The sequence below is a fragment of the Streptomyces dysideae genome, assembly GCF_001514305.1.
Lineage (GTDB): Bacteria > Actinomycetota > Actinomycetes > Streptomycetales > Streptomycetaceae > Streptomyces > Streptomyces dysideae.
Genome location: NZ_KQ949081.1, coordinates 1 through 55,898, shown reverse-complemented (window position 1 = coordinate 55,898; position 55,898 = coordinate 1). Strand labels below are relative to the sequence as shown.

At 69.5% G+C, this 55,898-nt stretch carries 58 protein-coding genes (1 of these 58 running past the window's edge); 37 read left to right on the top strand and 21 right to left on the bottom strand.

Going from position 1 to position 55,898, the window contains the following annotated elements; all coding sequences use genetic code 11:
* From AQJ91_RS13580 to AQJ91_RS53545, 5 genes are all read right to left on the bottom strand, one after another.
* Positions 1-533: the 5' portion of a nucleotidyltransferase gene (locus AQJ91_RS13580; protein WP_407696850.1), read on the bottom strand. It extends 214 nt beyond the left edge of the window; the window shows 533 of its 747 coding nt (coding positions 1-533); its start codon is at positions 531-533; the stop codon falls past the left edge of the window.
* 149 nt (positions 534-682) lie between these two features.
* Entirely contained in the window at positions 683-883 is a 201-nt protein-coding gene (locus AQJ91_RS13575; RefSeq protein WP_067020389.1) for a DUF397 domain-containing protein, read from the bottom strand.
* Positions 880-1,083 carry a DUF397 domain-containing protein gene (locus AQJ91_RS13570; protein ID WP_067020386.1) on the bottom strand — a complete coding sequence of 68 codons (204 nt, stop codon included), beginning with the start codon at positions 1,081-1,083 and terminating at the stop codon, positions 880-882. Before AQJ91_RS13570 ends, AQJ91_RS13575 begins: the two co-directional genes overlap by 4 nt.
* The gene (locus tag AQJ91_RS13565; protein WP_067020383.1) at positions 1,067-1,906 is read right to left on the bottom strand and encodes a helix-turn-helix domain-containing protein; all 840 of its coding nucleotides are present in this window, start codon (positions 1,904-1,906) and stop codon (positions 1,067-1,069) included. The genes AQJ91_RS13570 and AQJ91_RS13565 overlap by 17 nt, the downstream gene beginning before the upstream one ends.
* Positions 1,907-2,122: 216 nt before the next feature.
* A complete protein-coding gene (locus tag AQJ91_RS53545) occupies positions 2,123-2,383 on the bottom strand; it encodes a hypothetical protein (RefSeq protein ID WP_067020380.1) in 261 nt (86 codons plus the stop codon).
* Between the two features lie 17 nt (positions 2,384-2,400).
* Between AQJ91_RS53545 and AQJ91_RS13555 the strand changes: the two genes are divergently transcribed.
* The 4 genes from AQJ91_RS13555 (at position 2,401) to AQJ91_RS13535 (ending at position 6,965) form a co-directional block, all read left to right on the top strand.
* Entirely contained in the window at positions 2,401-2,712 is a 312-nt protein-coding gene (locus tag AQJ91_RS13555) for a hypothetical protein (RefSeq protein ID WP_067020377.1), read from the top strand.
* Between the two features lie 2,065 nt (positions 2,713-4,777).
* The gene (locus AQJ91_RS13545) at positions 4,778-5,356 is read left to right on the top strand and encodes a GNAT family N-acetyltransferase (RefSeq protein WP_067020371.1); all 579 of its coding nucleotides are present in this window, start codon (positions 4,778-4,780) and stop codon (positions 5,354-5,356) included.
* On the top strand, positions 5,353-5,643 hold the full coding sequence (locus tag AQJ91_RS57765) for an ATP-binding cassette domain-containing protein (protein WP_067020368.1): 291 nt from the start codon (positions 5,353-5,355) through the stop codon (positions 5,641-5,643). The genes AQJ91_RS13545 and AQJ91_RS57765 overlap by 4 nt, the downstream gene beginning before the upstream one ends.
* Positions 5,640-6,965, top strand: a complete 1,326-nt coding sequence (locus tag AQJ91_RS13535; RefSeq protein ID WP_067020365.1) for an MFS transporter — start codon at positions 5,640-5,642, stop codon at positions 6,963-6,965. The genes AQJ91_RS57765 and AQJ91_RS13535 overlap by 4 nt, the downstream gene beginning before the upstream one ends.
* 193 nt (positions 6,966-7,158) lie before the next feature.
* Here AQJ91_RS13535 and AQJ91_RS13530 read toward each other — a convergent pair whose 3' ends face one another.
* A complete protein-coding gene (locus AQJ91_RS13530) occupies positions 7,159-7,938 on the bottom strand; it encodes an alpha/beta fold hydrolase (RefSeq protein ID WP_067020361.1) in 780 nt (259 codons plus the stop codon).
* Between AQJ91_RS13530 and AQJ91_RS53540 the strand changes: the two genes are divergently transcribed.
* On the top strand, positions 7,931-8,122 hold the full coding sequence (locus tag AQJ91_RS53540; protein ID WP_159054554.1) for a hypothetical protein: 192 nt from the start codon (positions 7,931-7,933) through the stop codon (positions 8,120-8,122). The genes AQJ91_RS13530 and AQJ91_RS53540 overlap by 8 nt on opposite strands.
* 256 nt (positions 8,123-8,378) lie before the next feature.
* A complete protein-coding gene (locus AQJ91_RS13525) occupies positions 8,379-9,092 on the top strand; it encodes a hypothetical protein (protein ID WP_067020358.1) in 714 nt (237 codons plus the stop codon).
* 30 nt (positions 9,093-9,122) lie between these two features.
* Here the strand turns inward: AQJ91_RS13525 and AQJ91_RS13520 are convergent, their stop codons facing one another.
* Together AQJ91_RS13520 and AQJ91_RS13515 are read right to left on the bottom strand one after the other, a co-directional pair.
* A complete protein-coding gene (locus AQJ91_RS13520; protein WP_067020356.1) occupies positions 9,123-10,334 on the bottom strand; it encodes an LmeA family phospholipid-binding protein in 1,212 nt (403 codons plus the stop codon).
* Positions 10,335-10,392: 58 nt separating this feature from the next.
* Positions 10,393-12,210 (bottom strand): bifunctional metallophosphatase/5'-nucleotidase, encoded by a 1,818-nt coding sequence (locus AQJ91_RS13515; RefSeq protein ID WP_067020353.1) that lies wholly within the window; start codon positions 12,208-12,210, stop codon positions 10,393-10,395.
* 179 nt (positions 12,211-12,389) lie between these two features.
* On the opposite strand from AQJ91_RS13515, the gene mshD reads away from it, so the two are divergent.
* From mshD to AQJ91_RS13470, 9 genes are all read left to right on the top strand, one after another.
* On the top strand, positions 12,390-13,316 hold the full coding sequence (mshD, locus tag AQJ91_RS13510) for a mycothiol synthase (RefSeq protein ID WP_067020349.1): 927 nt from the start codon (positions 12,390-12,392) through the stop codon (positions 13,314-13,316).
* Between the two features lie 91 nt (positions 13,317-13,407).
* Positions 13,408-13,794: a GntR family transcriptional regulator gene (locus AQJ91_RS13505; RefSeq protein ID WP_067020346.1), complete on the top strand. Its 387-nt coding sequence runs from the start codon at positions 13,408-13,410 to the stop codon at positions 13,792-13,794.
* Entirely contained in the window at positions 13,791-14,738 is a 948-nt protein-coding gene (locus tag AQJ91_RS13500) for an ABC transporter ATP-binding protein (protein WP_067020344.1), read from the top strand. Before AQJ91_RS13505 ends, AQJ91_RS13500 begins: the two co-directional genes overlap by 4 nt.
* Positions 14,735-15,718: an ABC transporter permease gene (locus AQJ91_RS13495; RefSeq protein WP_067020341.1), complete on the top strand. Its 984-nt coding sequence runs from the start codon at positions 14,735-14,737 to the stop codon at positions 15,716-15,718. The genes AQJ91_RS13500 and AQJ91_RS13495 overlap by 4 nt, the downstream gene beginning before the upstream one ends.
* Positions 15,715-16,686, top strand: a complete 972-nt coding sequence (locus AQJ91_RS55545) for an ABC transporter permease subunit (protein WP_067020338.1) — start codon at positions 15,715-15,717, stop codon at positions 16,684-16,686. The genes AQJ91_RS13495 and AQJ91_RS55545 overlap by 4 nt, the downstream gene beginning before the upstream one ends.
* Positions 16,683-17,639: a hypothetical protein gene (locus AQJ91_RS13485; RefSeq protein ID WP_067020335.1), complete on the top strand. Its 957-nt coding sequence runs from the start codon at positions 16,683-16,685 to the stop codon at positions 17,637-17,639. The genes AQJ91_RS55545 and AQJ91_RS13485 overlap by 4 nt, the downstream gene beginning before the upstream one ends.
* Positions 17,640-17,796: 157 nt before the next feature.
* Complete coding sequence (locus AQJ91_RS13480) at positions 17,797-20,166, top strand: RNA degradosome polyphosphate kinase (RefSeq protein WP_199847925.1); 2,370 nt, start codon at positions 17,797-17,799, stop codon at positions 20,164-20,166.
* A complete protein-coding gene (locus AQJ91_RS13475) occupies positions 20,147-21,220 on the top strand; it encodes a CHAD domain-containing protein (protein WP_067020329.1) in 1,074 nt (357 codons plus the stop codon). Before AQJ91_RS13480 ends, AQJ91_RS13475 begins: the two co-directional genes overlap by 20 nt.
* Positions 21,221-21,328: 108 nt before the next feature.
* The gene (locus tag AQJ91_RS13470; protein ID WP_067020327.1) at positions 21,329-23,059 is read left to right on the top strand and encodes a serine integrase family protein; all 1,731 of its coding nucleotides are present in this window, start codon (positions 21,329-21,331) and stop codon (positions 23,057-23,059) included.
* On the opposite strand, the gene AQJ91_RS13465 is transcribed toward AQJ91_RS13470, so the two are convergent.
* Positions 23,016-23,462 carry an NUDIX hydrolase gene (locus AQJ91_RS13465; protein WP_234382218.1) on the bottom strand — a complete coding sequence of 149 codons (447 nt, stop codon included), beginning with the start codon at positions 23,460-23,462 and terminating at the stop codon, positions 23,016-23,018. The two genes, AQJ91_RS13470 and AQJ91_RS13465, sit on opposite strands and share 44 nt — an antisense overlap.
* A gap of 341 nt (positions 23,463-23,803) precedes the next feature.
* On the opposite strand from AQJ91_RS13465, the gene pstS reads away from it, so the two are divergent.
* The 4 genes from pstS to pstB all read left to right on the top strand — a co-directional run bounded on the left by pstS (position 23,804) and on the right by pstB (position 27,944).
* Positions 23,804-24,928 carry a phosphate ABC transporter substrate-binding protein PstS gene (pstS, locus tag AQJ91_RS13460; RefSeq protein ID WP_067020324.1) on the top strand — a complete coding sequence of 375 codons (1,125 nt, stop codon included), beginning with the start codon at positions 23,804-23,806 and terminating at the stop codon, positions 24,926-24,928.
* Between the two features lie 140 nt (positions 24,929-25,068).
* The gene (gene pstC / locus AQJ91_RS13455; protein WP_067021042.1) at positions 25,069-26,076 is read left to right on the top strand and encodes a phosphate ABC transporter permease subunit PstC; all 1,008 of its coding nucleotides are present in this window, start codon (positions 25,069-25,071) and stop codon (positions 26,074-26,076) included.
* Positions 26,073-27,128, top strand: coding sequence for a phosphate ABC transporter permease PstA (gene pstA / locus AQJ91_RS13450; RefSeq protein WP_067020320.1), 1,056 nt, complete (start codon positions 26,073-26,075; stop codon positions 27,126-27,128). Before pstC ends, pstA begins: the two co-directional genes overlap by 4 nt.
* A 39-nt stretch (positions 27,129-27,167) precedes the next feature.
* On the top strand, positions 27,168-27,944 hold the full coding sequence (gene pstB, locus AQJ91_RS13445) for a phosphate ABC transporter ATP-binding protein PstB (RefSeq protein WP_067020317.1): 777 nt from the start codon (positions 27,168-27,170) through the stop codon (positions 27,942-27,944).
* Between the two features lie 123 nt (positions 27,945-28,067).
* Here the strand turns inward: pstB and AQJ91_RS13440 are convergent, their stop codons facing one another.
* From AQJ91_RS13440 to AQJ91_RS13430, 3 genes are all read right to left on the bottom strand, one after another.
* Positions 28,068-28,490, bottom strand: a complete 423-nt coding sequence (locus AQJ91_RS13440; RefSeq protein WP_067020314.1) for a hypothetical protein — start codon at positions 28,488-28,490, stop codon at positions 28,068-28,070.
* Between the two features lie 88 nt (positions 28,491-28,578).
* Positions 28,579-29,577, bottom strand: a complete 999-nt coding sequence (locus tag AQJ91_RS13435) for an inorganic phosphate transporter (RefSeq protein WP_067020311.1) — start codon at positions 29,575-29,577, stop codon at positions 28,579-28,581.
* Positions 29,578-29,584: 7 nt separating this feature from the next.
* Positions 29,585-30,205 (bottom strand): DUF47 domain-containing protein, encoded by a 621-nt coding sequence (locus AQJ91_RS13430; RefSeq protein WP_067020308.1) that lies wholly within the window; start codon positions 30,203-30,205, stop codon positions 29,585-29,587.
* Positions 30,206-30,441: 236 nt separating this feature from the next.
* Between AQJ91_RS13430 and AQJ91_RS13425 the strand changes: the two genes are divergently transcribed.
* Complete coding sequence (locus AQJ91_RS13425) at positions 30,442-30,798, top strand: metal-sensitive transcriptional regulator (protein WP_067020305.1); 357 nt, start codon at positions 30,442-30,444, stop codon at positions 30,796-30,798.
* A 90-nt stretch (positions 30,799-30,888) separates the two neighbouring features.
* On the opposite strand, the gene AQJ91_RS13420 is transcribed toward AQJ91_RS13425, so the two are convergent.
* Together AQJ91_RS13420 and AQJ91_RS13415 are read right to left on the bottom strand one after the other, a co-directional pair.
* The gene (locus AQJ91_RS13420; RefSeq protein ID WP_067020302.1) at positions 30,889-31,071 is read right to left on the bottom strand and encodes a hypothetical protein; all 183 of its coding nucleotides are present in this window, start codon (positions 31,069-31,071) and stop codon (positions 30,889-30,891) included.
* Positions 31,072-31,180: 109 nt separating this feature from the next.
* Complete coding sequence (locus AQJ91_RS13415; RefSeq protein WP_067020298.1) at positions 31,181-32,026, bottom strand: SCO4651 family lipoprotein; 846 nt, start codon at positions 32,024-32,026, stop codon at positions 31,181-31,183.
* A 662-nt stretch (positions 32,027-32,688) separates the two neighbouring features.
* Between AQJ91_RS13415 and AQJ91_RS13410 the strand changes: the two genes are divergently transcribed.
* Positions 32,689-34,245 carry an FAD-binding oxidoreductase gene (locus tag AQJ91_RS13410; protein ID WP_067020295.1) on the top strand — a complete coding sequence of 519 codons (1,557 nt, stop codon included), beginning with the start codon at positions 32,689-32,691 and terminating at the stop codon, positions 34,243-34,245.
* Between the two features lie 29 nt (positions 34,246-34,274).
* Here the strand turns inward: AQJ91_RS13410 and AQJ91_RS13405 are convergent, their stop codons facing one another.
* The 3 genes from AQJ91_RS13405 to AQJ91_RS13395 form a co-directional block, all read right to left on the bottom strand.
* Positions 34,275-34,994, bottom strand: a complete 720-nt coding sequence (locus AQJ91_RS13405) for a phosphatase PAP2 family protein (RefSeq protein ID WP_067020291.1) — start codon at positions 34,992-34,994, stop codon at positions 34,275-34,277.
* A gap of 209 nt (positions 34,995-35,203) precedes the next feature.
* Positions 35,204-36,226, bottom strand: coding sequence for a C40 family peptidase (locus AQJ91_RS13400; protein ID WP_199847924.1), 1,023 nt, complete (start codon positions 36,224-36,226; stop codon positions 35,204-35,206).
* A 108-nt stretch (positions 36,227-36,334) separates the two neighbouring features.
* Positions 36,335-36,769 (bottom strand): ATP-binding protein, encoded by a 435-nt coding sequence (locus tag AQJ91_RS13395; RefSeq protein ID WP_067020288.1) that lies wholly within the window; start codon positions 36,767-36,769, stop codon positions 36,335-36,337.
* 159 nt (positions 36,770-36,928) lie between these two features.
* On the opposite strand from AQJ91_RS13395, the gene AQJ91_RS13390 reads away from it, so the two are divergent.
* From AQJ91_RS13390 to AQJ91_RS13375, 4 genes are all read left to right on the top strand, one after another.
* Positions 36,929-37,777, top strand: coding sequence for a helix-turn-helix domain-containing protein (locus AQJ91_RS13390; protein ID WP_067021036.1), 849 nt, complete (start codon positions 36,929-36,931; stop codon positions 37,775-37,777).
* Between the two features lie 10 nt (positions 37,778-37,787).
* Positions 37,788-37,973: a DUF397 domain-containing protein gene (locus AQJ91_RS13385; protein ID WP_067020286.1), complete on the top strand. Its 186-nt coding sequence runs from the start codon at positions 37,788-37,790 to the stop codon at positions 37,971-37,973.
* Positions 37,966-38,199: a DUF397 domain-containing protein gene (locus tag AQJ91_RS13380; RefSeq protein ID WP_067020283.1), complete on the top strand. Its 234-nt coding sequence runs from the start codon at positions 37,966-37,968 to the stop codon at positions 38,197-38,199. Before AQJ91_RS13385 ends, AQJ91_RS13380 begins: the two co-directional genes overlap by 8 nt.
* 365 nt (positions 38,200-38,564) lie before the next feature.
* Positions 38,565-39,995, top strand: a complete 1,431-nt coding sequence (locus AQJ91_RS13375) for a selenium-binding protein SBP56-related protein (RefSeq protein ID WP_067020280.1) — start codon at positions 38,565-38,567, stop codon at positions 39,993-39,995.
* 125 nt (positions 39,996-40,120) lie between these two features.
* Here the strand turns inward: AQJ91_RS13375 and AQJ91_RS13370 are convergent, their stop codons facing one another.
* Together AQJ91_RS13370 and AQJ91_RS13365 are read right to left on the bottom strand one after the other, a co-directional pair.
* Positions 40,121-40,468: a VOC family protein gene (locus AQJ91_RS13370; protein ID WP_067020277.1), complete on the bottom strand. Its 348-nt coding sequence runs from the start codon at positions 40,466-40,468 to the stop codon at positions 40,121-40,123.
* A gap of 158 nt (positions 40,469-40,626) precedes the next feature.
* Complete coding sequence (locus AQJ91_RS13365; RefSeq protein WP_067020274.1) at positions 40,627-41,541, bottom strand: oxidoreductase; 915 nt, start codon at positions 41,539-41,541, stop codon at positions 40,627-40,629.
* 72 nt (positions 41,542-41,613) lie between these two features.
* Here AQJ91_RS13365 and AQJ91_RS13360 point away from each other — a divergent pair, with 72 nt between their 5' ends.
* Positions 41,614-42,222 carry a TetR/AcrR family transcriptional regulator gene (locus tag AQJ91_RS13360; RefSeq protein WP_067020271.1) on the top strand — a complete coding sequence of 203 codons (609 nt, stop codon included), beginning with the start codon at positions 41,614-41,616 and terminating at the stop codon, positions 42,220-42,222.
* Here AQJ91_RS13360 and AQJ91_RS13355 read toward each other — a convergent pair.
* Complete coding sequence (locus AQJ91_RS13355; protein ID WP_067020267.1) at positions 42,209-43,183, bottom strand: alpha/beta hydrolase; 975 nt, start codon at positions 43,181-43,183, stop codon at positions 42,209-42,211. The genes AQJ91_RS13360 and AQJ91_RS13355 overlap by 14 nt on opposite strands.
* Before the next feature lie 136 nt (positions 43,184-43,319).
* On the opposite strand from AQJ91_RS13355, the gene AQJ91_RS13350 reads away from it, so the two are divergent.
* From AQJ91_RS13350 to AQJ91_RS13320, 7 genes are all read left to right on the top strand, one after another.
* Entirely contained in the window at positions 43,320-43,868 is a 549-nt protein-coding gene (locus AQJ91_RS13350) for a MarR family winged helix-turn-helix transcriptional regulator (RefSeq protein ID WP_199847922.1), read from the top strand.
* A gap of 379 nt (positions 43,869-44,247) precedes the next feature.
* Entirely contained in the window at positions 44,248-44,556 is a 309-nt protein-coding gene (locus AQJ91_RS13345) for a hypothetical protein (RefSeq protein ID WP_067020264.1), read from the top strand.
* Between the two features lie 216 nt (positions 44,557-44,772).
* Positions 44,773-45,606 carry a DUF8175 domain-containg protein gene (locus AQJ91_RS13340; protein WP_067020261.1) on the top strand — a complete coding sequence of 278 codons (834 nt, stop codon included), beginning with the start codon at positions 44,773-44,775 and terminating at the stop codon, positions 45,604-45,606.
* Positions 45,596-46,909: a hypothetical protein gene (locus AQJ91_RS13335; RefSeq protein WP_067020256.1), complete on the top strand. Its 1,314-nt coding sequence runs from the start codon at positions 45,596-45,598 to the stop codon at positions 46,907-46,909. The genes AQJ91_RS13340 and AQJ91_RS13335 overlap by 11 nt, the downstream gene beginning before the upstream one ends.
* A complete protein-coding gene (locus tag AQJ91_RS13330) occupies positions 46,906-48,462 on the top strand; it encodes an SCO6880 family protein (RefSeq protein WP_199847921.1) in 1,557 nt (518 codons plus the stop codon). The genes AQJ91_RS13335 and AQJ91_RS13330 overlap by 4 nt, the downstream gene beginning before the upstream one ends.
* A 6-nt stretch (positions 48,463-48,468) precedes the next feature.
* Positions 48,469-49,884: an ATP-binding protein gene (locus tag AQJ91_RS13325; protein WP_067020253.1), complete on the top strand. Its 1,416-nt coding sequence runs from the start codon at positions 48,469-48,471 to the stop codon at positions 49,882-49,884.
* A gap of 94 nt (positions 49,885-49,978) precedes the next feature.
* Positions 49,979-51,400, top strand: coding sequence for a type IV secretory system conjugative DNA transfer family protein (locus tag AQJ91_RS13320; protein WP_407696855.1), 1,422 nt, complete (start codon positions 49,979-49,981; stop codon positions 51,398-51,400).
* Positions 51,401-51,607: 207 nt separating this feature from the next.
* Here the strand turns inward: AQJ91_RS13320 and AQJ91_RS13315 are convergent, their stop codons facing one another.
* Entirely contained in the window at positions 51,608-52,174 is a 567-nt protein-coding gene (locus tag AQJ91_RS13315) for a GNAT family N-acetyltransferase (protein WP_067021027.1), read from the bottom strand.
* A gap of 93 nt (positions 52,175-52,267) precedes the next feature.
* Here AQJ91_RS13315 and AQJ91_RS13310 point away from each other — a divergent pair, with 93 nt between their 5' ends.
* The 4 genes from AQJ91_RS13310 to AQJ91_RS13295 are packed head-to-tail and all read left to right on the top strand — an operon-like array spanning position 52,268 to position 55,885.
* A complete protein-coding gene (locus AQJ91_RS13310; RefSeq protein WP_067020246.1) occupies positions 52,268-53,188 on the top strand; it encodes an ATP-binding cassette domain-containing protein in 921 nt (306 codons plus the stop codon).
* Positions 53,185-53,955: an ABC transporter permease gene (locus AQJ91_RS13305; protein ID WP_067020243.1), complete on the top strand. Its 771-nt coding sequence runs from the start codon at positions 53,185-53,187 to the stop codon at positions 53,953-53,955. Before AQJ91_RS13310 ends, AQJ91_RS13305 begins: the two co-directional genes overlap by 4 nt.
* A 17-nt stretch (positions 53,956-53,972) precedes the next feature.
* A complete protein-coding gene (locus AQJ91_RS13300) occupies positions 53,973-55,220 on the top strand; it encodes a sensor histidine kinase (protein ID WP_067020240.1) in 1,248 nt (415 codons plus the stop codon).
* Positions 55,217-55,885: a response regulator gene (locus AQJ91_RS13295; RefSeq protein WP_067020237.1), complete on the top strand. Its 669-nt coding sequence runs from the start codon at positions 55,217-55,219 to the stop codon at positions 55,883-55,885. The genes AQJ91_RS13300 and AQJ91_RS13295 overlap by 4 nt, the downstream gene beginning before the upstream one ends.
* The last annotated feature ends 13 nt before the right edge of the window (positions 55,886-55,898 follow it).

Below are 55,898 nucleotides of genomic sequence, written 5' to 3'. Positions count from 1 at the left end.
GGCATGATCAGCGTGAACCCTGTGCGGACGATGCGGCGGCTCACGACTCGGCTGAGGGTCTTGCGGTCGGCGTCCGTGGCGGCCTCGGCCGCTCGGGCACGCCATCGCGGGAGCACCAGTGGGAGGTCGCCGTTCGTCTCGCGGGCGAGCAAGGATGTGGGGCGGTAACGGGGAAGCTGTTCGGCGAGGTCGTGGCCCAGCAGTGGGGTACACAGGCAGGCGACAAAAAAGCCGCCGTCATGGCGTTCGAGTTCGCTGAGAAGGGTGCGTGCGCCGGACAGGAGGATACCGACGCCGTTGATTTGGGCACAGGAACGGTCGAGAGCGGCCTCGATCGTCTTGGCGTCCGCTCTGTCGGCCTCAGTGGGCTCGTCGCGGAGGGCGAGAAGCAGGTCGAGGTCGGAGACACCGGGGATGGCGGCGCCGCGGGGAATGCTGCCGTAGAGATAGGCACTGTGCAGTCGTGTGCTGCCGAACATCTCGGTGATCTGAGCGCGGGAGGCATCGACGACAGGGGCGAAAGCTTCTGGCACACGGCTCAGCGCACCTTCACGCGCGATCGTCCCATCCCGGTTCAGCCCACTTCCGCTGAGGAGCTGTGAGGCGTGCTGGGCGATGGCGTCGCGCAGCGCTTTGGGAGTGCGCTCCGGCATCGGCGGAACGGCCTGACCGGTCCTCTGGGTCACCGCAGTTCGCTCTTCATCTCCGTCAGGAACGACGCCCATGAGGTCGCGCCGAACACGAGCCGCGGGCCGTACGGGACTTTGCTGTCGCGGACGGGGACGAGGCCGGGGTAGCCGTCGGCGACCTCGACGCAGTCGTTGGCTCCCCCTTCGCTGTAGCTCGACTTGCGCCAGACGGCGGTGCTGAGGTCGGGGGTCACGCGGGCTCCCTCACACCGTGCACGAATGCGGACCAGGACGAGGCGCCGAAGACCAGGACGCGGCCCTCGGGGAGCTTGCTGTCGCGGACGGGGACGAGGCCGGGGTAGCCGTCGGCGATCTCGACGCAGTCGTTGGCTCCCCCTTCGCTGTAGCTCGACTTGCGCCAGACGGCGGCGCTGAGGTCAGGGGTGCGCTTCATGGTGCCTGTGCTCCTTCAGTACGCGCCTGATGAACTTGAGCGAGTCCGACGGGGACAACGCCAGGTCGCGGAGCCGATCGTAGGACAGTCGGTTCCGCAGGACCTCGTCTGGATCCTCGATCAACCGACTGCAACCGTTGCCTTCCTTGTAGGCAACGGCACTTCCGTCCCGCTGCCACAGCAGTGTCAGCGACCCGTTCATATGGTGGTGCGCGCCCGCAGAGAACGGCAGTACCTGAAGCGCCACGTTGGGCCACAGCGCGGCGGCCTCAAGGTGAAGAAGCTGGTCGTGCCAGGTCTGGGCGCTGGCAGCGGGACGCCGGAGCGCGAACTCGTCCAGGATGATGCGGACATCGGGCTGCGGCTCCTGCCGTAGCAGATACTGCCGCCCCAACCGCGCCGCCACCTGTTCCTCGACCCACTCGTCAACATCAGCCGTTGTCTGGGCCTTAGACAACACCTCCCGGGCGAAGTCCTCGGTCTGCAGAAGCCCAGGCACACCCGGCGTGAACACCCACATGACCCGTGCCGTCGACTCCAGCTTCATGTATTCCTTGTACTGGTCCTTGAACGCGTCGAGCCGCGCCGCCTTCCAGTGGCTGACCAGCAGGTCACCGGCCCCGTAGTACCCGTCCAGGTCCTCCATGACCGTCACCTTGGACAGCCGTTCGCCCGACTCCAGACGGCTCAGATAGCTCTTGTCGTACCCGGTCTCATCGGCCAGCTGCCCCAGCGATTTGCCCTCCTTCTCGCGCAGAAACCGAAGCGTCCGCCCCAGCACCGCACGCCCCGACTCGCCTTGCGCGTCAACCTGTTCGGCCACGTCACCCCTCCCTGTTGCCTGGAGCCGCAGACAACACCGACCCCCTTCCGCAGCGTACGTGTCACCAGTGACGATCGAGGCACGAACGGTAATCACCGCTCGTCAGAACCACGCCACGACAAACCCCCGCAGCCGATGGTGCTCGGCCCGGGGGCGTGGCCAACGCTGCGAAGGAGCGCCGACATGAGGGAACGTATCGCGGGATTCTGCGAGTTACTACTCCTCGCACTCGTACGGGCACTGCTGCCCGTACGAGGCCGACACCGAGCCGTCTACCCCCAACCGCCCACCCAGGAACGGCCGGTGGAAGCGACCCGCCGCCCTCTCGACGTATGGCCCTTCGAGCCCGACGGCCAGCTCGTACGCCCGTACCTCCTCACCCCGGAAGAACGCCACCAGCGCAAGCTCCAACGGCAACGACACCGAGCCCTGTGGCTCGCCGTGCACGGCATCGACGTAGGCCCGCGCCACATCCACGGGATCGAGGTTTCCGCGTGAACGCCCCCGAGAAGCCGACCCCGACCGACAACCTCCGCCTCCTCCCCTGGACCACCCCCGAAGGCAACCCCTGCTACCTCAGCACCGACAGCCCGCACAGCAGACTCTCCCTGATCGCCGACGGCATCGAGGCAGCCCAACTCGCCTCCGGGGAACAGGTACTCGCGGGCTCCAGGGCCGTACTCGCCGACCCCAACGCGGGTGAGCGAGCCGTGCGCTTCGCGCTCACCCGGGCGGCCGAGTCCCTGGGCGACGCACTCCGCATCGCGGTCAGCCGAGGCGAGCGCATCCCCGGGAGCGAACTGTGAACATCGGAACCTGAAGCCGATAGGACCCTGGCGACCCCTGAGGCCTGTCAGCCCTGCTCGACAGGGTCCGCAGCCGCAGCCGGTCCCGGGAGGACTCTCACATGACGACGTATGACGAGCTCACCGCCTGGGCCGGCGCCGGGAGCGTGACGAGGGCAGACCTGGCGGTCGTGTCGGGCCGGCAGATCCCCCGAGGATCAGAAGGCACTACTGGTTGATACCGGGGCAGCACTCCAGACGTCAGCTGGTGGGTCGCTCTGCCGCCTCACACAGAATCACCATGGCGACCTCGGGTGGCGTCCTGCGGCGTGGTGTAGTGGTGCGGAGTTCATGATTCGGCAGGTCAGTGAGGTGGCGCAGCCAGCATCTCGCCGGCCCATACCGCTTATGCCCACGAGCACCACGGTCACCCGGAAGCCATAGCCGTGCGATTGGTGGATGTGTTCCAACCTGGGTAGCAGACACCCCAGGTCACGGGGCATGGGCATGGGCATGGGCATGAGACAAAACCGCCAATCACCGGGGTGGCGTCCCGCGGCGTGGAGGTCATGGCTCTGCGCGGGGCGATGAGGTGGGGCAGGCGGCGGATCGTGGCGTGACGTGCACGAGCTGCGCGGTCGGCCGGGAGGCGAACCGACCGGGTCCTCGGGCGCGGTGCCGAGGGGAGGCGCGGTCCGTGTGGCTACACCGCGCGGTGGGGCGCCACACGACCTCGTGCCTGGTCTGCAATGGTCGTTCGGCGTCGAACCCGTCGAACCTGGCACAGGGACGGTCTACAACGTCCTTCCTCTCCCCTTGCCGGGCGGGGAAGGTGACGACCTCCGCCCGGCACCCGGCCCACGACTTCTCCGGGTCGCCACCGTCATCGCCCCCTTCGAGCCCGGCCGCATCCAGGCCACGCAGGATCCGCAGCCCGTTCGCCCGGGCGGACGGAATGAAGCCGAAGCAGCACAGGACGATCACATTCTGGAACTTGAGCAGGGACAGCCATACGACGGCCTCGTCGGCGATCCCGTGCCCCTCGGCGTGTAGCCGATCGACGCCGGGCGCCCTATAACCTTTCAGGTTTCCGCCGACGTGCTATCAGCAGACGATGAACGAGCCGTCACCGACAGGGGTGACGCAGACAGCGAGGCAGAAGGCCGCCCGCGGCGTCTCGTCGTCCCATCGGCCCTGGACAGAGGCAGCCCGGCTGACCTGCCGCTGCCTGCGTTCGCAGCAGTGCCGTAACCCGCTTCGACGTCGAAAGGACCGGACACATGATCGCGCTTATAGACCCTGAGGTGGGTGCCGAGGCCCCCGTCCGTGCCCTAGGCACACCCGCTCTCTACCCCGCTACCGCGAAGAGCGGCCCGGGCGTCGGTAGCCGCAGGTCTGTCCGCCACCCCGCCACGGCGAAGAACGGCCCGGGCGCCGGTAACCGTAGGCCCGTGCACCGCCCCGCCACCGCGAAGGGCAGCCCGGGCGCCGGTACCCGCAGGTCTGTCCGCCACCCCGCCACGGCGAAGAACAGCCCGGGCATCGGCGGCCGTTGCAAAGGCCAGCCGGGCGTCGGTACCCGCAGGTCTGTCCGCCGCCCCGCCACTTTGAAGGGCTCCGGTCCGGGCATGGGTACCCGCAGGCCCGTGCACCGCCCGGCCACTGCGAAAGTCGGCTCTGGTGTCGGCAGCCGTAGCAAAGGCACCCCGGGCATCGGTACCCGCAGGTCTGTCCGCCACCCCGCCACTTCGAGGGCCGGCGGTCCAAGCGTAGGTACCCGCACCCGCAGGTCGGTCCGCTACCCCGCCACCGCGAAGAACGGTGGGGGCATCGGCACCCGTTGCAAAAACACTCCGGGCGTCGGTAGCCGCAGGTCTGTCCGCCACCCCGCCACATTGAAGACCGGCGGCCCCGGCATGGGTACCCGCAGGTCCGTCCGCTACCCGGTCATATCGATGGCCGGCATCAGTACCAAGGGTGGCGTCGGCGTTGGTGAGCGGTCCCGCAGGTCCATCCCTGTCGGGCCGAACTGGCTCTAGCTAGCAGACGTCGGCTTCGGCTGGTGGCGGCAGACGGGAGGAAGACGATGGGGAACCCACCGATCACGGTGGAGCGGTGGGAGGGGCTGGAGTGCGCCGTGCAGCTCGACGTCGTGCTGCCGATGTACAAGGAGATCTGGGCCGACCCGCCCTACTGCGAAGGCACGAAGGGGATCGCCGACTTCGTGGACCGCTTCGCCCAGGAGGTCAGGGTTCCCCGAGCCCGCCTCGTCATCGCCCGCTGCGGCGACCTGCCCGTCGGCTACGCCTTCGGCTACCCCCTGCCGCCGGACACCGGCTGGTGGAAGGCGATGGACGAGGAGACGACCGCTCAGTTCGCGGCCGAGACCGGTGAACGCACGCTGGGCATCGTCGAACTCGCGGTACGCACCGGATGGCGGCGGCAGGGAGTGGCGGCCCAGATGCACGCCCACCTCCTGGAGGGCCTGGGCGTCGAGCGCGTCACGCTGGCGATGCGGCCCGATCCGGAAGCGGCACCGGCGCACGCCGCCTACGCCGCGTGGGGCTACCGCCAGATCGGCCACTGGCGGCCGGCAGACGATGAGCCCGTCTCCCACATCATGCTGCTGACCCTGCCCATGCCCGTGCACGGGGCCGGCCAGTGACCGGGAACGCGATCGAGATCCGGGAGCTGACCCGACGCTATCCGCGCAACAGCCGACCGGACCTGTGTGCGCTGGATCGGGTGTGCCTGGCCGCCCCGCAGGGCGAGGTGCACGGGCTGCTCGGCCCGAACGGCGCGGGCAAGACGGCCTTGTGCCGCATTCCGTCCACGGTGCTGTTGCCGTCTGCCGGCCGCCACGGGGGTTTGCCACGTGGGTGGCGCATGGGGCGCGGTACGGGCTCCGGCGCCTGCGGCGCGTCTGACCTCACCGTCCGGGCCACCCGATGAGCAAGGTGGGGATGAGGGCGGGGCTGCTGCGGGAGCGGGGGTTCCGGCTGTACTGGACCGCGCAGAGCGTCTCGCTGGTCGGGGACGAGATCAATATCTTGGCGATACCGCTGGCCGCCGTGCTGCTGCTGGACGCGGGTGCGACCGAGATGGGGTGGCTTACGGCGGCGGCGCTGCTGCCCTCGTTGCTGCTGTCGATCCCCGGCGGGGCGTGGGCGGACCGGCAGACCAACCGACGCAGGGCGATGATCGTCGCGGACCTCGGGCGGTTCGCCGCGATCGCCTCCGTACCGCTGGCGTATGCGTGGGGGTCGCTGACGCTGGCTCATCTGTTCCTGACGGAGTTCGTCGTCGGGGCGCTCACCGTGTTGTTCCGGGTCTGCAATCACCACGTGTACGCGTCCGTGGTCACCGCGGACAGGTACGTGGACGGCAACGCGCTGCTCACCGGGAGCAGGTCGGTTTCCGCGGTCGCCGGGCCGAGCACGGGCGGAGTGCTGGTCCAGGCGCTGTCGGCGCCGTTCGCCCTGCTGATGGATGCCGTCACCTATCTCGTGTCGGCGGTTTGCCTGGGACGTATACGGGCACAGGAGGCGCCGCCCGCACCGCGTGGTGAGGGCGGGCTCACGGACGGGCTGCAGTGGGTGACGGCGAACCGCACCCCGGGCCTGCTGCTGGCAGGCGTCTCCATGCTCAGTCTGTGCCACACCTTCCTGATGACGCTGTTCGTGCTGTACGGAGCCACCGAACTGGGACTGACCCCCGGGGCTATAGGAGCGGTGTTCGCCGTGTTCGGGCTCGGCGGACTGGCCGGCGCCTACGCCGCGCCCCGCGTGGTGCGGCACATCGGCATCGGCCCGGCCATCGCGACCGGCTTCCTGTGGTTCAGCCTGCCCCTGCTGCTGGTCCCGCTGGCCGGCGGCCCGGCGGCGGTGGTGATCACGGCGCTGGCCGCTGCGCACCTCTGCGCCGGCTGCGGGGTCGCGATCCTGGACATCTCCACCAACAGCTACCTGATCGCCGTCATCCCGGAGACGCTGCGCTCCCGCGTGATGGGCGTGGTGCAGACCGCCAACTTCGGAGTGCGTCCGGTCGGCGCGGTGCTGGCCGGCACGCTGGGTACCGCGCTCGGCCTGCGGCCCACCCTGTGGATCGGCACCGTGGGGGCCGTGCTGAGCGTGCTGTGGGTCGCCGCGTCCGGATTGCCGCGCGTCCGGGAACTACCCGAAAACGCCGCGCACGAGGCGAACGCATCCCCGGGAGCGGACTGTGAAGGTGACTCCCCTTCGTCTGCGTCTGCACGACGCAGGGTGGTCGGTTGAAGCCGAGCATGCCCGGCGAGTTGATGTCCACGGTGACAACCCCCGGCGGGTACGCCTGGAGGCGGAACTGCTCGGCGTGCCGTCAGTGCGCACGGCCGTCTGGTCGTGCATTCGGGCACGTTCCCTCGTCATCACCCACGAGGAACCCGTGCGGCCCCCTCCACGTCACGCTCCGCCTTCGCGGATGGCCTGGCTATCGCTGGTCTCGGTCCGCGAGCGCCGCCGCGGTGGCGCGGGCGAAGCCTTCCGGATTATCCAGCATGATGTTGTGCCCGCAGTCCGGGATCGGGACCACGGCCACCCCCGCTTCAACGAGCGCGCCAGTGCCCGGGAGCGGGCCGTCAGCCTCGGGCAGCAGGTAGGTGCGGGGAATCTTCAGGTGCAGCAGAAGTTCACGCATGGTGGGGACGGTGCCGCGGGTGAGGTGGACCGCGCTGCGGTGCAGGGCCTCCCGGCCGGCCAGGCGCATCGTGGACCACCAGTGGGAACCGGCCCGGTCGCGGATCTTTTCCCAGCCGCCCGCCAGGAACTCCTGCTCGGAATACGCGGCGATGCCGCTGCTGCCTGCGGAGCCGGGCCTGGGTGGGATCGGGTCGAGGTTGGCGTCGACCAGGACCAGGCGGGAGACCAGCTGGGAGTGCCGGGCGGCCAGGACGATGGCCACCGAGCCGCCCATGCTGTGCGCGATCAGCTCGGCGCCGGTAACACCCGCGCAGGTCAAGGCCGCGGCGAGGGCATCGGCGTGCGATTCCAGGGTGTAGTCGAAGCCCGTCGGCCGGTCACTGATGCCGTGCCCGAGCAAGTCGATCAGCAGCGAACGGCGGCCGGCCAGCAGAGGATGGACCGCCACCTGTGTGAAGTAGGCGGGCGAAGTAGCGCCCAGACCATGCACGTAGACGCGTGACGGCTCCTGTCCCGGCAGCTCAACCCAGCGGATCTGATCACCCTCGGGCGTCACGGCGGCGTTGCGCACAGTCTGCTCCCCTGCAGTCCAGGTCGACGGAGAGACGAGAGTAGCCGCCGAAGCCCGGTGCACCACCGCTGATCCCCGGCCCTGGGACAGCAGCTGGTCGGCCGCCTTCACCGGCGGCTTCATCACCTACGTCTTCTCCAACCAGCACGTCGTGATCAACGTCATCGATCTGGTCGCCCTCTGATCCAATCCGGGCGCGCCGCCACACGCGAGGGGCGCCCGGAGCCGCAGTACCAAGGAGGGTGCCGCCCGCATCGACGCCAACGTACGAGCCGTCCGCGCCCGCCTCGCCGCGGAACCGGACCTCGCCGCGAAGGTCAGCACCCGCTAACTGGCATCGTGGGCGCCCGCTACGAGCTGACCACTCAGCGGGTCCACCGGGTCGCCTGACAACCACATCTTTCCCTACGATCACCCCGATCAGACGTTCGGGAGGGTCGATGGGCGGGGACATGGGCTCGTGTGGGCTCAAGCGGGTCTACTCACGGCAGAAGAGGCTGTCCGGGCACTGGCATTTCCTCATCGCGGTCATGGTGGTGCAGTTCGCCTATCAGACGGCCAGGGAGTCCCCCCTGCCATCCTGGGTCAAGCCGACGTGGGCCGTACTCATGCTGGTCAGCTTCTCCTGGCTGGCGCTCTACCCCCGCCGGGCCCGTACGGTCGTGGGAGTCGACGGGATCACCGTGCGCTGGATCATCCGCGAGCGGCGACGGGCCTGGCGCGACATCTACGACATCCGGGTCGAAGCCAACGCCTACGCAGGCCGTCATCAGCCCTCGGCGTTCGCCTGCCTGTACGACACCGACGGCCGCCGACTCCGCCTCCCCTTCCTCGACGAGATGAACGTGGAGGCACTCCGCACCGAGGTCGCCGACGTGCGTGCGGCGGCTGCCCGGCACCGTGGGACGGCCTGGGAGCGGCGGCCCGAGGTGGAGGAGCGGATCCGGCGGCGGGCCGCCCATCGTCAGGCCTGGGGGAGTGCGGCGTTGTGCGCCGTCGTCGTCCTGGTCGGCATGGTCGTGGTCATGGCGGTGCTGTTCTTCACCGCCGACGACCTGCCTTCGCCGCTCCTGATGTTCCTGTGGATTCCGCTGGCCTCGTTCGTTCTCCTGGCCGCCCTGTTCAACTGGCGCGTGCAGGCGCTCAGCGCCTGAGGATCAGCTCAGGGGATTCTCCTTGCTCTGCTAATCGCCGCCGACCGCCAGCCCCTCCCCCACCAACCGCACCCTGATCCCGTCCTCCTCCACCCGAACATCCCGCAGCCGCAGCTCCCCCCGCTCCGGCGACGGCACCCGGAAGCCCAGGGACAGCCGGTCGGCGAGGACCGGGCGGGTGAGGCGGGGCAGGGCGTCGAGGAGGGCGGGGTCCAGGCCCAGGCGTTCGAGGACCTCGGGGTGGGCCAGGGCCAGGTCGATGAGGTTGAGGCGCATGGCCTGGCGAGTGAAGCGCGGGGTACCGGTGAGTTTCGCCAGCTCGGCGTCCGAGCGCAGCGCCTCGCGTACGGCGGACTCCGGCACCCCCAGCCGGCGTACCACCGACGGCACCGACAGCAGCGCCTTCGCCTTGCGGGTCTCACCGGCCAGCTGGGCGGCCGACTTCCGGGTCAGGTGCAGGCCCTCCGACGCGCGCACGCCGGGGCGGTACGTCGCCAGGTCCCCGATGTCCAGGCGCATCCCGCCGATCTCCGTGGAGATGCCCCGGTCACCGTTCCGCTGGATGTGCGCCTCGGCCCGCAGGCGCAAGTCGTGTCCGGCTACCGGCAGCGTGCCGCGCGCCAGCACCCGGTCGCTCCCCCGGCCCGTGAACGTCACCTGGGACGCGCCGAGTTCACGGTTCAGGTCGGCGAAGGAGAGCAGGACGTCGCCGTCGAGTTCGGGGACGTCGGCGCCGCGCACGGACGTCAGGCCGTCGGCGTCCAGGCGTACGTTCCTCGCCGTCGCCGTGACCTGGGCCAGCGAGACCCGCTCGGCGGCGACGTCCGGCACGGTGACGCGTACGGAGTCCAGCCGCTCGTCGGCGAGTTGGGTGAGGAAGGGGAAGCCGCCGATCTCCACCTCGGGTGCGGCGGCGAGCTTCATGTGGTCCTTGAGGGCGTCCGCGGCCCGGTGCTCGGCGTAGAGAAGCGCCCAGCGGTCGGCGAGGGCGAGGAACGCGGCGACGACCACCAGTCCGACCACCGCCTTCAGGGCGAGCGGGAGGCCCGCGAGGCGGCCCCGCCGGCGCCGGCCGTTACGGCGGTGGTTCGGCGGGGCCCACTCCTCGTCCTCAGACCCGAAGGAGTCGTCCTCGACAGTGCCCTCGTGGAGGAACTCCTCCAGAGGGCCGTCGTCGAGAGCGGCAAGCTCTTCGTACGGGTTTGAACGGGAATGCGTCGCTATGTGGTGGGGGGTACGCATCGATCCATCCGAACATGCGTACCGACCCCACCCGCAACCTCTTCCCTGGGTATGCGACCTAGCTCACGATCGTGATCCGGTTCGCCGCCGGCGGCGAAATCGGGCTCGTGGCCGACGAGTTGGCCGTCAGGTACTGCTCCAGCACCGCCAGGTCATCCGCCCCGACCAGGTCGTTCGTGCCCTGACCCAGCGTGGTGATGCCGTCGCCGCCGCCCGCGAGGAAGCTGTTCGTCGCGACGCGATAGGTGGCCGCCGGGTCGATCGCGGCGCCGTTCAGCCGGATCGAGTCCGTCACCACACGGTCGGTACCCGTCTTCGTCAGGTCCAGCGTGTACGTCAGGCCCTCCGACGGCTGCAGGATCTTCGGCGAGGCCTCGTTCGAGCCGCTGACCTGCTCCTTGAGGATCTGGACCAGCTGAGCGCCGGTGAAGTCCTGCAGGTTCACCGTGTTGGAGAACGGCTGCACCGTGAAGCCCTCGGCGTAGGTGACGACACCGTCGCCTTCACTTCCCTTGGCCGCGTACGTCAGTCCCGCCCGCACACCGCCCGGGTTCATCAGCGCCAGGTCGGTCTCCGGGTCGAGCTCCTTGGCGTACGCGAACTGCGCGTCCGCGATGAGGTCGCCCATCGGGGACTCGGTGCCGGTGTTCGGGATGTCGGCGGAGACGTAGCCGATCGCGCGGTTGCCGATGGGCGCCGCGAGGGTGTTCCACTTGCTGATCAGCTCGGTCATGTCGGGCGCCTTGGGGACGTCCCGGGTGACCACGTGGTTCGCGGACTTCACGGCCGTACGGGCGATGTCACCCGTGAAGCGGTCGTACGTCAGCGTCGTGTCGGTGTAGAGGCGGCCGAAGGACGCGGCGGACGTCACCATGCGCGGCTTGCCCGCCGGGTCGTTGACGGTGCACACGTACGCGGCGTGGGTGTGGCCGGTGACCAGCGCGTCCACCTGCGGCGTGATGTTCTTGGCGATGTCGACGATCGGACCGGAGATGCCGTCACCGGCGCCCGGCGCGTCGCAGTCGTAGTTGTACGCCGAGGAGGCCGGGGCCCCGCCCTCGTGGATCAGCGCGACGATCGACTTGACGCCCTGGCGCTGGAGCACCTTGGCGTACTTGTTGATCGTCTCGACCTCGTCCTTGAACTTGAGTCCCTTGACGCCGTCCGCGGAGACGATCCCCGGGGTGTCCTCCAGGGTCACGCCGATGAAGCCGACCTTGACGTCCTTCTTCTTCCACACCCAGTAGGGCTTGAGGATCGGCTTGCCGGTCTTCTCGTCGAGGACGTTGGCCGCGAGGTACGGGAAGTCGGCGCCCGCGAAGCTCTCGTCCGTGTAGCAGCCGGCCGTCGGGTGGCAGCCGCCGTTCTGCAGACGGGACAGTTCCTTCGCGCCCTCGTCGAACTCGTGGTTGCCGACGGACGTGACGTCCAGCTCGAGCTTGTTCAGCGCCTCGATGGTGGGCTCGTCGTGGAAGAGGCCCGAGATCAGCGGCGAGGCGCCGACCATGTCACCGCCGGCCGCGGTGATGGAGTACTTGTTGCCCTCGCGGGCCTGACGCAGGTGCGTGGCGAGGTACTCCACGCCGCCCGCGTTGATGGTCTCGGTCGTGCCGTCCTCGTGGACCTCGGTGACGCGGCCGGAGGAGCCGGCCGGCGGCTCCAGGTTGCCGTGCAGGTCGTTGAAGGACAGCAGTTGGACGTCCTGGTAGCGGCTGTAACCGCCGCCGTGCTTGCTGCTCGAACTCGTCGGCGACGCGGTGGCCGTCGCCGGCAGCGCCACGGCCAGGGCGCCGACGGTGACCAGACCGGCGGCGGAGGCGAGAAGGATGTGCGTACGGCGTCTGCGGCGGTGGTGCACCGAGGAAGTGGCTGGCATGCGCCCCCCTGGAGTGGGTTCCGGAGATGGTTCCGGAGAGGTTCTGGCGATGGTTTATGACATGGCCCCGTCCGGCGCAGCCTAGAGTCAACGCGCGTAGCGCGGTAGGTGGTTCGTGGTTACATCCTGGTTGCTTCTTTGCCGCCACTTCGCCGGGGGCTCCCCGTACCCTCGTACGCATGACCAGCGACGACACCGCAAGGCCCGGCCGGAACCGCTCCATCGAGACCTACTCGGCGCTCTCCGAAGGCCAGACCGAGGCCGTCCTCGGGCTGCTCGCGGAGGCCGCTCACAGCGACGGGCAGCAGGCGGTGTCCGAGCAGGGACGGCTGCAACTGCGGGGCGGGGAGCGCCCCGGCGTGGCTCATTTGCTGCTGTCCGCCGGCGACGAACTCGTCGGTTACGCCCAGCTGGAGGACACCGATCCGGTGGAGGCACCGGCCGCCGAGCTGGTCGTCCACCCCGAGCACCGCGGCCACGGTCACGGCCGGGCCCTCGGCGCGGCCCTGCTGGCCGCCTCCGGCAAGCGGCTGCGCGTCTGGGCGCACGGCGGGCACTCCGCCGCCCGGCATCTCGCCCAGGTCCTCGGGCTCACGCTCTTCCGCGAACTGCGCCAGATGCGGCGCTCGTTGGCCGACCTCGACCTGCCGGACCCCGTGTTCCCCGAGGGCGTCACGGTCCGCACCTTCGTGCCGGGCGAGGACGACGCGGCCTGGCTCGAGGTGAACGCCGCCGCCTTCGCCCACCACCCCGAACAGGGTTCCCTCACCCAGCGCGACCTCGACGACCGCAAGGCCCAGCCCTGGTTCGACCCGGCCGGCTTCTTCCTGGCCTTCCGCGGCGACGAACTCATCGGGTTCCACTGGACGAAGGTGCACTCGGAGGAGCGGCTCGGCGAGGTGTACGTCCTCGGCGTACGGCCCGGCGCGCAGGGCGGCGGCCTGGGCAAGGCGCTCACCACGATCGGGCTGCGGCATCTGGCGGGACAGGGGCTGCCGACGGCGATGCTCTACGTCGACGCCGACAACAAGGCGGCGGTGTCGGTGTACGAGCGGCTGGGGTTCACCACGTACGAGACGGACCTCATGTACCGCACCGAAACCTGACATCACCCGCATAAGGGGCGGCGCCCTTGACGCCGCCCCTTGTTTTACACCACCCTTTCACTACTCAATTAGTGAAAGGGTGGTTGTACGAGTGGTCGCGTACCGCATCGACCGGCGCTCCGGCGTCGCCACCTATGTCCAGATCGTCCAGCAGACCAAACAGGCCCTGCGACTGGGCTTGTTGATGCCCGGCGACAAGCTGCCCACGGCCCGCGAGGTCGTGGAGGCCACCGCCATCAACCCCAACACCGTCCTCAAGGCGTACCGCGAGCTGGAACGCGAAGGCCTCGTCGAGGCGCGGCGAGGACTCGGCACGTTCGTACGGAAGTCGCTGGGCACCGCCCCGGCCGACTCGCCGCTGCGCACCGAACTGGACGCGTGGGCGGCCAGGGCCCGCGAGGCCGGTCTCGACCGGGACGACGTGGCCGCACTCTTCACCGCCGTACTCGAGAAGCACTTCCAGGGAGACCCGTCATGACCGACACCGCCCTTGAGGCAGCCGCCCTCGGGAAACGCTTCAGGCGGCGCTGGGCCCTGCGCGACTGCACGTTCCGGCTGCCCGCCGGACGCGTCTGTGCCGTCGTCGGCCCCAACGGTGCCGGCAAGTCCACCCTGCTGGCCCTCGCCGCCGGGCTGCTGGCCCCCGAAGACGGCACCGTCACCGTCCTCGGCACGGACCCGGCGTCGGCACGCGCGCGTGTCGGCTACGTCGCCCAGGACAAGCCGCTGTACCCGCAGCTCACCGTCGCCGAGACGCTGCGCACCGGCGCCGACCTGAACCCCGGCCGCTGGGACGCCGCCGCCGCCGAACGGATCGCGGCCGGCGGCGACCTCGACCCGAAGGCCCGGGTCCGCTCCCTGTCCGGCGGCCAGCGCACCCGCGTCGCGCTCGCCCTCGCGCTGGCCAAGCGGCCCGAACTGCTGCTGCTGGACGAGCCGATGGCCGACCTCGACCCGCTGGCCCGGCACGAGCTGATGGGCGTACTGATGGTGCAGGCCGCGCAGCACGGCACGACGATCGTGATGTCCTCGCACGTCGTCGCCGAGCTCGAAGGGTCCTGCGACCACCTCCTGCTGATCGGCGACGGCCGGGTCCGGCTCGCCGGGGAGATCGACGACCTGCTCGCGGCGCACACGCGCGTGTCGGGCCCCGCGCAGGGCTCCCTCGGCGACCACACCGTCGTCGAGTCCCGCACCACCGGCCGTCAGCTCACCGCGCTGATCCGCCCGACGGGCCCGCTCTCCGACGACTGGCGGGCGAGCATGCCCACCCTCGAAGAGCTCGTCCTCGCCCATCTGCGCAACCCGGACGCCCCCGCCCTCACCCCGACCCAGACCCCGAGCCCGGCCGAGTCCGGGTCCGGGGCCGCGTCCGGGTCCGCGTCCGGGTCCGAGTCCGAGTCCGAGGAGACGCGCGCGTGACCGCCCCGACCGTCGCCGCCCCGCGGCTGCTCCCCTGGCTGCTGCGCGTGCACCGGCCCGCGCTGTACGTCTGGACCGGCCTCCTCGTGCTCCTCGGCGGCACGCTGCTGTGGCTGTGGGGCCCGCTCACCGACGCCGCCGCCGAGGCGTGGCGGCAGTACAACGCCTGTGCCACGGGCGGTGTCTGCCGCTACGACCAGGACGCGATCCTGCGCTACAAGGACGTCTACCTGTACGCGTCCTTCGCCGTCCTGGCCGTCCCCTTCCTGGTCGCCGCCTGGGCGGGCGGCGCGCTCACCGGCCGCGAACTGGAGCACGGCACCGCACAGCTGGCCTGGTCCCAGGGCATCTCCCCGGCCCGCTGGCTCACCGCCAAACTGGCCGTGCCGGCCGCCCTGGTCGGCGCCGGCACCGGGCTGCTGGTCCTGCTGCACCACCTGACGTGGTCGGCGGGCCGGAGCCGGGTCGACAACACCAAGTCCTGGTTCAGCACCGAGACCTTCTACGCGAACGGCCCCCTCGTCGTCGCCCTCGCCCTGGCCGGCCTGGCCGCCGGCGCCCTCGCGGGCCTGCTGCTCCGCCGCTCGCTGGCCGCGCTCGGTGCCGCCGCCGTCGCCGTGGCCGCACTGTGGACCGCGCTCCGGTTCGCCCTGCCGCACCTGTGGCCGACGGCCACCGGCGTCAGCGGCCTCGACGGCGGCCCCGGGTACCCCGGCCTGCTGGTCGACCAGGGCCTGGTCACCGCCACCGGCGCCCACATCGACAACCCCGGCTGCGGCAGCACCGCGACCGCCGAGTGCCGGGAGCTCTTCGACCGCCTCGACGCGGTCGGCTACTACACCGACTACCACCCCGCCTCCCACTACTGGCCGCTCCAGCTGACGGCCACCGGCGCGGTCCTGGCCGCCGCCGCCCTCATGACGCTGATCGCCTTCCGGCTGCTGCGCCGCCGGACCGCCGACAAGGGAGCCGCCCGATGACCACCCCCCTGACCGGCCCGCCCCGCGCCGTGCTCCGGCTGCACCGCACCGCCCTGATCGTCTGGGGTCTCTTCGTGACCGGCACGATCGCCGGACTGGTGTGGCTGAACACCGTCACCGCGGACTCCGCCCGCGCGAAGTCGGCCCGCTGCGACCCGCTCGCCTACTGCGCCGACCCGTTCGCCAACACGTCGTACAGCGCTCCCATCAGCTGGATCAGCACGTTCATCTGCTACGGCTTCCTGGCCGTGGCCGCCTGGGCGGGCGCCGCCCTGATCGGCCGCGAACTGGAGCAGGGCACCGCGCGGCTCGCCTGGACGCAGGGCGTCTCCCCGGCCCGCTGGCTCGCCGCCAAGCTCGCCGTCCCCGCGCTGGTGCTCACGGTCGGCGGCATCATGCTCGTCGTCGCGTTCCGCTGGGGGTGGGCCGCCAACCGTGACCTGATGGGCGACGACTGGGCCTTCGCCGACGTCTTCGTGGCCCGCGGCCCGGCGACCGTGGCGTACGCCCTGTGCGCCCTCGCCGTCGGCACACTGACCGCACTCCTGCTGCGCCGCGCGCTACCCGCGCTGGCCGTGTCCCTCGGCGCGATGTGGACGCTCAACTTCTTCCTGGAGCGCTACCGCGAGTCCTTCTGGCCTACGGTGACCCGGACCTCCCCGCCCGAGTTCGAGGCAAGCCGCAGCTGGTGGCCGCTGGAGAACGGCGCGATCATCGACGGCCGCCGCACTCAGGACGTCCCGTACTGGGAGTGCGACGGCACCTCGGCCGAGAACGAGCGCTGCCTCGACGACCTGGGCATCACCGGCCACTACACCACCTATCACCCCCAGTCCCACTACTGGCCCCTCCACCTCGTGGAGACCGGCATCGTCCTGACCGTCGCCGCCGTCGCGACCCTGATCGCCTTCCGGCTGCTGCGCCGCCGGACCACGGCGCCGGCCGTCCGTAAGGGAGCCTCCGTATGACCGCCGTCCTGTCCACCACCTCCGCGCCCGCCGGCACCGGCCGCACGATGCTGCGGCTGCACCGGACCGCGCTGATCGTCTGGGCCGTCGTCTTCGCCGGGGTCTCGGCGGCCCTGCTGTGGGCGTACGGCCCCGGCGCGAGCGCGGCCGCCGACGAGTGGCGGCGGCTCTGCCTGAACGGGACCGACGTCTGCCAGTGGGGTCCGGGCCTCGAGCGGTACAACCGGGTCTACGCGCTCGCCGAGTACGCCATCGCCCTGCTGCCCAGCCTGGTCGCCGCCTGGGCCGGCGCCGCCCTGATCGGCCGTGAACTGGAGCAGGGCACCGCCCAGTTGGCCTGGACACAGGGCGTCTCCCCGGCCCGCTGGCTGGCCGCCAAGCTCGCCGTGCCCGCCGCCCTGCTCACCGCCGGCACAGCCGTCCTGGTCCTGCTGCACCGCCTGGTCTTCGAGGCACAGGCAGCCCCGATGAACTGGAGCTGGTACGACGACGACACCTTCGCCGCCAACGGCCCCCTCGCCATCGTCTGGCCCCTCGCCGCCCTCGCCCTCGGCGCCCTCGCGGGCCTGCTGCTGCGCCGCTCGCTGCCCGCGCTCGTCGCCGCCCTCGTCGCCATCTGGGGCACGAGCCTCGCTGTCGGCCTCGCGACCCCGCGGCTGTGGCCGTGGGAGACCCGCACCGGCACCCTGCGGACCGGCTACCCGGGCGGCACGGTCGACGTCATCTTCGGCGGCCAGGGCGCCCTCACCTCCACCGGCGCCCGCATCGCCGACCCGATGTGCCGCGACGACGCGCAGTGCCTGGCCGACCACGACGTGACCGGCTACTTCACCGACTTCCACCCCGCGTCCCACTTCTGGCCCCTCCAGCTCATCGGCACCGGCCTCGCCCTGGCCGTCGCCGCCACGGCCGCCGCGACCGCCTTCTGGCTGCTGCGCCGGCGTACCCGCTGAACCCCCCTGACCCCCTGGCCGTACGTCCCTCCACGGGGGGAGGGACGTACGGCCAGGCATGTGTCCGCGTATGTGGACGCCCGCGAGCCGCCCCCCGATATCCCACACGCCATGTCTCCGTAACCATTGGTTCAGACGGACTTGCGACGCTCGGCGAATGAAGCCCGCTGTGCCAGAGCCTTCGCCGCCGCCCGAGGGGACCGCGGGGAACGGGGACGCCCGACGCCTCGCCACCGTGCTCCCGCCCGCGCAGTCCGACGCGCCCGTATCGCTCCAGGCGCGGAACAATGGGTTCATGAGCCAGTCAGACACCCAGGCACAGGTCCAGCACGCGCAGCCCTCCGTGGGCTCCATAGCCGCGCACCGCCCGCACACCGTGGCCGCCGTGGTCTCCGACCTGGAACCCGACATCGACGCCGACCTCGACGCGTACGAGGAGTCGCTGGTCGACGGGGTACAGCTGCCGCAGGGACGCTTCCTCGACCGGGAGCGCAGCTGGCTCGCGTTCAACGAGCGCGTCCTCGAACTCGCCGAGGACCCGAACACGCCCCTCCTCGAAAGGGCGAACTTCCTGGCGATCTTCGCCAGCAACCTGGACGAGTTCTTCATGGTCCGGGTGGCCGGTCTGAAGCGCCGTATCGCCACCGGCGTCGCCACCCGCTCCGCCTCCGGCCTCCAGCCGCGCGAGGTGCTGGAGATGATCTGGGCCCGCTCCCGCGAGCTGATGGCCCGGCACGCCGCCTGCTACCACGAGGACGTCGCCCCCGCCCTCGCGGAGGAGGGCATCCACCTGGTCCGCTGGAACGAGCTGCAGGAGAAGGAGCAGGCCCGCCTGTTCACCCTGTTCCGGCACCAGATCTTCCCGGTCCTGACCCCGCTTGCCGTCGACCCGGCGCACCCGTTCCCGTACATCTCCGGCCTGTCCCTGAACCTGGCCGTGCGGGTCCGCAACCCTGTCACCGGCACCCCGCACTTCGCCCGGGTCAAGGTCCCCCCGCTGCTCTCCCGCTTCCTGGAGGCCTCCCCCGGCCGTTACGTCCCCCTCGAGGACGTCATCGCCGCACACCTGGAGGAGCTGTTCCCGGGCATGGAGGTGCTGGAGCACCACGCCTTCCGGGTCACCCGCAACGAGGACCTGGAGGTCGAGGAGGACGACGCGGAGAACCTCCTCCAGGCCCTGGAGAAGGAGCTCATGCGGCGCCGCTTCGGGCCGCCCGTGCGCCTGGAGGTCGAGGAGAACATCAACCAGGAGGTCCTGGACCTGCTGGTGCGCGAGCTGAAGATCACCGAGGCCGAGGTCTATCCGCTGACCGGCCCCCTGGACCTCACCGGCCTCTTCCGTATCGCCTCCCTCGACCGGCCCGAGCTGAAGTACCGCAAGTTCATCGCCGGCGTCCACCGCGACCTCGCCGAGGTCGAGACGGCGTCCGCGCCCGACATCTTCGCGGCCCTGCGCCGCCGGGACGTCCTGCTGCACCACCCGTACGACTCCTTCTCGACGTCCGTGCAGGCGTTCCTGGAGCAGGCGGCGAACGACCCCGACGTCCTCGCCATCAAGCAGACCCTGTACCGCACGTCCGGCGACTCCCCCATAGTCGACGCCCTCATCGACGCCGCCGAGGCCGGCAAGCAGGTCCTCGTCCTGGTCGAGATCAAGGCCCGCTTCGACGAGCACGCCAACATCAAGTGGGCGCGCAAGCTGGAGGAGGCCGGCTGCCATGTCGTCTACGGCCTGGTCGGCCTGAAGACCCACTGCAAGCTTTCGCTGGTGGTCCGCCAGGAAGGCGACACGCTACGGCGCTACTGCCACGTCGGCACCGGCAACTACCACCCGAAGACGGCCCGCCTCTACGAGGACCTCGGCCTGCTCACGGCGGACCCGCAGGTCGGCGCGGACCTCTCGGACCTCTTCAACCGCCTGTCGGGCTACTCGCGCCGGGAGACGTACCGCCGCCTCCTCGTCGCCCCCAAGTCCCTCCGGGACGGCCTGGTGTCGCGGATCAACAAGGAGGTCCAGCACCACCGTGCCGGACGTCCTGCCTATGTCCGCATCAAGGTCAACTCGATGGTCGACGAGGCGATCATCGACGCCTGCTACCGCGCCGCCCAGGCGGGCGTGCCGGTCGACGTCTGGGTGCGCGGGATCTGCGCGATCCGCCCCGGCGTGCCGGGCCTGTCGGAGAACGTCCGGGTCCGCTCGGTGCTCGGCCGCTTCCTGGAACACTCCCGGGTCTTCGGCTTCGGCAACGGCGGCGAGCCCGAGGTGTGGATAGGCAGCGCCGACATGATGCACCGCAACCTCGACCGCCGTATCGAGGCCCTGGTCAGGGTCACCGACCCGGCCCACCGCGCCGCGCTCAACCGGCTCCTGGAGACCGGTATGTCCGACACCACCGCGTCCTGGCACCTCGGCCAGGACGGCGAGTGGACCCGGCACGCGACGGACGCGGAAGGCCAGCCCCTGCGCAACGTCCAGGAGATGCTCATAGACGCCCGGAGGCGCCGGCGTGGCACAGCAACACCCTGACCCGACGGACCCCACGGCCGGGCCGGTGACCGGGGACGCCCTCGCGGGCTACCTCCGCGCCCAGGCCACGGAGTTCCTCCGCGCCCTGCGGCTCCACCGCGAAACCGGCGGCGGCGCCTCGAACGGCACGGCGGAATCCGTCGACGCGGCCCGGGCCCTGCGCCGCTCGGCCCGCCGCATCAGCGCCAGCCTGCACACGTTCCGCCCCCTACTGGACCCGGACTGGTCGGAACGCATCCGCCCCGAACTGGCCTGGGTGTCCGGGACGTTGGCGATGGAACACGCGTGCGCGGCCCGCTTGGAGCGCCTGCTCGCGGCCTTGCACAGACTGTCGGGGGCTAGGGCGTTCCCGACGCAGGCGGCGGCTTCCGGTTCAGCTGTGCCCGGCAACACCAACCCCTCGACCCACCCGACGCCCACTTCGGAGCGCGGCAACCACACAGTGGGCGCGGCCAAAGCAGGCGCCCTACTCGAGCGCCAGCTAACCCTCGCCCGGACCCGAGCCCACAGCACCGCCCTCCAGGCGCTCGGCTCCTCCCGCTTCCACGCAGTCGCCGACAACATCGCCGTACTGGCCAGCGAGGTCCCCCTCACCCCCGCCGCCACCGCCACCGACCTGCACCCCCTCTCGGCCGCGGCCGAGGAGCAGCTCACCGACGCGGTGGCGGCGCTCCCCCTGGTGACCGCCGGCCACCCCTACAACGCCGAGGCCCTCATCCACGGCCTCTCCCCGGACCCCGCCCCGCACCCCCAGGACGCCCCCTGGCACCAGGTCCGCCTGCTCCTGCGCCTGCACCGCTACGCCCGAGAGGTCCTCTACGGCGACAACGCCCCGACAGACGTACGACTACTGGCAGCCGGCCAGGCCCTGAACCGGCACCGCGACGCCTCGGAGGCCGCGACCGGCGCGGCCCAGGCGGCCCGCACCCCACGCATCGCCCCGGCAACGGCATACGCCCTCGGCGTCCTGCACGCCGACCAACGACACGAGGTGGAGGCGGCACGCTTCGCGTTCCAGCAGGCGTGGCAGAAGCAGGCCGTCAGCGCCCCCTGACCGAACGCGGCGGCTCGCGCGAGCTCCTTCATGAGTTCCCCTGAAATACACCGACTGAAGAACAGCAAATCGAAACATCGACGACTACGGTGCACTACCGTTCCTCAAGTGATCGACACCAGGAACCCGGCACGTCCGTCCAAGACGTTCTCCCGCTCCTACGTCGCTCCTGAGTTGCAGGCGCACTTGGACCAGGGGGGCACGTTCGAGGAGTGGCTGGCCGGGAGAACGCCCATCGCGTCCATGGCCCGCATCTCCGCCGACCGGCTGAGCGGCGACGCCATCGGCGTCGCCCGTCAGCACAAGAACAACGCACGGAACGCAGCTCTGCACAACTGCACCGTCGTGGTCTGCTACGAAGACAACAACCTCACCGCCGCGAAACGAGAGGTCGTCCGGCCTGCCTTTCTCCAGATGATCAAGGATCTGACGCACGGCCACGAGGAGGAGACGGGCATCCCTGTGAAGGGCTGCATCGCCGTCGAGCGAGAGAGGGTCTACCGACTTCCCGAGGACTTCATCGCCTTGCAGGATGCTTTGTCGATGAACGGGTCAGGGATCTTCATCGAAGGCAGGGCCCTCCTGAGTCCCGTTGAAGGTGACGCCCCGATCATTGCTGGTCCGGGCTGGCCCGGCTCGGTCGAGTCCGAGGTCGGCACGATCCGCAAGCGGACCCGTCGCAGCGCCAAGGACCGTGCCGAAGAGGGCGGGGTTCCCGGCAGCCCTCGCCGATTCGGCTGGCTCGGCGCGGAGAAGCGCCATGGCCGCCTGAACAACGAACAGCAGAACGCTGCCGAGTGGCCCTACCTGGTTCAGATGGTCAAGATGAGGGCCGAAGGCAGGTCCTGGGGGTCCGTCACACGGTGGATCGCGACGCAGAAGGACGGCGAAGGCAACCCCATCCGCACGGTCCGGGGCGGACGCTGGTCCGATCAGGGCGTGAAGGCCATCATCACCAACCCGGCCTGGTGGGGAGGCCGGATCCTGAATGGCGACCTGGTCAGGGATGCGGGGACCGGTGAGCCCAAGCTGGGCGAGTGGGAGCATGCCGACCCCGCGACCGACGGCGTCGGGTACGAGACATGGAAGCTGATCATGTCCGGAGTGCAGTCAACGGCACTGCACCGGGGCATGAAGCAAGCTCCTGCCGCCAAAGCAGCAGGAAGGGAGGTCTTCCGGACCGGAAAGTACAAGTTCTCGGGCACGCTGCGCTGTGGGCGCATCAACGAGGCAGGGGAGATCTGTCACAGCAGGCTCGTCGGCAACGCGGCTTCAGGCCGGAACGCCAAGTACGGCGACTACTACCGATGCAACGACCCCAACTGCAAGGGCGTCGGTCGTCAGGTCGCATCGGTCGACGCCTACCTTGAAGAGCTCGTCCTGTCGTACCTGGACGAGCACTATGCGGACACCGAACCGAGCACCACGCCCTGGCGGGGCATGGAAAAGCTAGCCGGTCTTCGAGTGCAGCACAAGAAGATCCAGGACTCCGTGGCCGACGGAGAGGTCGACTGGGATGACGTCCACGACATGCTCACTCGGCTGAACAGAAACATCAGGACACTTGAGGCGGAGGAGCAGGAGCACCTTGCGGCGGAGGCGAAGAGGAATCTCCTCCGAGGGTGGCGCAGGGAGAGCTGGGAGGGAAAGGATCTTGCGGAGAAGAAGGAGGTCATCTCGCACGTACTCGCCGCCGTCATCGTCCTCCCGATTCCCGAGGGAGGGAGCGACAAGGCTCCGTTCGACCCCACCCTCCTGAAGGTGAACTGGCGTCAGCCGTCGCATGGCCGCGTCGTCATCGCGGCTCCCGCTCCTCCTCATCCGCACCCACAGCCATGAGCGCAACAGTGATCAGGGCCCGGTCCCGCTCGTGGGTGAGCCGTTCGCGGGCCTCGTCCGGCGTGAGCCAGACGAGATCACTGACTTCTTCGTTGGGCTCGAAGGCGCCGCCGGTGGCCTGAGCCGCCCAGTAGCTGACCTGTTTGGGCTTCCCCTGAGCATCGCTGTACCGGGCCGAGGGGAGTTCCTTCCCCAGACGGCATGTGTAGCCGGTCTCTTCCCTCACCTCACGAAGGGCCGCCTCCCTGGCCGTCTCGCCTCGCTTGAGCTTGCCCTTGGGCCAGGACCAGTCATCCCACTTGGGCCGGTACACGAGAGCCAGCTCGATCCTGCCGACGGCCGAGCGGCGCCACAGCACACAACCCGCCGCACGAACCACAGATCCACATCCCATGGCATCCATGGCGTCCATGGTGCCCCGGGAGAGGGCTCACCCGACCGGGGGACCGCGACGTCGTGGACGCTCTGCACGAAACTCTGGCACCTGGCATAGTCCAGAAACGTCCACCCCGGGCCGGAACTGGTCCGTGTCCTCGGCGTAAGCGTTCCGTGACCTCACCGCACCGTCCCCAGGGGTTCACCCCCCGTTCATTTATGGCCATCGGCGCCTTCACCTCTTGTGCCTAATTTCAGCCTTACGCGGTGCGGACCGCCGTTCGAAGTCACAAGAGAACGTGTCCGCATCAGTCAGTCCTCGCACGCCGCCGAATTCAGGACGGCGGCTCCTGGAAGGAACTCCCTCAAGTGAAGCTTCAGCGCAAGAACCGGCGTGCTCTCGCTCTCGGCGCTCTCGCCGTCTCCGGCGCCCTGGCCCTCACGGCGTGCGGCTCCGACGACACCGGCACCAGCAACGGCGGCGACGCGACGGCGACCGCCAACAGCGCCATCGACTGCGGTGACGCCAAGGGCCAGCTGCTCGCCGACGGCTCCTCCGCGCAGAAGAACGCGATCGACGCCTGGGTCAAGCAGTTCACCGCCGCCTGCTCCACCGTGCAGATCAACTACAAGGGCGGCGGCTCCGGCGCCGGTATTACCGCGTTCACGCAGGGCACGGTCGGCTTCGCCGGTTCCGACTCCGCGCTGGACTCCGAGGAGGTCACCGCCTCCAAGAAGGTCTGCGAGAGCGGCCAGGGCATCGACCTCCCGATGGTCGGCGGCCCGGTCGCGGTCGGCTACAACGTTCCGGGCGTCGACAGCCTCGTCCTGGACGCGTCGACGATCGCCAAGATCTTCGACAGCAAGATCACCAACTGGAACGACGCGGCGATCGCGAAGCTGAACCCCGACGCGAAGCTCCCCGACCTGAAGATCCAGGCGTTCCACCGCTCGGACGAGTCCGGCACCACGGACAACTTCACCAAGTACCTGGCCGCCGCCGCCCCGAACGACTGGAAGTACGAGCCCGGCAAGGCCTGGGCGGCCAAGGGCGGCCAGTCCGCTCCGCAGTCCTCCGGTGTCGCCCAGCAGGTCAAGCAGACCTCCGGCGCCATCAGCTACATGGAGCTGTCGTACGCCAAGGACGCCATCAAGGCGGTCTCCATCGACACCGGCGCCTCCGCCCCGGTCGAGGCCACCACGGACAACGCCTCCAAGGCCATCGCCGCCGCCAAGCGCGTCGGCACCGGCAGCGACTACGCGCTCGAGCTCGACTACGCCACCAAGGCCGAGGGTGCCTACCCCATCACCCTGGTGACGTACGAGATCGTCTGCGACAAGGGCAACAACGCGGAGACCCTGCCCGCCACGAAGGCGTTCCTCACCTACATCGCCTCCGAAGAGGGCCAGAAGATCCTCGCGGAGAACGACTACGCCCCGATGCCCGAGGAGATCATCACCGAGGTTCGCAAGACCATCGCGAGCCTGAGCTGACCTGAGTGCGGTCCGGTCCGGGGCCACGAACCCCGGACCGGACCGCACCGTCCGGTGCACCGCCGCCCGGAGCCGTACGTCACATGCGGCTCCACCGAGCCGCCGCAGACCGCGAACGGCTCCGCAGACCGGAGACCCCGATGGACATATCGACACAGGACACCAAGACACCTCCCCCCAGCCCACAGCCGTCGGCGGCCGAGCAGAAGCGCGCGGCCCACGGCGCCACCCGACCCGGCGACCGGATCTTCCTCGGTCTCTCCCGCGGCTCGGGCATTCTGCTGCTCGCGCTGATGGCCGCCATCGCGGTCTTCCTGACCTACCGCGCGTCCCTCGCGATCAGCAAGGACGACGCCAACTTCCTCACCGCCTTCGAGTGGAACACCGGCGTCGTGCCGCCGAGGTTCGGCATCGCGGTCCTGGCCTTCGGCACGATCGTCTCCTCGATCGTCGCCATGGTCATCGCGGTCCCGATCGCGGTGGCCATCGCGCTGTTCCTCACGCACTACGCCCCGCGCAAGCTGAGCGGTCCCATCGCGTACGTGATCGACCTGCTCGCCGCCGTACCGTCCATCGTGTACGGCCTGTGGGGCGCCCTGATCCTCGTACCGAACATGACCGGCCTGTTCGGCTGGCTGGACACCTACTTCGGCTGGACCGGCATCTTCTCCTGGGAGGGCGGCGCCCCCCGGTCGATGCTCACGGTCGGCATCCTGCTCGCGATCATGATCCTGCCGATCATCACCAACGTGAGCCGCGAGGTCTTCCGCCAGGTCCCGCAGATGCACGAGGAAGCGGCCCTCGCCCTCGGCGCCACCCGCTGGGAAGTGATCCGCATGTCGGTCCTCCCCTTCGGCCGCTCCGGCGTGATCTCCGCCTCGATGCTCGGCCTCGGCCGCGCCCTCGGCGAGACGATGGCCGTGGCCACCGTGCTCTCCCCGGACTTCCTCATCCACGGCAGCCTGCTCAACCCGGGCGGCGGCACCTTCGCCCAGAACATCGCCAGCAAGTTCGGCGAGGCGACGGAGTTCGGCCGTGACGCGCTGATCGCCTCCGGTCTGGTCCTGTTCGTCATCACCCTGCTGGTCAACGGCGCGGCCCGCGCGATCATCGCCCGCCGCAAGGAGTACTCGGGGGCCAACGCATGAGCACCGTCATCGACAAGCGCCCCAGCACCCTGCGCGGCGCCCGGCTGCCCAAGTGGTCCCCGTACGCCATCGCCGCCGGCTCCGCCGCCGTCGCGATCGGCGTCGGCACGGCCGCCGACCTGGCCAGCCGCGTCCAGTGGGGCCTGATCGCCGGCCTCCTCTTCATCATCTCGACGTACGTCATCGCAGCCCGCGTGGAGGGCCGCCGCCAGGCCAAGGACCGCATCGCGACGTGCCTCGTCTGGGTTGCCTTCCTCCTGGCGGTCGTCCCGCTGGTCTCCCTGATCTGGGTGACCGTCGAGCGCGGTGTGAAGGTCCTCGACGTCTACTTCCTGACCCACTCGATGGGCGTCGTCGCAGACACCGAGGTCGGCGGCGGCATCTACGCCGCCATCATCGGCAGCCTGGAGCAGGTCGGCCTCGCCACGCTGATCGGCGCTCCGATCGGTGTCCTCACCGCGATCTACCTGGTCGAGTACGGCCGCGGCAACCTCTCCCGGGCCATCACGTTCTTCGTCGACGTCATGACCGGCATCCCGTCGATCGTCGCGGGCCTGTTCATCCTCAGCCTGATGCTGATGTGGGACATGCAGCCCTTCGGCTTCGCCGGCTCGCTGGCCCTGGCGATCCTGATGATGCCGGTGATCGTCCGCTCCACGGAGGAGATGCTCAAGCTCGTCCCGAACGAGCTCCGCGAGGCGTCCCTGGCGCTCGGCGTCCCGAAGTGGCGCACGATCCTGAAGGTGGTCCTGCCGACTTCTATCGGCGGCATCACGACGGGCATCATGCTGGCGGTGGCCCGTATCGCGGGTGAGACGGCGCCGGTCCTGCTCCTCGTCTTCGGCAACCCCTTCATCAACAACAACCCGTTCGAGGGCGCACAGGCCTCGCTGCCGCTGTACATCTACCAGCAGTACGCGAACAGCGCGGGCTCGGGGGCGGCGTACGACCGAGCCTGGGCGGCATCGCTCACGCTGATCGCCTTCGTGATGATCCTCAACCTGGTGGCCCGCGGGATCGCCCGCTGGAAGGCCCCGAAGACCGGTCGCTGACGCGGCCATCGGCGACTGATCCGGAAGTGAAGTAGAGAAATGGCCAAGCGAATCGACGTAAGTGGGCTGACCGCCTACTACGGCACCCACAAGGCAATCGAAGACATCTCGATGACGGTCGAGCCGCGCTCTGTGACGGCGTTCATCGGCCCGTCCGGCTGCGGCAAGTCGACGTTCCTGCGCACGCTGAACCGCATGCACGAGGTCACCCCCGGCGGCCGCGTCGAGGGCAAGGTCCTCCTCGACGACGAGGACCTGTACGGCGCGGGCATCGACCCGGTGTCGGTCCGCCGCGAGGTCGGCATGGTCTTCCAGCGCCCGAACCCCTTCCCCACGATGTCGATCTTCGACAACGTGGCAGCGGGCCTGCGCCTGAACGGCAACTACAAGAAGAGCGAGCTGCAGGACGTCGTAGAGAAGTCCCTGAAGGGCGCGAACCTCTGGAACGAGGTCAAGGACCGCCTGAACAAGCCGGGTTCGGGCCTGTCGGGCGGCCAGCAGCAGCGCCTGTGCATCGCCCGGGCGATCGCGGTGGAACCGAACGTCCTCCTGATGGACGAGCCCTGCTCGGCGCTCGACCCCATCTCCACCCTCGCCATCGAGGACCTGATCGGCGAGCTCAAGGAACGCTTCACGATCGTCATCGTGACGCACAACATGCAGCAGGCGGCCCGCGTCTCCGACCGCACGGCGTTCTTCAACCTCGCGGCGGTCGGCCAGCCCGGCAAGCTCATCGAGATCGACGACACGGAGCGCATCTTCTCCAACCCGTCGGTCCAGGCAACGGAGGACTACATCTCCGGCCGCTTCGGCTGACCGGCGCTCCTCCCCCAAACCCCTCGCGGTGCTGCATGGCGGTGCCACCGCGAGGACGAAAAAGGGCCCGCCCCCTGGGCTTCCAGGGGGCGGGCCCGTTCGTTTCGCTCAGCGGCGGCGGGGTTACGCCACGCCGTCGGCGTAGGCCGTCTTCCAGCCGCTGCAGGTGCCGTTCTGCACCACGCCGTTGTCCCGGAGACAGACCCTGATGTAGATCGTGGCCGACTCGGCGAAGTCCTGGTTGGACGTCACGCACTGGGCGAAGCCGTTGCCGTTGTACTTGGACTGGACCGTGCCGGAGCTGCCGACCCTCCAGTAACCGATGACACCGGCGCCGTCGGTCGAGTTGTCGCAGATGGCGAAGGAGTCGCCGTCCGTGTAGAAGTCGTTCGAGCCCGCCGCGGACACGTAGTCGCCCGAGTTGACGGTGCTCGATGTGTAGCGCTCGATCGCCGCCGAAGCCGGCGAGGCCACGTAGAGCATGGTGGCGGTCGCGGCACCGACTGCGCCCGCGGCGGAGAGCAGCCGCCTGCCAAGAGTCGCCATGGAAATCCCCTCCCAGGTGGTCGAACACACGTTCATAGAACGTGCGACCACCATGATCCCACGGAAGGGGCGGGCCGGTCGGGATTTCCTAGAGGAACGCCAGATTCACCACACCGAACGCGCACGCCGCGACGATCGCCGCCGCCGGCATGGTGATGAACCAGCCCAGGATGATGTTCTTCGCGACACCCCAGCGCACCGCGTTCACCCGCTTCGTCGCACCCACGCCCATGATCGCCGAGGTGATGACATGGGTCGTCGAGATCGGCGCGTGGAACATGAACGCGGTGGTGAACATGATCCCCGCGCCCGTGGTCTCCGCGGCGAACCCCTGCGGCGGATCCAGCTCGATGATCTTCCGCCCGAGGGTGCGCATGATCCGCCAGCCGCCCGCGTACGTGCCGAGCGACAGCATCACCGCACAGGCGATCTTGACCCACACCGGGATCGGGTCGCCGGCGTCCTCGACATCGGCGATGACGAGCGCCATCACCACGATGCCCATCGTCTTCTGCGCGTCCTGCAGACCATGCCCGAGCGCCATCCCCGCCGCCGACACGGTCTGCGCTATACGGAACCCCCGCTTGGTCTTGTGCGGATTGGCCCGCCGGAAGATCCACATGATGGCGGTCATCACCAGATACCCCACCAGCAGCCCCACCACCGGCGACACGAACATGGGGATGACGACCTTCTCGAGCACCCCGTCCCAGTACACGGTGGTCCCCCCGGCAAGCGCGGCCCCCACCATGCCCCCGAACAGCGCGTGCGAGGACGACGAGGGCAACCCGAAGTACCAGGTGATCAGATTCCACGTGATCGCCCCGACCAGCGCCGCGAAGAGAATCCCCATCCCCTTCGACCCCTCGGGCGTCTGAATCAGCCCTTCACTGACGGTCTTGGCAATCTCGGACCCCAGAAAGGCCCCGGCGAGATTCATCACCGCGGCCATGGCAAGCGCAGCCCGAGGTGTCAGCGCCCGGGTCGAAACAGACGTAGCGATGGCGTTCGCGGAATCGTGAAAACCGTTCGTATACGTGAAGAAGAGCGCGACCGCGATGGTCACGACCAGAGCAAAGGTGTCCATGGAGGGGTCAGGACTCCTTGACGGCGATGGTCTCCACCGTGTTCGCCACGTGCTCGAACGCGTCGGCCGCTTCCTCCAGCACATCCACGATCTGCTTGAGCTTCAGCACCTCGATGGCGTCGTACTTGCCATTGAACAGATGAGCGAGCAGCTTCCGGTGGATCTGGTCGGCCTGGTTCTCCAGCCGGTTGACCTCGATCCAGTACTCGGTCAGGTTGTCCATGGTCCGAAGACTCGGCATCGCCTCGGCCGTCAGCTCGGCCGCCCGCGCCAGCACCTCGATCTGCTGCTCGACTCCCTTGGGAAGTTCCTCCACGTTATAGAGGACAACCAGGTCGACGGCCTCCTCCATGAAGTCCATGATGTCGTCGAGGGAAGATGCGAGAGAGTAGATGTCCTCGCGGTCGAACGGCGTGATGAACGAGGAGTTCAACTGGTGGAAGATCGCGTGCGTGGCGTCGTCACCGGCGTGTTCAGCGGCCCGCATACGCTCTGCGATCTCGGCCCGGCCGGCGGTGTCCGCCCCGAGCAGTTCCATCAGGAGCTTGGAGCCCGTGACGATGTTGTCCGCGGATGCGGCGAACATGTCGTAGAAGCTCGTCTCCCTGGGGGTCAGACGAAAGCGCACGTGGGGTCCTCGGGGTGCTTCGGTGTGGGTCGCGGTTACGGTCAGGCTGATGCTAGGCGCATCATCCGGCCACGACTAACGGGCCGTCCCCCAGTGTCGCCCATCGGGCTCGGCGGTCGACACGGGGGCCGCTCAGTGGTCCAGTCCAACCGCCGCACACGGCAACGGCCACAGGCCCTATACCCGGCAAAGTTCGGTACGATATACCCAGTAGGGGTATATGTCTGGAGGACGCGATGACGACCACCGAGGCCGGCGCGAATGCGCCCTCCGAGGAAGCCGGGACCGTGGTGACCGACCACGACCGTGGCATCCACGGCTACCACAAGCAGAAGGACGAACACCTCAAGCGCCTGCGCCGCATCGAGGGCCAGATCCGCGGCCTGCAGCGGATGGTCGACGAGGACGTCTACTGCATCGACATACTCACCCAGGTGTCCGCCTCGACGAAGGCCCTGCAGTCCTTCGCCCTGCAACTCCTGGAGGAGCACCTCCGCCACTGCGTCGCCGACGCGGCCGTCAAGGGCGGCACGGAGATCGACGCGAAGGTGGAGGAGGCGACGAAGGCGATCGGCCGCCTGCTGCGCACGTGAAGAGGGTGCGCGCAAACAGAACGGACGGACGGGGCGGGCAGCGAAACCGCCCCACTCCCGCCCGCGGCACACTCCACCTCACACCCCGGCTCAACCGCCGGAGTGTGAGCCATCCCGTTCCTCCGCCACTTTCAGCACCTCGTCGATGCTCTCAAGGCTGAGCCGGTCCTCGTGGGCGGCCGAGGCCGCGATGATCAGGTCTCCGCACAGCTCGATCTCGGCGAGGGCCACGTGGTCCTGAACTGCCGTACCGCCGACCGGAGCCACGTGCATCACCTCTTCTCTGCCGTCACCGACTTCCTAGAGTAGGGAGCGGCCTACGCACCGCGCATGGCACGTAAGGGCTAGTTCTTGACGCCCCTCACGCCCACACGCGACCCGCTCACCCCTCGGCGATCTTCCCGGCGTAGATGTCCTCGTCGTCCGGCAGCCGTACGTCGACGGGGGCCCCGAAGTCGTAGAGCAAGGTGGTGGAGGCCACCGCGACAGACCCCGGCTGCTGCCCGTTGACGAAGCTGAAGCGGTGCCGGACCTTCCGGATGCGCCCTTGCCCATCGAGGTAGACGTCAAACGGCACCCGCGCCGTGGCGAACCCTTTCGCCGCCGCGGCCAGCGCCTCCTTGTTCCCCGCGGAGGCTCCCTCGGCGGCGGCGCCGAGATCGGCGGTCCCGCGATAGTGCCGCACCGGTGTCCCGGCGACCTCGGTCTCCCCCACATACGTGGCGGACCGCGCCCCCCGCAGCACCTCGGCGGCGGCGAACGGATCGGTGGCCCCACCGGTGACGAGGTTCCCGTCGGACAGCGACCGCGTCTCGACCCGCACCCACTTGTCGGCGGGCACACCGGCGCCCCGGTTCTTCATGAACAGGGCACCGGGAGCGAGCAGCTCGGTAATGGGCCGCTGCGTACTGGCACCGGCGGGATCCTGCGGCAGCAGCACCTTCAACTGCCCCGTCTGCCGCCGGAAGTCATAGACACCCTCACCGCGAATGGTGACCCGGGTCCCCCCGGTGGCCATCTCCATGGACGTACGCGCCTTGGAACTCCGAGCCTCGACAAGCTCCTCGGCGGCCCGCTGCACGACCGCCACGGACTCCTCAGCCGAAACCCCCTGAGCAGCGGCGCCGTTCCCCGAACACCCACTGCTCCCCAGCCCCACCCCCGCAACCACTCCGGCCGCGACAACGACCGCACCCCACCGCCGGTACCACTGCTGCCGCTCCGCCATGGCCTGCCTCCGTCACGGACCCCCTGTCGTTCCGGATAACGACGGGTAGGTGCCCCCGTCACGCAGCCCGGTAACGTTGTCGTCGTGGCGCAGCAGGACAGGCTCAGCCCTCCCCCCAACTCCCCCGAACACCGCACGTCCACGGTCGAACGGGGCGCGTTCTGCACGGCCCGCTGCACCTGCGGCTGGCGAGGCCCGGCAAGGCGAGCAAGAAGCCAGGCCCGAGCAGACGCGGAGGGCCACACGGGAACCTGATCCCGACCGTAAACGGGGCGCACCCTCCCCCGACCGCAAACGGGCCCCAGCCCTCCCCCCGGCCGTAAACGGACTGGCCTCTCCCCCGACCGCAAACGGACCCCCACCCCCTCTCCCAACCGCAAACGGCCCCCCTCTCCCGACAGCAACCGGGTACCCAGCCCTTCTCCCGACCGTAAACGGGTGGTGGGTGGGCAAAGGCCGGGGGTCCAGGGGGCGGAGCCCCCCGGCGGGGTCGAAGGGGCGGAGCCCCTGGGGATGGGACGGGCAGGGGCGGCGGGGGCGGCGGGGGCGGCGGGGGCGGCGGGGGCGAAACCCTCCCGGTCAGCCCCCACCAGCCTCCCCCACACATGGAACCCCCACCCCCCACCACCCCGTCTGGTACGACGTAACCCCAGGAGGCGGAAATGGAACGGCGTACCTTCATCGGCGGCGGTACCGCAGCCCTCGCAGCCCTGACAACAACGGCCTGCACAGGCACCGGCACGAACACCACCACCGACACCACCACCCGCGCCTCCACCCGCACCCCCCTGAAAACCACAAGCACCACAACCCCCGCCAACTGGACGGCCCTCGCCCGAGACCTCGACGGCCCCCTCATCCGCCCCGGCGACGCCGCCTGGAAAGCGGCCCACCAGCTCTACAACACCCGCTTCGACACCCTGAAGCCCGCCGCAGTGGCGTACGTGGCCAACCCGGACGACATCCGCACCACCCTCGCCTACGCCCGCACCCACAACCTCCACGTAGCGATCCGCAACGGCGGCCACTCCTACGCCGGTTGGTCCTCCGGCAACGGCCGCCTGATCATCGACGTATCGAAACTGAACCGCGTCCGCGCCTCCGGCAGCACCGCGGTCATCGGCGCCGGCGCCAAACTCATCGACGTCTACCGGGCCTTGATCGCCAAGGGCGTGACGATCCCCGCCGGCTCCTGCCCCACGGTCGGCGTCTCCGGCCTCACCCTCGGCGGCGGCCACGGCGTCGTATCAAGGGCGTACGGCCTGACCTGCGACAGCCTCACCCAGGCCACCCTGATCACGGCGGATGGCAAACAACTCACCGCCAACGCCACTGAGAACAAAGACCTCTTCTGGGCCCTGCGCGGCGCCGGCAACGGCAACTTCGGCGTGGTGACGGAACTGCACTTCAAGACCCACCCGGCGCCTCAGGCCGTGACGGCCTTCCTGTCCTGGCCCTGGTCGAAGGCGGCGGCGGTCATCAGAGCCTGGCAGGAGTGGGGCCCGACCCAGCCCGACGAGATCTGGTCGTCCCTGCACCTGGCGAACGCGGCCGGCGGCACCCCCACCGTCTCCATCGCGGCCTTCTCCATCGGCACGTACGGCGAACTGAAGAACGCCGTGGACCGCCTGGCCGACAGGATCGGCGCCCCCGCCACCAGCGCCGCCCTCCGCCGCCGCTCGTACGAGGAGTCGATGGAGCTGTACGCGGGCTGCTCGTCGTACACGACGGACGCCCAGTGCCACCTCCCCGGGTCGACCCCCGGCCGCAACCCCCAGGGCGCCCTGAACCGCGAGACCTACTCCGCGAAGTCGGACTTCTTCGACCGCTCGCTCTCGACGGCCGGCATCCAGACCCTGCTCCGGCAGATCGCCTCGGTCCGCGGCGGCGCCGGCAGCATCCAGCTGACGGCCCTCGGCGGTGCGGTCAACCGCGTCTCCCCCACGGCGACGGCGTTCGTCCACCGCCGCTCCCGGATGCTGGCCCAGTACATCGGGTCCTGGCGCGCCGGCACGAGCGGCACCACGGCCCGGTCCTGGCTGACCTCGGCGCACGACGCGATGAAGCCGTACGCGTCGGGCGCGGCGTACCAGAACTACACGGACCCGAGCCTGAAGGACTGGCGGAAGGCCTACTACGGCGACGCGGCAACACGCCTGACGAGACTGAAGAAGCAGTACGACCCGAAAGGCTTCTTCACCTACCCCCAAGCCCTCTAGGACAGGCCCTTACGCTGCTGGGCAGGCCCTTACGCCGCCAGATCCCGCTCCTCGGCCCCGGCCCCGGCGGACTCCTTCCGGGCACCGGGAATCACGGTGTCCTGCCCACCCGCCGCCCGGGACCGCCCCCGCGCACTGATCAGCCACCCGGCCTTCGGCGACCGCTCGATGGCGTTCATGACGGGCGTGAGCAGAGCCATGGCCAGCGGCGACAGCAGCAGCGCAACGGCAGTCCCCAGCGCGAACCCACCCACCACATCCGTCGGATAGTGCACACCCATGTACACCCGGCAGAACCCTTCGAGCAGCCCGAGACCGATCCCGACGAGCCCGAACCTCCGGTTGGCGACAAACAGCCCGACACCCATGGCCATGGTGATGGTGGCGTGGTCGCTCACAAACGAATAGTCGGTCTTCCCGGACACCAGGACATCAAGCCCTTGGTGATCAAGAAATGGCCGAGGCCGCTCGACGAACCCCCGTATGGGCACGTTCACCAGCACAGCGATCCCGGCGGCGAGAGGCGCCCAGACAAGAGCGGCAACAGACGAGGCAGCCTCCTCGCCACCCCGCCTCCGCACGGACCACCAGCACCACACCACCAGCAACAGCATGGCGAGCAACAGCCCGTACTCACCCACGTACTCCATGACCCGGTCGAACCACTGCGGTGCGTCCTTGGCCAGGCCATTGATGTCATAGAGCAGCTCGACGTCGGGGTTCGACCCGGATTCTGCGAGTCCAGCCATGGTGCCGCGGCCCCTTCGTCGTCTCTCCCGGCGCGCACGTGCGCGCGCCGCTCCGCCACCCCCGTGGTTGTAGATCCGCTTACCGCTCGGCTACGTCACCAGGAACGCACGGTCCCTGTTGATACGTTCCACACTCCACCGAATGATCACGCAGACGTTATCGAAGAGAGACTCATCTCTGCAGCTCAGGGGATAGGTTCACGCGCGGTTCACACCGTCGTGGGGAGCGCTTTCGCGCCATCTTCGGTGACGCGGGTGGCGCCGAAGTAGTCGGGGGTGTCGATCGGGTCGAACCGGATCACAGCACCCGTTCTCGGCGCGTCGATCATGTATCCGCCACCCACATAAATCCCCACATGCCGGATGGCCCGGGAGTTGGTGAGGTCGTCCGAGAAGAACACCAGATCGCCGGGCAGCAGTTCGTCCCTGGCCGGGTGCGGCCCCGCGTTGTACTGGTCGTTGGCGACGCGCGGAAGCGTGATCCCCACACTCTCGTACGCGGCCTTGGTCAGCCCCGAGCAGTCGAACCGCCCACCGTCCTCAGCAGTACCGTCTCCGCCCCAGAGGTACAGCGTGCCGAGCTTCTTCTGCGCGTAGGCGATGGCGCCGGCGGCTTGCTTCGAGGGGTCGACCCGAGTCGTGGGCGCAGCGAAGCTCTGCTCCAGAGTCGTGATCGTCTTCACGTAGTTCTGGGTCTCCTTGTACGGCGGCACACCCCCGTACTTGATGACCGCGTAGGCCCCGGCGTTGTAGGACGCGAGCATGTTCTTCGTCGCGTCGCCCGGCACGTCCTTCACATACGAGGCGAGCTTGCAGTCGTACGACGCGGCCGACGGAATCGCGTCATTCGGATCCCATACGTCGCGATCGCCGTCGCCGTCACCGTCGAGGCCGTGCGTGGCCCAGGTCCCCGGGATGAACTGCGCTATGCCCTGCGCCGCCGCCGGACTCTGCGCCCTGGGGTTGAACCCGCTCTCCTGGTACAGCTGGGCGGCGAGCAGCGCCGGGTTGATGGCGGGGCAGAGGTTGCCCCACTTCTGCACGAGCGACTGATAGGCGGCCGGGACAGCACCCTTGGCCAGCGTCTTGGCCCCTCCGCCAACCCCATTGGCGAGGTTCCCGGCGGCGACGTACACGCCGACGACGAGCAGCATCACGAAGCTGAGCCCCGCCGCGACAGCGGCACCCGCCACGATCCACGCCTTACGCACCGTCAACCGCCCCTCGCCCACGCGGATTCGCCCGCGCCAGTCTAGGAGCTTCCCACCCGGAAGCCGCCGCAACCGAGGCGATACAACTGAGCCGCCTCACTCCCGGGCACAACGACTCGGATCAGGCCTTCACGGACTCCCCTGGCCCTGGCACTCGGCCCACAACAACTTCCCGCCCTTCGAGGCACCCAGCTCCCGCAGCACGGAGACACCGACCGAGTCCGCACAGGCCCGTACAAGACGCAGGCCACGGCCGTCTTCGGCGTCGTGCGGGGCCGCGGGGGCGTCGGTGGCGAAGCCGGGCGGGACGCGCGGGTCCGTGTCCCATACGGCGACACGGAGGCGGCCGGGCTCCATCGGGACGAGGCGGAGGGAGTAGGGGCCGGTGGTGTGGCGGTGGGCGTTGGTGAGGAGTTCGGTGGCGAGGAGTTCGGTGGCGAGGGTGAGGTCGGTGAGTCCGTGGGCGGCGAGGACGGTACGGAGGGTTGCGCGGGCGATGCCCGGTGCGCGTGGATCGTGCGGGAGTTGGAGGGTGTAGGACCAGGACGGGGATACGGTGGCCATGGAAGTCTCCGACTACTGAGGGGAGTTGGACACGTACGGAAGGTGGGCGCCTGGGTTATAAGCTAGCGGCATCCATGTAAGCCTTTACACAGTTACCCTTAAATCACTGATACACCACCCATGTGAGTGACACGCCAGGGCAAGGAGGCGGGCAAGCCCGTGAGAAACAATCCAACGGGTCGTCAGCTCCGCTTGGGCACTGAACTGCGCAAACTTCGAGACCGTGCAGGCCTGACAGCCGCGGAGGCCAGTCAACTGCTCGGCGTGAAGCCGAACCAGATCAGCAACATGGAGGCCGGACGAGCGGGCGTCAGCGCCGAGCGGGTACGCACCATGGCCTGCACTTACGAATGCTCCGACACGGCCCACATCAAGGCGCTGGTCGGGATGACGGGCGATCGTAAACGCGGCTGGTGGGAGGCGTACCGCGAGATCCTGCCCGCACCCCTCCTCGACCTGGCCGAACTGGAGCAGCACGCCCACTCGTTGCGCGGCGCCACCACGGCCCGCGTCCCCGGCCTGCTCCAGACACGTGAGTACGCACTGGAGATCTTCCGTCAGGCCGTCACCGAACTCTCACCGCCCGACATCGAGCACCGCCTGTCGTTCCGCATCAAGCGGCAGGCGATCCTCTTCCGCGAGGACAATCCGACCCCGTACGAGGCCATCGTCCACGAGGCGGCCCTGCGCATGAAGGTCGGCGGCCCCACTGTTGCCCGTCAGCAGCTGCAGCACATGCTCGACATGAGCGACCGCGATCACATCACCCTTCGCGCCATCACCTTCGACGTCGGCGCGTACCCGGGGTCGGGGCAGTCGATCTACTACGCGCACGGCCCGGTACCGCAGCTGGACACCGTCCACCTCGACCAGTCACACGGGCTCGTATTCCTCGACGCTGAGGCACAGTTGCACAAGTACCGAACGCTCTTCGAACGAGTCGAGGCCGTCGCACTCGACCCGGGCAAGACGAGGGACCTCATCCACAACGTGATGCGAGAGCTGTGAAGGAACGCCCATGAACCCGCACTGGCAGAAGTCGTCCTACTGCTCCGAAGGCGACTCGTGCGTGCACATATCCACAAGCCACGGCACGATCCACCTCATCGAGAGCGCCGACCCCGCCGGAGCCGTACTCAACGCTGCTCCCCATACCTTCGACGCCCTACTGACCGTACTGAGGGAGGACACCCCCCGTGCCTGACATCCCCCCGAACCTCACCTGGGAACGCGCCGCCCCACCGGACGCCACCGGCCCCGGCCCCTGGATCGAGATCGCCTTCGGCGAGGGAGACGACGGCGACGCCCCGGTCTACATCCGCGAGACCAGCGACCCGGACAACGTCGTCACCACGAACCGCCGCAAGTGGGACGCCTTCGTACTCGGCGTACAGGCAGGCGAGTTCGACCACTTCGTCGAGGGCGTGTGACAGCGTGACCGCGCACTGCCGGGCCCGCGGGCGCCCGATCGAGCAACGGGTTTTGGGAGGCGCCCGGATCCACGGTCGGGTGATGTTCACGATCAGCGAGCGGCGTCTGACACGGTCAACTGGCAAGGCGGAAGGCCCGGTGTCCGCTCGCCGCCGCTCTCAGGCGTGCCGGAGACGATCCGCACACTGAGGGGGTCCGCACACTGAGGGGGTCCGCAGCCCGCGCTGCTGGCTTGGCAGGACTCCGGGGCTGTGAAACGCTCGTTTTGTGGCATATGTGTTCCGCGTCTGCACATCTTGAACGGGTGAGCCCGGCTGCCTGTCGGGAGTCCCCTGGATCCAGGCTCGCCGAGTGAGGAACAGCCATGAGGACAACTGAGCACGCTCACGACCGCGACGACCACAGCGACCCCACCTTGTACCGCACTCCGGCGGACGCCGTTGCCGCGCCCCCGGAGAAGCTCGCCTATGTCGTCGGTTTCGACCCGACCGCACATCGCGCGGACGCGTTGTTCACCGTCGGCACCGACCCCGAGTCGCCCGAATACGGCCGCGTGACCTCCCACGCCGAGCTGCCCGGCCTGGGCAACGAACTGCACCACTTCGGCTGGAACGCCTGCTCGAGCGCGCTGGCGCATGTCGGTCATCATCACGCTGCACGGCGCTACCTCATCGTCCCGGGGCTGCGCTCGTCCCGGCTACACGTCTTCGACACCAGCCCCGATCCCGCCCGCCCGCACCTGGTCAGGGTGGTCGAGCCCGAGGAGTTGGCCGCCAAGGCCGGATATTCGCGTCCGCACACACTCCACTGTGGGCCCGACGGAGTGTTCCTGTCCTGCCTGGGCGGCGCGAACGGTGCGGACGGGCCTGGCGGCGTCGCGCTGCTGGATCACGAAAGCTTCGAAGTGCTGCGCGCCTGGGAGAGCGACCGCGGTCCGCAGTGGTTCGCCTACGACGTCTGGTGGCATCTGCGGCAGAACATCGCCGTCACCAGCGAGTGGGGGACTCCCTCAATGATCGAGGACGGCCTTGTCCCCGAACTGCTGCTGGGTCGCCAGTACGGCCACTCGCTGCACTTCTGGGAGTTGGACTCCGGCCGGCACGTGCAACGCGTCGATCTGGGGGATGAGAACCAGATGGTGCTGGAGCTGCGTCCCGCACACGATCCCGAGGCTACGTGGGGGTTCGCGAACACCGTGGTCAACGTGGAGGACCTGTCGGCGTCGGTGTGGTTGTGGAACCGGGAGGGCGAGGATTTCGTGGTCCGCAAGGTGATCACCATCTCTGCCGAGCCCGCGCAACCGGAGGACCTGCCCCCGGCGCTGCAGCCATTCGGCGCCGTGCCTCCATTGATCTCCGACATCGACCTGTCGGTGGATGACCAGTGGCTGTACGTATCCGCATGGGGAACCGGCGAGCTGCTCCAGTACGACGTGAGCGACCCGTTCCATCCGGGGCAGACAGCGTCCGTGCGTCTTGGCGGCATCGTCGGCCGACAACCGCATCCCGCCGAGCCGGACATTCCGCTGACCGGCGGAGCGCAGATGGTCGAGCTCAGCCGCGACGGGCGGCGCGTATACCTGACGAACTCCTTGTACGCCGCCTGGGACGCGCAGTTCTACCCCGCGGGCATCGACCCGTGGATGGTCAAACTCGACGCCGACACCTCGCACGGCGGGCTCTCCGTCGACAGCCGTTTCTTCCCCCATGGCCCGGACTTCCTGGGATTGCGCGTACACCAGACGCGCCTGCAAGGCGGCGACGCCTCCTCGGATTCGTACTGCTACCGCCGCTGACCGCTTGTGGTCCGCGGGCACCGGCGTCGGCGCCCGCCGCGGTTGCCACCGCGGTGGCGATAGTCGGCCTGCGAGGAACCGGAGCGGGTGGCAGCGGCCATGCGGGAGTAGAGCGGCGCCCGGCGCTACCGCACCGGATTCTCCACCAACGTGATCCTGTTCCCGTCGGGATCATGGACGGCGGCGAACCGCACCCCATGCGACCCCGGCTCCACCGGCCCCGCCGCAAGCCCCCGCTCGGCAAGCTCCACCAGCGCCTTGTCCAGGTCGTCGACCACGAGGTTGAGCAGAGTCGCCCCGGCATGCTCGGGCGCCTCGAAGACCTGGATCCAGCCGTACGGGGAGACATGCCAGTCGGCCAGCCCCGGCATGGGCCTCGCGTCGGCCGGCCTCCCCATGAGCCGCTGGTACCAGGCCACCGCGGGCCCGAAGTCGGTGACTGGGGCGACCGCGAGAACGTGTGTGTAGGCCATGGCGCGACATCCTCTCGCTTCGTCGCTGCGCGTCCTGTGCCTGTACGACACCAGTACGCCACCTGTACGAGTGCCGACTCTCCCGGCAGAGCAAACGCATCGGTTTGGCTCCTTGCCCAAGTCCTCCAGACAATTCCTGGAACCGCCGTCCCGTTCCCTTACGCCCGCGTCGACTCCACCGCCACCAGCGGGAAGGTCACCCCCGTCAGCTCCTCCGACACCGTCCACAGTCGCCGTGCCGTCGCCGTGTCGCTCGCCGCCGCCGAGCGGCCCACCAGCGTCGGCGCACCCCGCATCTCGCCCAGGCCGTCGGGGCCGACATAGCTCGCCCCGGGAAGATCCTGCGTCGCGGCGTACAGCGTCGGCAGGGCGCCCGCCCTGTCGTCCTGGGCGAAGAACCTGTTGCCGATCTTCATGAACGCCCGGGCCGCCGGACTGGCCGCGTGGCTCTGGAGGTTGGTCGCCGAGTACCCGGGGTGGGCCGCCGTGGCACGTATCGGGGAGCCCGCCTCCGTCAGGCGGCGCTGCAGTTCCAGCGTGAAGAGGAGGTTCGCCAGCTTGGACTGGGCGTACGCACGCTGCGGGTTGTAGTCGGACGTCCAGTTCAGGTCCTCGAAGCGGATCCTCGCGTCGAACCAGCGGTGGGCGCCCGAGGACACCGTCACGACCCGGTCGGTGATGTGCGGCAGGAGCAGGTTCGTCAGGGCGAAGTGGCCCAGGTGGTTGGTGCCGAACTGCCTCTCGAAACCGTCCGCCGTGTGCTGCCGCGGGAGCATCATCACGCCCGCGTTGTTGATCAGCAGGCTCAGCGGCCGCTCCTCCCAGGCGTCCGCGAACTCCCGTACCGAGGACAGGTCCGCCAGGTCCAGGCGCCGCACCTCCGTGCTGCCGCTGACCGTCGACGCCGCCGCCCGTCCTCGCTCCACGTCCCGCACGGCGAACACGACATGCGCGCCCGCCCGCGCCAGCGCGTCCGCGGCCCTGAGGCCGATTCCGCTGTTGGCGCCGGTGACGACCGCCGTGCGGCCGGTGAGGTCGGTCATGAACTTCTCTGCCACGAGTTTCTCAGCCATGCCTCCCAATGTAGACGTCGCCAACAATGCTGTCAATGACAACAATGATGACGTCGCCAACATCGGGATACGATGGTGCGCATGTCCGAGAGCCAGAGCCGCCCCTATCACCACGGCGACCTCCGCGCCGCCCTGCTCGCCGGCGCGGAGCGCACCCTGCTCGAGAAGGGCGTCGCCGCGCTCTCACTGCGCGAACTGGCCCGCGAGGTGGGGGTGAGCCACGCCGCCCCGGGCCGGCACTTCAAGGACAAGCAGGCCCTGCTCAACGCCCTGGCCCTGAACGGGTACGAGCGGCTGGCCCAGGCCCTGAACGCGGCCGACGACCCGGCACTCCCCATCGAACCCCGGCTCACCGCGCTCGCCCGGGCCTACCTGCGCTTCGCCATCGATCACGCCGCGCTCCTGGAGCTCATGTACGCCCGCAAGCACGACCCCGACGCCTCCGAGCAGATGGCCGCGGCCGTCGAGCGGACGGTCGGCTCGCTGGCACAGGTGATCGCCGACGCCCAGAAGCGCGGTGAGATCGTCGAGGGCGACCCCGAGTTCCTCACCCTCCTCACGGGCGCCGGCCTCCAGGGCATCGCCGACTTCACCGCCGGCGGCTGGCTCACCCCTCAGGCGGCCCTGGACGGCATCGACGCCCTGGTCCACCACCTGCTGCACGGCCTCAGGCCCCGCTGACACCGCCCAGCGCCGCCCGCAGGACACCGATCGCCTGAGCGATGGCCGCCTCCGCGGCATGCGTCTCCCGCAGGGCGTTGAGCATCACGAAGTCGTGGATGATGCCCTGATAGCGGACCGAGGTGACGGGGACGCCGGCCTCGCGCAGCTTGTTCGCGTACGCCTCGCCCTCGTCCCGCAGGACGTCCGCCTCGCCGGTGACAACCAGGGCCGGCGGCAGCCCGGCGAGCTGCCCGATGGTGGCCCGCAGCGGGGAGGCGGTGATCTGGGCGCGCTCCGCCTCGTCCGTCGTGTACTGGTCCCAGAACCACTGCATCGCGTCCCGCCGCAGGAAGTAGCCGGCGGCGAACTGCTCGTAGGAGCCGGTGTCGAAGGCGGCGTCGGTCACCGGGTAGAAGAGGACCTGCGCGGCCAGGGCCACATCGCCCCGCTGCTTGGCCATCAGCGTCAGCGCGGCGGCCATGTTGCCGCCCACCGAGTCACCGGCCACCGCGATCCGCGTGCCGTCCAGGTAGTGCGCGGCGCCCTCCGTGACGATCCAGCGGGCGACGGCGTAGTTCTGCTCGATGGCGACCGGGTAGCGGGCCTCGGGCGAGAGGTCGTACTCCGGGAAGACGACCGCGGCGCCGGTCCCCACGGCCAGTTCGCGCACCAGACGGTCGTGGGTGTGGGCGTTGCCGAAGACCCAGCCGGCGCCGTGGATGTAGACGATCACCGGAAGGACGCCGGTGGCGCCCGCCGGGCGGACGATCCGGGCACGGACCTCGCCGGTCGGCGCGCCGGACACGGTGACCCACTCCTCGTCGACGGCCGGCATGGCGATGTCACCGGACTGCACCTCGTCGACCGCCTTGCGGCCCTCGACCGGGCCGAGATCGAAGAGGTACGGCGGGTTCGCGGTGGCCTCTACGAAGGCCTGGGCGGCGGGCTCGAGGACGGGGCGGGCGGTGGTCTCGGTCATGACGATCTCCTCGGATCGGGTGCCACGCGGCACACCACGAAGAGTAGCGCTCGATTTAGTCGTACACAACTTATTAGGGCAAGACCAATTAGCGGACGATAGGATCGAGAGGACGCGAAAGAAGGGTGAGGCCCCGATGACCAGCACGGACACAGGCACAGGCACAGGCACAGGCACAGGCACCGACCAGCACGGCACCCCGGAGCCGACCGAGGCCACACAGGACTCACAGGACTCACAGGACTCACAGAGTTCACACGGCTCACTGCTCCTGGACGACCAGCTCTGCTTCGCCCTCTACGCCGCCTCCCGCGCGGTCACCACCCGCTACCGGCCCCTCCTCGACGAACTCGGCCTGACCTACCCGCAGTACCTGGTCATGCTCGTCCTCTGGGAGCGGGACTCGATATCCGTACGCGATCTCGGCACGGCACTCCAGCTGGAGTCCAGCACCCTGTCACCGCTGCTCAAACGCCTCGAAGCGGCCGGCCTGCTACGCCGCGAACGCCGCCCGGAGGACGAACGCTCGGTCGCCATCCGCCTCACGGAGACCGGCGCCCGACTCCGCGAGCGCGCCGCCACCGTCCCGCTCGCCATCGGCGACGCCATGGGCCTCACCCCCGAACAGGACACCCTGGCCAAGCAACTCCTCCGCCTGATCACCACGAACGTCGCCGAGAGCTGACGCCCCGGAAGACCACGAGTCACTGCCGACTCACTGCCGACTCTCCGTCACCAGAGCTCGCCACAGGGGGCCGTGGGGACCCGCGGTCGTCACGGCGGGAGCCCGTCGGGATAGCCTTCACCTGCAGAACATCGGTGCCAGAAGCGCCACAAGTCGCAAGAGGGGTCAACGACGGAACCACACGACAGGTTCCGCTCAGGCCTCATTGCCCGGCGTGACCTGCCGTGATACACAGAGTGACCGGCAAGGTATTCGTACGAAACCCGCCAATCAATGACGCCAAGTCGACATCCGACGGCGCCATTGTCGGCGACAATGAGGCCTGACCTCTGCGCCACGGCAGGGGATGCGGAACTACCCACCAGGGGCGGTGACTTACATGCTGTTCGCGGCCGACAAGGGAGACATCAACACCATCATCGGCGGGATCGCTCCGGACTGGGGCCCCTTCGGCAGCCTGGGCAACGAGGCGAAGGTGATGATCGAGGTCGTGATGGCGGTCGCCATTCTGCTCTGCCTCGGCATCGCCATCTGGGGCGCCGCCAAGCAGCGCATCGGTGCGACCGCACTCCGCGACACGTTCAGCGCGGAACAGGGCAAGGGCCTCATCATCGCGGGCCTGACCGGCGTCTTCATCATCGGCTCGCTCGGCACGGTGTTCACCATCGTGTACGGCATGGCGGTCTAGCGAGCGGGGTGCCACCGGTCCTCCCCGGCCCTCGCAGGCCCCTCCAGTCCGCTCCGGGCACGCCCGGTCCCCCTCTACCCACCCGCCCGTCGTGCCCACCGGCTGAGGTTGCGTTTCCCTGATGTCGAGTCACCACACCGCGCCCGCGCGGGAACCAGCACGGCTACCGTCGTACTCCTACGTGTTTCCGTACGACGTCGAGGGGGCGTACGCGGCATGAGTCTCGGAGACGAGCACGAGGCCTCCGGCGGATACGGCGGCACGGGCCAGACCCGGACCCGGCTGCCCGAGGGCGACGGCGACGTGTACGGAGGCGCCCGGCGCGGTGGCCGTTCCTCCTCACGGAGCCTGGTCACCGTGGTCGGCGTGGTGGTCCTCCTCATCGCGGCGATCGCCTTCGCGAACCGGGGAGGAGACGATTCCTCTTCGGCCGACGGGAGCGAGAACAAGCCGGATTCGGCAGCCACGGCGCCCAGCGGGGAGCGGCCGGTCGAAACGAAGGCGGACGGGATCCCGACCGGGTACGCACAGGATCAGCAGGGTGCGCAGAGTGCGGCGGCCAACTACGCGGTGGCGCTGGGGTCGGCCGAGATGTTCGACACCGTCAGACGGCACGAGATCGTCAACACCGTGTACGACCCAGATATTGCCGCGAGCCGGCAGTCCGAGCTGGACAGCGCGTACTCCAGCGAGGACTTCCTGACGAACATCGGCCTCGACAAGGACGGCACCCCGCCGACCGGCCAGAAGTTCGTCTCCCGGGTCATCCCCGTCGGCACCAAAGCCACCTCGTTCAGCGCCAGCGCCGCCACCGTCGAGGTCTGGTACACGTCGCTCTTCGGCCTGTCCGGCGACGGCTCGACCAACCCGGTGTCCGAGAGCTGGTACACCACCACCTATCAGCTGAAGTGGGTGGACAACGACTGGAAGGTCACCGACTTCCAGCAGAGAGACGGACCCGTGCCGGTCGGACGCGATCAAAGGGCCTCCACTGCCGACGACATGACGAAGGCCGTTGAGGAATACGGAGGGTTCACGTATGCGCGCTAACCACCGCTTCCTCAAGGTCACCGGGGTCTTCGCGACCGTACAGACCACCGCGGTGCTGCTGGCCACCCAAGCCGTCGCCGCACCCACTCCTCAGCCGACGGACAGCAACGACCCCTGCGACCTCATCCGCGGCCCCGCCAAGGACTACTGCGAGAGCGGCAACGACTCCGGCGGCACCGACAACCTCAGCCCCACCTCCACCCTCGACCCCCTCTCCTCCCTCGCCAAGGGCTGCGCCGACGCCGCCGCCTGGACCATCGACAAACTCAGCGAAGCCGTGAACGACACCGCCAACGTCGACTTCACGAACCCCAAGTTCCTCCAGCAGTACGCCGTCGTCTTCGCCGCGTCGACGATCCTGACCCTCCTCCTGTGGCTGCTGGCCGTGGCCAAGCGGGCCGTCCGGGGCGTGCCGCTGACCACCGCCATCTCCGAGGCGATCGGCTTCCTCTGGCTGACGGTCCTGGCCTCCGCCTTCACCCCGCTGATCCTCTACACGGTCGTATCGGCCACCGACGGCATCACCGAGGTCCTCGCCAAGACCACCGGCGACCAGACCGACACCTTCTTCGGCACCTTCTCCGGCGCCCTGGAGAAGGGCGAGGACATCGGCGGCGGCCCGATCATGCTGATCGTGGTGTCCCTGGTCTCCATCCTCGCGGCCGGCGTCCTCTGGCTGGAGCTGGTCATCAGAGCCGCCCTGCTCTACGTCGGCGCCCTGCTGGGCACGGTCGTGTACGCGGGCCTGGTCGACAAGAACCTGTGGAGCCACGTCCGCCGCTGGGCCGGCATCATGATCGCCGTCATCCTGGTCAAGCCGGTCATCGTCATAGTGCTGGGCCTGGCCGGCGCCCTGTCCGCCGACGACGGGCCGGACGCCTTCTCCGCCGTCGTCTCCGGCCTGGCCATCATCCTGCTGGCCATCTTCGCCAGCGCGATGATCTACCGCTTCGTCCCGGGCTTCGGCGACGAGATCGCGGGCTCCCGCAACAACCGCATCATGCGCGGCGCCGAGGGCAAGGCGGCCGCGGTCATCAGCTCGCCGGCCACCCTGGTCGCGCAGGGCATCAAGACCCACAGCTCCCGCGCCGACAACAACGGCGGCGGAAGCTCGAACGCCCGCCCCTCCAACCCCGCCTCCGGCGGCGTCGCCGCGCACAGCTCGCGCAACTCGAACGGAGGCGGCGGATCTGTCCCCTCCGCCGCCCCCGCACCCCGCTCGAGCAGCACGGTGAACACCCCCCACGCCAGCAACACCCGCAACAGCAGCAGCAACAACAGCTCAGGAGGTGACGGGCGTTGACGACCGAGTCCCACGTGTCCCATCCGGTCACGCCCCGCCGTACATATCTGATCGGCCGCGCCCGGCCGAACGCGATGATCGGCCGCAACCGCGAGACCGGTGAGATCGCGCTGATCGTCGTGGGCGCGTTCCTCGGCATGATGTGCGGGCTCCTCGTCCCCGTCCTGACCCTGCGCATCGTGCTGCTGACGGGCTTCCCGATGCTGGCCCTGGCCGCGGTCTACGTGCCGTACAAGCACCGCACGTTCTACAAGTGGTTCGAGATCAACCGCAGTTACAAGCGCACCCTGCGCGCCGGCACGACATACCGCTCCACGGCGATGGAGGCCGGCACCGGCATCGACGGCCGCGAGGTCGAGGTCGGCCCGCCGCCCGGCATCGGCCGCATCAGCTGGCTCGCCGCCCCGTTCGGCCCCGACGAGATCGCCGTACTCCTGCACGCGGACCGCCGCACCGTCACCGCCGCGATCGAGATCGAGGGCCCGGGCGTCGGCCTGCGCGACTCCGAGGACCAGGAAGCCCTCGTCGACCGCTTCGGCACCCTCCTCAAGCACGTGGCGAACGGCGACGGTTTCGTCACCCGGCTGCAGATGCTCGCGCGCACCCTTCCCGCCGACCCGGACGCCCACGCCAAGGACGTCGCCGTACGCGGCGACGAGAAGGCCCTGTCCTGGCTGCAGCAGTCGTACGACCAGCTCCAGTCGATGGTGTCCACCAGCAGCGAGCAGCACCGCGCCTACCTCGTCGCCTGTATGCACTACACCCGCGAACTCGCCGCCGAGGCCCAGGCGATGGCCCGCGCGGCCCGCCCGCACGGCGGCAAGGTGGACCGCGACGCCGGCCTCGCGGTCGTCATGGCCCGCGAGCTCACCGACATCTGCTCCCGCCTCCAGGAGGCGGACATCCGCGTCCGCCAGCCCTTGGGCCAGGGCCGTCTGGCCTCGCTGATCCACTCCATGTACGACCCGGACCACCCGATCGACCACATCCAGGCGATGACGAAGCGCAACGCCTGGCCGGCCGAACTGGACGCCCTGGAGGCGACCTTCCTCCAGGCGAAGACCCGCGAGTCCTCCACCCGCGCCCCCTGGTGCCACGCCACGGCCTGGGTGAAGGAGTGGCCGATGACCCCCGTCGGCGTCAACTTCCTCGCGCCCCTCCTGGTCCACACCCCGGACGTCATCCGCACGGTCGCCGTCACGATGGACCTCGAACCCACCGAGGTCGCCATCGAACGCATGCTGACCGAGAAGACCAACGACGAGGCGGAGGCGAGCCGCGCCGCCAAGATGAACCGCACCGTCGACCCCCGGGACGTGGCCGCCCACTCCCGCCTCGACCAGCGCGGCGAGGACCTCGCCAGCGGCGCCGCGGGCGTCAACCTCGTCGGCTACATCACCGTCTCCTCCCGCTCCCCCGAGGCCCTCGCCCGTGACAAGCGGACGATAAGGGCGTCAGCCGGCAAGTCGTACCTCAAGCTGGAGTGGTGCGACCGCGAGCACCACCGCGCCTTCGTCAACACACTGCCCTTCGCCACCGGCATCCGGAGGTAGGACCTGATGCGGGACCCGCTGTCCGTCCTCACCGACGCCTTCACATCGTTCCTCTTCGGCAAGGTCGAGACGACCCGCCTCCCGGTGCGCACGTCGACGGGCCAGGCCCAGGCGGTCTACCTCCCTACCGCCGCCCCCGGCCTGGGCGACTCGGGCGTCATCATCGGCCGCGAGGTCTACTCCGGCAAGGGCTACATCTACGACCCCTTCCAGCTCTACGGCCAGCAGCTCCCCGCCCCCCACTGGCTGGTCCTCGGCGAGTCGGGCAACGGCAAGTCGGCGCTGGAGAAGACGTACGTCCTGCGCCAGCTCCGCTTCCGCGACCGCCAGGTCGTGGTCCTGGACGCCCAGGGCGAGGACGGCGTCGGCGAATGGAACCTCATCGCGCGGGAGCTGGGGATAACTCCCATCCGCCTGGACCCGATGGCCGCCCTGGACCACGGGATCCGCCTCAACCCCCTCGACCCGGCGATCACGACGACCGGCCAGCTGGCTCTGCTCCGGACGATCATCGAGGTCGCGATGGGCCACAGTCTGGACGAGCGCTCGGGCTTCGCGCTCAAGGTGGCGCACGCGTACGTCAACGAGACGATCGTCGAGCGCCAGCCGGTACTGATGGACATCGTCGAGCAACTACGCCACCCCGAACCGGAGTCGGCCGAGGCGATGAACGTCGCCATAGACGACGTACGGGCATGGGGCCTGGACGTGGCACTGGTCCTGGACCGCCTGGTCGACGGCGACCTGCGCGGCATGTTCGACGGCCCGACGACGGTAGGCATCGACCTCGACGCGCCCCTGATCGTCTTCGACCTGTCCCACATCGACCGCAACTCCATCGCCATGCCCATCCTGATGGCGATCGTCGGAGTGTGGCTGGAGCACACCTGGATCCGCCCCGACCGGAAGAAGCGAATCTTCCTGGTCGAGGAGGCCTGGCACATCATCAACAGTCCGTTCGTGGCACAGCTGTTCCAGCGACTGCTGAAGTTCGGGCGTCGGCTGGGTCTGTCCTTCGTGGCGGTGGTCCACCACCTGTCGGACGTCGTCGACGGGTCGGCGGCGAAGGAGGCCGCGGCGATCCTGAAGATGGCGTCGACGAGGACGATCTACGCCCAGAAGGCCGACGAGGCGAGGGCGACGGGCCGGGTCCTCGGCCTCCCCCGCTGGGCGGTGGAGATCATCCCGAGCCTCACCCCCGGCATCGCGGTGTGGGACGTCAACGGCAACGTCCAGGTGGTCAAACACCTGATCACGGAGACGGAACGCCCCCTGGTCTTCACCGACCGCGCGATGACCGAGTCGTCCGCCGACCACGAACTGGCGGACGACGCCCTGCGCGCCGCCGAGCTGGAGGCCGAGGAACGGGCAGCGGCGTTCGTCGAGCAACACCTCGGCGACTCCGAGTCGACGGTGGCATAAGGGGGCACGGGTGAGACCGGGCGACCAGCGACAGGACAGCCAGGGCGGCATCCCCGACGGCCTGCTCATCGGCATACTCGCCTTCCTCCTCGGCATGACCCTGCTGGTGTGGTCGGCCACCGGCCTGGCGGGCCTGTTCGCCCACGGCGCCTGGCCCGACGGCGTCACATTCACACGTACGCCCCTGGCCATGCGCTACCTGGTCAGGCAACCGCACGACATCGCGGGCGCGTGGCCTCAGACCCCGGACGGCCAGCTGACGGGATACGGCCTGTTCTGGGGCCTGTTCATCGGCCAGCTGCTGGTGCTGATCGTCCTGACCGTGTTCGTGATGGGGACGCTGGCGCGGTGGCGGGCGATGCGGGCTGGGAGGCTTGGGGCTTCGGGAGCGGGGCAAGGGGATGTGCCGTCGCCCAGGACCGAGGCGGAGGCGAGCGGCGACCCGCGTCAGCCGAGGGAGACGCACACGAGGTACCCCGATCCCCACCAGCCAACGGCAACACAAGGCCCCCACCCCACGGAACTCCTCCAGAAGACGGCGCCACCCGCCCACCGCCACACCCCTGTAGCGGACGGTGAACCGATGGGCGGGTGGGAAAAAATCCACCTGGGCACCCCGGAAAGCCGCCACACCACAGCAACCCAGGCAGTACGAGACGCGGCAGGCCCAGCCCTCGTCGTCACCTCGAACCCAGCCATCTGGCAGGACACCAAGGACGCCAGAGCCAAACTGGGCCCGGTCCACCTCTACGACCCCACCCACCTCTGCGACACCCCGGCCCGCCTCCACTGGTCCCCGACAGCCGGCTGCGAGGACAAACAAACGGCAGCCCAGAGAGCCACGGCCCTCCTCACACCGGTGAGCCCGACCTCCAAACTCGACCAGGCTCTGTTGGCGACAGCCGAAACGCTCCTGCGCAGCTACCTCCACGCCGCCGCCATCGACGGCCGCACCGTCCGCCACGTCCACCGCTGGTCCCAGGGCACACAGATCCAGGACGCCGTACGCATCCTCCGTACGAACCCGAAGGCGGCCCCCGGCTCCGCGGGCGAACTGGAGGCCACTCTCACCGCCCACCCCGAACGCCGGGACATGGCACAGGAGTTGACCACCCGAGCCCTCACCTCCCTCTCCACGGTCAACATCAGAGAGGCATGCACTCCCAACCGAACTGATGCCCTCGCCTTGGATTCCTTCGTCCACGAAGGGGGCACGCTTTATGTGGTGGGTGAATCCATCGAGGACCCCCGAGCCAACCCGGGTGCGATGCCATTCCTGACGGCCCTCGCCGCAAACGTGGTCGAGCGCGGCCGGCGCATGGCCGAACGGTCATCCTCCGGTCGCCTCGACCCACCAATGACGCTCGTCCTGGACGATGTCGCCGCCGTGGCTCCGCTTCCCCAGCTCCCGGAGCTGCTGGCCACCGGAGCGGACCGGGGCCTGCCGACCCTGGCCCTGCTCCGGTCCCGTGAACAGGCCCGCTCCCGCTGGCCGCACGACGAACTCCCGGTCTAGTGCCCCAGCAGGCAACATTCGCCCCGTCGCGACGCCCGGCACGCTCCCCCACTGCCTTAAGGGCGTGGGAGGTGCCCCCACTCGCCGCACCGGGCACAAACCCGAGTACGTCCAGTACGAGGGCCTGTACCCGGCACGCCGAGAGCACGCACCGGACGCCGCTCCTTATCGGGCGAACGTTGCCTGCCGGGGCACCAGCCGGGCCAGTCACTCCCGCTCGAGCACGAACTCCAGCTCGGACGCCCCGGGCACACCGGCCGACGGCACGGTGACCCCACTCGGCTCGAACCCCATCTTGCGATAGAACCGCTGCGCCCGCCCGTTCTCCTCGTGCACGAAGAGCCGCACCCGCTCCACCCCCTGCCCCCACGCCCACTCCAGGGCGGCGTCGAACAGCACGTCGGTCAGCCCGTGCCCCCGCTCCTCGGGCCGTACGAACACCCCGACGACATGCCCTTGCTTCCGCTCGATCGGGAACCCGGCCCAGCCGGTCGTCCCCGGCTCCTCCAACAGCACGGTCACCGTCCCGACCCATCCCCCGTCGGGCCCCTGGGCGATGAACTGCCGCGCCCTGCCGGCCCCTTCGCATGCGTCGGCGGCCCGCACCTGCCAGAAGGAGTCGGGCTGGGCGGCCGCCTGCTCGTAGGTCTCCAGAAAGGCCAGGTGGGCCACCGGATCCCGCAGCGCGGCAAGCCGCAGGTCCTTGATCGCCGGCCACTCCTCAGCACGTATGGCCCGGACGACGTACTGCTGCTCATCGGCGCTGGTGCTCATGACGGCCACCGTAATACCCGGGTACTACGCCCTCACCTCATATACGGCCCCGGGTCGGACGCCCCGCACCCCCGCGAAGCCGACGATCGAAGCATGATTACGGCCCACCAGCTCACCAAACGCTACGGCGACAGGACGGTCGTCACCGACCTGTCCTTCACGGTCCGCCCGGGCACCGTCACCGGCTTCCTCGGCCCGAACGGCTCCGGCAAGTCCACCACCCTGCGCATGATCCTCGGCCTGGACGCCCCGACCCGGGGACACGCCACGGTCGGCGGCCGCGCCTACGCCGCCCACCCGGCACCCCTCCACGAGGTCGGCGCCCTCCTGGAGGCCGGCTCGCTCCACCCGGGCCGCACTGCGTACCACCACCTCACCGCGCTCGCCCTCACCCACGGCATCCCGAAGAGCCGCGTCGGCCACGTCCTGGACCTCACCGGCCTGACCGAGGCGGCCCACCGCAGGGTCAAGGGCTTCTCCCTCGGCATGGGCCAACGCCTGGGCATCGCCGCCGCGTTGCTCGGCGACCCCGCCACGGTCGTCCTCGACGAGCCGGTCAACGGCCTCGACCCCGAGGGCGTCCTGTGGATCCGCACCCTCCTCAAGTCCCTCGCCGCGGAAGGCCGTACGGTCTTCGTCTCCTCGCACCTGATGAGCGAGACGGCCCTGACCGCCGAGCACCTGATCATCATCGGCCGCGGCCGGCTGCTCGCCGACACGACGGTCGAGGACTTCGTACGGCAGTCCGGCGCCGGCACGGTCAAGGTCGTCACCCCGGACGCCCCCACCCTCGTACGACTGCTCTCCGCACCCGGCGTCCACATCACCGCCGACACGCCCGGAACCCTCGACGTGCGCGGCACGGACACCGAACACATCGGCCGCACCGCGGCGGCCCACGGCATCACCCTCTTCGAACTCACCCCGAACGCAGCCTCGTTGGAGCAGGCGTTCATGGACCTCACGCGCGACTCGGTGGAGTTCGCCGCCACCCTCGAAGGAGCCCGCGCATGACCTCCCTGACCGTCACCCCGACCCGCGTTCTGCACGCCGAATGGCACAAGCTGTGGACGATCCGCTCCACCTGGATCAACCTGGCTCTCGTCCCCGTCCTCACCGTCGGCACGGGCCTGGCGATCGGCGCGAGTTACGAGTCCGGCGGGGGCGACTCGGATGTCGACGTCGTCCTCCTCACCCTCCTCGGCATGCAGTTCACGCAGATCATCGTCGGCGTCCTCGGCGTCCTGACCACGGCGGGCGAGTACTCCACGGGCCTGATCCGCTCCACCATGACGGCCGTACCGCGCCGCCTGCCGGTGCTGTGGACCAAGGCAGCCGTCCTGGCGTCGATCACCTTCACCGTCGTACTGGCCACGAACCTCCTCACCTTCCCCCTGGCGCAGACTCTCCTCGCCGACACCGACCAGGCGGCCTCCCTCGGCGACCCGGGCATCATCCGCGCCCTCGTCGGCAACGCCGCCGGCCTCGCCCTCCTCGCCGTCACGGCCCTCGGCATCGGCTCCCTGGTCCGCTCCGTCCCCGGCGGCATCGGCGTCCTCACCGGCGCCCTCCTGATCCTCCCGGAGGTCCTCAGGATGCTCCCCTACAACGTGGTCGACGACGCCGTCCGCTACTTCCCCACCAAGGCCCTCGACGCCCTCACCCACGCCGACCCGACCCCCGGCACGGCCACACCGGGCGCCGCCCTGCTCGCCCTCGCCCTGTGGGCGGTGGCCACCCTCACGGCGGCGGCCCTCCTGCTGAAGCGGCGGGACGTGTAAGGCACCAGGACGTCACCATGAACCCCATGGCGGAAGACCGAACGGCAGAGCTCCTCACCCTCCACGTCCAACGCGCCATCACCCGGGTGCGCGCCTTCGACCGGCGCCACCCGCTGGTGTGGGACCTGCACATCACCGGCTTCTACGTCACGGCCGCGCTGATCGACTTCACGAGCGACGGCTGGAAGAACACCACCGAGAACCCCACTCTCCCCGGCTGGCTGATCCTCGCCCTGTCGCTCGGTTTCTCCATCCCACTGCTGTGGCGCCGCACGCACCCCGTCGCCGTCCTCACGGGCATGATCCCGGTCGCCGTCGTCAACGCGGCGACCGGCGCCCTGCTCCAGGCGTCGCTCCTCCTGCTGGTCGCCCTGTTCAACGCCGCCCTGCGGGTCCGCATGCGCACCCTGCTGTGGTCGTACGGCCTGGTCCTCGTGCCCTTCCTGGTGGCCGCCTTCCGCTACCCCGCCGAACAGGGGCCGGAGCAGAACGTCGTACCGGCCGCCATGAGCCTCGCTCTCTCCGCGATGCTCGGCATCGCCGTCCGCACCCGCAAGGACTACCTGGCCTCCCTCGTCGAACGCGCCCGCCAGCTCGAAGTCGAACGCGACCAGCAGTCACGCCTCGCCGCCGCCGCGGAACGCGCCCGCATAGCCCGCGAGATGCACGACATCATCGGCCACAACCTGTCCGTCATCACGGGCCTGGCGGACGGCGGCAGGTACGCGGCCACCAGGTCCCCCGAGCGCGCCGCCCAGGCCCTCGACGCCATCGGCACGACCAGCCGCCAGGCACTGGGCGAACTACGCCGCCTCCTGGACGTCCTGCGCGAGGAGACCAAGGCCGAGGCAGCGGACCTGACCCCCCAGCCCACCCTCACCGACCTCGACCAGCTCATCGACGGCGTACGAGCGGCGGGCCTCCCGGTCCGCACGACGATCCGCGGCAGACCGAGCATCCTCCCGGGCCGTCAGCTGACCGTCTACCGGGTCGTCCAGGAGGCACTGACGAACACCCTCAAACACGCCGGCCCCGACGCCACTTCGGACATCGTCATGACCTACGCGGACAGCGGCGCCGTCACCGTCACGGTCACCGACACCGGCCACGGCGCCCCGCCCAGCACGGCCGACGGCCGCGGCCTGACCGGCATGCGCGAGCGAACGGCCCTGTACGGCGGCACACTTGAGGCCGGCCCACGCCCCCACCCCGAACCGGGCTGGCGGGTCCATCTGCACCTACCTCCGGAGGAACCCCCGCAGTGACCACGGTTCTCATCGCCGACGACCAGCCCCTGCAGCGCCTGGGCTTCCGCATGCTGCTGGAGAGCCAGGACGACATGACGGTCCTGACCGAGGCCGTGAACGGCAGCGAGGCGGTCCGCCTGACCGCCGAACTCCACCCCGACGTCGTCCTGATGGACGTCCGCATGCCCGGCCTCGACGGCATCGAGGCCACCCGCCGCATCATCGCCTCCGGCGACCGCACCCGGGTACTGATCCTCACGACCTTCGACCTCGACGAGTACGCCTACGCCGGTCTCCGCGCCGGCGCCTCCGGCTTCCTGGTCAAGGACGCCCAGCCCGAGGAACTCCTCGCCGGCATCCGCGCGGTCTCCACCGGCGACGCGGTCGTGGCCCCGAGCCTGACCCGCCGCCTCCTCGACGCCTACGCCCACCATCTCCCGTCGGGCACCCCGGCCGACGCCCCGGAAGCGGCGGACCCACGCCTCGCCTCCCTCACGGAACGCGAACGTGAAATCCTCACGGTCATGGGAATGGGCTGGACGAACACTGAGATAGCCGAGCGTCTCCACCTGGCCGAATCGACGGTGAAAACCCATGTGAGCCGCGTCCTCGCGAAGACGGGTTCCCGGGACCGTGTGCAGGCGGTGATCCTGGCGTACGACACGAAACTGGTAAAACCATAGCCGCCTGCTCCTG

Bases quoted from the DNA above. Each gene is read 5' to 3' on its own strand.
- AQJ91_RS13570 (WP_067020386.1), bottom strand. From the start codon at position 1,083: ATGAAGCGCACCCCTGACCTCAGCGCCGCCGTCTGGCGCAAGTCGAGC.
- AQJ91_RS13545 (WP_067020371.1), top strand. From the start codon at position 4,778: ATGGGGAACCCACCGATCACGGTGGAGCGGTGGGAGGGGCTGGAGTGC.
- AQJ91_RS13535 (WP_067020365.1), top strand. From the start codon at position 5,640: ATGAGCAAGGTGGGGATGAGGGCGGGGCTGCTGCGGGAGCGGGGGTTC.
- AQJ91_RS13525 (WP_067020358.1), top strand. From the start codon at position 8,379: ATGGGCGGGGACATGGGCTCGTGTGGGCTCAAGCGGGTCTACTCACGG.
- AQJ91_RS13520 (WP_067020356.1), bottom strand. From the start codon at position 10,334: ATGCGTACCCCCCACCACATAGCGACGCATTCCCGTTCAAACCCGTAC.
- AQJ91_RS13515 (WP_067020353.1), bottom strand. From the start codon at position 12,210: ATGCCAGCCACTTCCTCGGTGCACCACCGCCGCAGACGCCGTACGCAC.
- mshD (WP_067020349.1), top strand. From the start codon at position 12,390: ATGACCAGCGACGACACCGCAAGGCCCGGCCGGAACCGCTCCATCGAG.
- AQJ91_RS13500 (WP_067020344.1), top strand. From the start codon at position 13,791: ATGACCGACACCGCCCTTGAGGCAGCCGCCCTCGGGAAACGCTTCAGG.
- AQJ91_RS55545 (WP_067020338.1), top strand. From the start codon at position 15,715: ATGACCACCCCCCTGACCGGCCCGCCCCGCGCCGTGCTCCGGCTGCAC.
- AQJ91_RS13485 (WP_067020335.1), top strand. From the start codon at position 16,683: ATGACCGCCGTCCTGTCCACCACCTCCGCGCCCGCCGGCACCGGCCGC.
- AQJ91_RS13480 (WP_199847925.1), top strand. From the start codon at position 17,797: ATGAAGCCCGCTGTGCCAGAGCCTTCGCCGCCGCCCGAGGGGACCGCG.
- AQJ91_RS13465 (WP_234382218.1), bottom strand. From the start codon at position 23,462: ATGGATGCCATGGGATGTGGATCTGTGGTTCGTGCGGCGGGTTGTGTG.
- pstC (WP_067021042.1), top strand. From the start codon at position 25,069: ATGGACATATCGACACAGGACACCAAGACACCTCCCCCCAGCCCACAG.
- pstA (WP_067020320.1), top strand. From the start codon at position 26,073: ATGAGCACCGTCATCGACAAGCGCCCCAGCACCCTGCGCGGCGCCCGG.
- pstB (WP_067020317.1), top strand. From the start codon at position 27,168: ATGGCCAAGCGAATCGACGTAAGTGGGCTGACCGCCTACTACGGCACC.
- AQJ91_RS13440 (WP_067020314.1), bottom strand. From the start codon at position 28,490: ATGGCGACTCTTGGCAGGCGGCTGCTCTCCGCCGCGGGCGCAGTCGGT.
- AQJ91_RS13435 (WP_067020311.1), bottom strand. From the start codon at position 29,577: ATGGACACCTTTGCTCTGGTCGTGACCATCGCGGTCGCGCTCTTCTTC.
- AQJ91_RS13425 (WP_067020305.1), top strand. From the start codon at position 30,442: ATGACGACCACCGAGGCCGGCGCGAATGCGCCCTCCGAGGAAGCCGGG.
- AQJ91_RS13420 (WP_067020302.1), bottom strand. From the start codon at position 31,071: ATGCACGTGGCTCCGGTCGGCGGTACGGCAGTTCAGGACCACGTGGCC.
- AQJ91_RS13415 (WP_067020298.1), bottom strand. From the start codon at position 32,026: ATGGCGGAGCGGCAGCAGTGGTACCGGCGGTGGGGTGCGGTCGTTGTC.
- AQJ91_RS13410 (WP_067020295.1), top strand. From the start codon at position 32,689: ATGGAACGGCGTACCTTCATCGGCGGCGGTACCGCAGCCCTCGCAGCC.
- AQJ91_RS13405 (WP_067020291.1), bottom strand. From the start codon at position 34,994: ATGGCTGGACTCGCAGAATCCGGGTCGAACCCCGACGTCGAGCTGCTC.
- AQJ91_RS13395 (WP_067020288.1), bottom strand. From the start codon at position 36,769: ATGGCCACCGTATCCCCGTCCTGGTCCTACACCCTCCAACTCCCGCAC.
- AQJ91_RS13385 (WP_067020286.1), top strand. From the start codon at position 37,788: ATGAACCCGCACTGGCAGAAGTCGTCCTACTGCTCCGAAGGCGACTCG.
- AQJ91_RS13375 (WP_067020280.1), top strand. From the start codon at position 38,565: ATGAGGACAACTGAGCACGCTCACGACCGCGACGACCACAGCGACCCC.
- AQJ91_RS13370 (WP_067020277.1), bottom strand. From the start codon at position 40,468: ATGGCCTACACACACGTTCTCGCGGTCGCCCCAGTCACCGACTTCGGG.
- AQJ91_RS13365 (WP_067020274.1), bottom strand. From the start codon at position 41,541: ATGGCTGAGAAACTCGTGGCAGAGAAGTTCATGACCGACCTCACCGGC.
- AQJ91_RS13360 (WP_067020271.1), top strand. From the start codon at position 41,614: ATGGTGCGCATGTCCGAGAGCCAGAGCCGCCCCTATCACCACGGCGAC.
- AQJ91_RS13355 (WP_067020267.1), bottom strand. From the start codon at position 43,183: ATGACCGAGACCACCGCCCGCCCCGTCCTCGAGCCCGCCGCCCAGGCC.
- AQJ91_RS13350 (WP_199847922.1), top strand. From the start codon at position 43,320: ATGACCAGCACGGACACAGGCACAGGCACAGGCACAGGCACAGGCACC.
- AQJ91_RS13345 (WP_067020264.1), top strand. From the start codon at position 44,248: ATGCTGTTCGCGGCCGACAAGGGAGACATCAACACCATCATCGGCGGG.
- AQJ91_RS13340 (WP_067020261.1), top strand. From the start codon at position 44,773: ATGAGTCTCGGAGACGAGCACGAGGCCTCCGGCGGATACGGCGGCACG.
- AQJ91_RS13335 (WP_067020256.1), top strand. From the start codon at position 45,596: ATGCGCGCTAACCACCGCTTCCTCAAGGTCACCGGGGTCTTCGCGACC.
- AQJ91_RS13325 (WP_067020253.1), top strand. From the start codon at position 48,469: ATGCGGGACCCGCTGTCCGTCCTCACCGACGCCTTCACATCGTTCCTC.
- AQJ91_RS13320 (WP_407696855.1), top strand. From the start codon at position 49,979: ATGACCCTGCTGGTGTGGTCGGCCACCGGCCTGGCGGGCCTGTTCGCC.
- AQJ91_RS13315 (WP_067021027.1), bottom strand. From the start codon at position 52,174: ATGAGCACCAGCGCCGATGAGCAGCAGTACGTCGTCCGGGCCATACGT.
- AQJ91_RS13310 (WP_067020246.1), top strand. From the start codon at position 52,268: ATGATTACGGCCCACCAGCTCACCAAACGCTACGGCGACAGGACGGTC.
- AQJ91_RS13305 (WP_067020243.1), top strand. From the start codon at position 53,185: ATGACCTCCCTGACCGTCACCCCGACCCGCGTTCTGCACGCCGAATGG.
- AQJ91_RS13300 (WP_067020240.1), top strand. From the start codon at position 53,973: ATGAACCCCATGGCGGAAGACCGAACGGCAGAGCTCCTCACCCTCCAC.